The 57671-nt window shown below is 34.1% G+C and carries 65 protein-coding genes, 2 pseudogenes and 1 riboswitch (1 of these 68 running past the window's edge); of the genes and pseudogenes, 15 read left to right on the forward strand and 52 right to left on the reverse strand.

Annotation, left to right across the window (positions count from 1 at the left end; genetic code table 11):
- The 23 genes and pseudogenes from ACLBXA_RS26140 to ACLBXA_RS26250 all read right to left on the reverse strand — a co-directional run.
- Positions 1–930, reverse strand: a pseudogene (locus tag ACLBXA_RS26140) (hypothetical protein); the annotation flags it as partial.
- Positions 931–1667: 737 nt separating this feature from the next.
- Positions 1668–2615 (reverse strand): DNA-binding domain-containing protein, encoded by a 948-nt coding sequence (locus ACLBXA_RS26145; protein WP_000274691.1) that lies wholly within the window; start codon positions 2613–2615, stop codon positions 1668–1670.
- A gap of 737 nt (positions 2616–3352) precedes the next feature.
- Positions 3353–4261 (reverse strand): chemotaxis protein, encoded by a 909-nt coding sequence (locus ACLBXA_RS26150; protein WP_000075943.1) that lies wholly within the window; start codon positions 4259–4261, stop codon positions 3353–3355.
- 122 nt (positions 4262–4383) lie between these two features.
- Entirely contained in the window at positions 4384–4869 is a 486-nt protein-coding gene (locus ACLBXA_RS26155; protein WP_000068301.1) for a hypothetical protein, read from the reverse strand.
- Positions 4870–5179: 310 nt separating this feature from the next.
- Complete coding sequence (locus ACLBXA_RS26160; RefSeq protein ID WP_000198167.1) at positions 5180–5515, reverse strand: DUF3964 family protein; 336 nt, start codon at positions 5513–5515, stop codon at positions 5180–5182.
- A 49-nt stretch (positions 5516–5564) separates the two neighbouring features.
- On the reverse strand, positions 5565–6788 hold the full coding sequence (locus tag ACLBXA_RS26165; RefSeq protein ID WP_000588324.1) for a flagellar hook protein FlgE: 1224 nt from the start codon (positions 6786–6788) through the stop codon (positions 5565–5567).
- A 16-nt stretch (positions 6789–6804) separates the two neighbouring features.
- Positions 6805–7383 carry a flagellar hook assembly protein FlgD gene (locus ACLBXA_RS26170; RefSeq protein WP_001143485.1) on the reverse strand — a complete coding sequence of 193 codons (579 nt, stop codon included), beginning with the start codon at positions 7381–7383 and terminating at the stop codon, positions 6805–6807.
- 3 nt (positions 7384–7386) lie between these two features.
- Entirely contained in the window at positions 7387–8496 is a 1110-nt protein-coding gene (locus ACLBXA_RS26175) for a flagellar hook-length control protein FliK (RefSeq protein ID WP_000616444.1), read from the reverse strand.
- Positions 8497–8506: 10 nt separating this feature from the next.
- Positions 8507–8917 (reverse strand): hypothetical protein, encoded by a 411-nt coding sequence (locus ACLBXA_RS26180; protein ID WP_000360860.1) that lies wholly within the window; start codon positions 8915–8917, stop codon positions 8507–8509.
- Between the two features lie 117 nt (positions 8918–9034).
- The gene (locus ACLBXA_RS26185) at positions 9035–10339 is read right to left on the reverse strand and encodes a flagellar protein export ATPase FliI (protein WP_000088683.1); all 1305 of its coding nucleotides are present in this window, start codon (positions 10337–10339) and stop codon (positions 9035–9037) included.
- Positions 10336–11025 (reverse strand): FliH/SctL family protein, encoded by a 690-nt coding sequence (locus ACLBXA_RS26190; RefSeq protein WP_000051697.1) that lies wholly within the window; start codon positions 11023–11025, stop codon positions 10336–10338. The genes ACLBXA_RS26185 and ACLBXA_RS26190 overlap by 4 nt, the downstream gene beginning before the upstream one ends.
- The gene (gene fliG, locus ACLBXA_RS26195; RefSeq protein WP_000883363.1) at positions 11012–12016 is read right to left on the reverse strand and encodes a flagellar motor switch protein FliG; all 1005 of its coding nucleotides are present in this window, start codon (positions 12014–12016) and stop codon (positions 11012–11014) included. Before fliG ends, ACLBXA_RS26190 begins: the two co-directional genes overlap by 14 nt.
- Positions 12017–12029: 13 nt before the next feature.
- Complete coding sequence (locus ACLBXA_RS26200; protein ID WP_000413954.1) at positions 12030–13607, reverse strand: flagellar M-ring protein FliF C-terminal domain-containing protein; 1578 nt, start codon at positions 13605–13607, stop codon at positions 12030–12032.
- A 22-nt stretch (positions 13608–13629) separates the two neighbouring features.
- Positions 13630–13929: a flagellar hook-basal body complex protein FliE gene (gene fliE, locus ACLBXA_RS26205; RefSeq protein ID WP_000701672.1), complete on the reverse strand. Its 300-nt coding sequence runs from the start codon at positions 13927–13929 to the stop codon at positions 13630–13632.
- 16 nt (positions 13930–13945) lie between these two features.
- A complete protein-coding gene (gene flgC, locus ACLBXA_RS26210; RefSeq protein ID WP_000484680.1) occupies positions 13946–14359 on the reverse strand; it encodes a flagellar basal body rod protein FlgC in 414 nt (137 codons plus the stop codon).
- Positions 14360–14378: 19 nt separating this feature from the next.
- On the reverse strand, positions 14379–14786 hold the full coding sequence (gene flgB, locus ACLBXA_RS26215; RefSeq protein WP_001113106.1) for a flagellar basal body rod protein FlgB: 408 nt from the start codon (positions 14784–14786) through the stop codon (positions 14379–14381).
- A 365-nt stretch (positions 14787–15151) separates the two neighbouring features.
- Positions 15152–15424: a hypothetical protein gene (locus ACLBXA_RS26220; protein ID WP_001058079.1), complete on the reverse strand. Its 273-nt coding sequence runs from the start codon at positions 15422–15424 to the stop codon at positions 15152–15154.
- The gene (locus tag ACLBXA_RS26225; RefSeq protein WP_001149524.1) at positions 15414–15782 is read right to left on the reverse strand and encodes a flagellar export chaperone FliS; all 369 of its coding nucleotides are present in this window, start codon (positions 15780–15782) and stop codon (positions 15414–15416) included. Before ACLBXA_RS26225 ends, ACLBXA_RS26220 begins: the two co-directional genes overlap by 11 nt.
- Before the next feature lie 22 nt (positions 15783–15804).
- The gene (locus ACLBXA_RS26230) at positions 15805–17124 is read right to left on the reverse strand and encodes a flagellar hook-associated protein 2 (protein ID WP_447617590.1); all 1320 of its coding nucleotides are present in this window, start codon (positions 17122–17124) and stop codon (positions 15805–15807) included.
- A gap of 17 nt (positions 17125–17141) precedes the next feature.
- On the reverse strand, positions 17142–18005 hold the full coding sequence (locus ACLBXA_RS26235; protein WP_001266418.1) for a flagellar hook-associated protein 3: 864 nt from the start codon (positions 18003–18005) through the stop codon (positions 17142–17144).
- Positions 18006–18046: 41 nt separating this feature from the next.
- Complete coding sequence (gene flgK, locus ACLBXA_RS26240; protein WP_001239708.1) at positions 18047–19345, reverse strand: flagellar hook-associated protein FlgK; 1299 nt, start codon at positions 19343–19345, stop codon at positions 18047–18049.
- A gap of 17 nt (positions 19346–19362) precedes the next feature.
- Positions 19363–19815, reverse strand: coding sequence for a flagellar export chaperone FlgN (gene flgN, locus ACLBXA_RS26245; protein WP_000275875.1), 453 nt, complete (start codon positions 19813–19815; stop codon positions 19363–19365).
- Positions 19816–19830: 15 nt separating this feature from the next.
- Positions 19831–20295, reverse strand: a complete 465-nt coding sequence (locus ACLBXA_RS26250; RefSeq protein ID WP_000946323.1) for a YaaR family protein — start codon at positions 20293–20295, stop codon at positions 19831–19833.
- 143 nt (positions 20296–20438) lie between these two features.
- On the opposite strand from ACLBXA_RS26250, the gene ACLBXA_RS26255 reads away from it, so the two are divergent.
- Positions 20439–20936 (forward strand): flagellar motor switch protein FliG, encoded by a 498-nt coding sequence (locus ACLBXA_RS26255; RefSeq protein WP_001020110.1) that lies wholly within the window; start codon positions 20439–20441, stop codon positions 20934–20936.
- A gap of 39 nt (positions 20937–20975) precedes the next feature.
- The gene (locus ACLBXA_RS26260; RefSeq protein ID WP_141540655.1) at positions 20976–21758 is read left to right on the forward strand and encodes a CheR family methyltransferase; all 783 of its coding nucleotides are present in this window, start codon (positions 20976–20978) and stop codon (positions 21756–21758) included.
- A gap of 31 nt (positions 21759–21789) precedes the next feature.
- On the opposite strand, the gene ACLBXA_RS26265 is transcribed toward ACLBXA_RS26260, so the two are convergent.
- From ACLBXA_RS26265 to ACLBXA_RS26295, 7 genes are all read right to left on the reverse strand, one after another.
- Positions 21790–22506, reverse strand: a complete 717-nt coding sequence (locus ACLBXA_RS26265) for a hypothetical protein (RefSeq protein ID WP_000403948.1) — start codon at positions 22504–22506, stop codon at positions 21790–21792.
- A gap of 27 nt (positions 22507–22533) precedes the next feature.
- A complete protein-coding gene (locus tag ACLBXA_RS26270) occupies positions 22534–23940 on the reverse strand; it encodes a transglycosylase (RefSeq protein WP_098900514.1) in 1407 nt (468 codons plus the stop codon).
- A gap of 29 nt (positions 23941–23969) precedes the next feature.
- Positions 23970–25607, reverse strand: a complete 1638-nt coding sequence (locus ACLBXA_RS26275) for a flagellar motor switch protein (protein WP_001115006.1) — start codon at positions 25605–25607, stop codon at positions 23970–23972.
- 173 nt (positions 25608–25780) lie between these two features.
- Positions 25781–27784, reverse strand: coding sequence for a chemotaxis protein CheA (locus ACLBXA_RS26280; protein WP_001192626.1), 2004 nt, complete (start codon positions 27782–27784; stop codon positions 25781–25783).
- 129 nt (positions 27785–27913) lie between these two features.
- The gene (locus ACLBXA_RS26285) at positions 27914–28282 is read right to left on the reverse strand and encodes a response regulator (RefSeq protein WP_000940568.1); all 369 of its coding nucleotides are present in this window, start codon (positions 28280–28282) and stop codon (positions 27914–27916) included.
- A 150-nt stretch (positions 28283–28432) separates the two neighbouring features.
- The gene (locus ACLBXA_RS26290) at positions 28433–29110 is read right to left on the reverse strand and encodes an OmpA family protein (protein ID WP_000033627.1); all 678 of its coding nucleotides are present in this window, start codon (positions 29108–29110) and stop codon (positions 28433–28435) included.
- A 19-nt stretch (positions 29111–29129) separates the two neighbouring features.
- Entirely contained in the window at positions 29130–29963 is an 834-nt protein-coding gene (locus ACLBXA_RS26295) for a flagellar motor protein MotP (RefSeq protein WP_000504191.1), read from the reverse strand.
- A gap of 172 nt (positions 29964–30135) precedes the next feature.
- Here ACLBXA_RS26295 and ACLBXA_RS26300 point away from each other — a divergent pair, with 172 nt between their 5' ends.
- Positions 30136–30738 (forward strand): HD domain-containing protein, encoded by a 603-nt coding sequence (locus ACLBXA_RS26300; protein ID WP_447617591.1) that lies wholly within the window; start codon positions 30136–30138, stop codon positions 30736–30738.
- A 27-nt stretch (positions 30739–30765) separates the two neighbouring features.
- On the opposite strand, the gene hfq is transcribed toward ACLBXA_RS26300, so the two are convergent.
- Positions 30766–30954, reverse strand: coding sequence for an RNA chaperone Hfq (gene hfq, locus ACLBXA_RS26305; RefSeq protein WP_000400665.1), 189 nt, complete (start codon positions 30952–30954; stop codon positions 30766–30768).
- Positions 30955–31007: 53 nt separating this feature from the next.
- Positions 31008–31226 carry an aspartyl-phosphate phosphatase Spo0E family protein gene (locus ACLBXA_RS26310; protein WP_000291690.1) on the reverse strand — a complete coding sequence of 73 codons (219 nt, stop codon included), beginning with the start codon at positions 31224–31226 and terminating at the stop codon, positions 31008–31010.
- 233 nt (positions 31227–31459) lie between these two features.
- On the opposite strand from ACLBXA_RS26310, the gene ACLBXA_RS26315 reads away from it, so the two are divergent.
- The 3 genes and pseudogenes from ACLBXA_RS26315 (at position 31460) to ACLBXA_RS26325 (ending at position 33269) form a co-directional block, all read left to right on the forward strand.
- The gene (locus tag ACLBXA_RS26315) at positions 31460–31579 is read left to right on the forward strand and encodes a YjcZ family sporulation protein (RefSeq protein ID WP_000120179.1); all 120 of its coding nucleotides are present in this window, start codon (positions 31460–31462) and stop codon (positions 31577–31579) included.
- Between the two features lie 141 nt (positions 31580–31720).
- A pseudogene (locus ACLBXA_RS26320) lies at positions 31721–32347 on the forward strand (MFS transporter); the annotation flags it as partial.
- A 196-nt stretch (positions 32348–32543) separates the two neighbouring features.
- Positions 32544–33269: a sulfite exporter TauE/SafE family protein gene (locus tag ACLBXA_RS26325; RefSeq protein ID WP_000513086.1), complete on the forward strand. Its 726-nt coding sequence runs from the start codon at positions 32544–32546 to the stop codon at positions 33267–33269.
- Positions 33270–33315: 46 nt separating this feature from the next.
- Here the strand turns inward: ACLBXA_RS26325 and ACLBXA_RS26330 are convergent, their stop codons facing one another.
- The 4 genes from ACLBXA_RS26330 to ACLBXA_RS26345 form a co-directional block, all read right to left on the reverse strand.
- Positions 33316–33579: a hypothetical protein gene (locus ACLBXA_RS26330; protein ID WP_015945739.1), complete on the reverse strand. Its 264-nt coding sequence runs from the start codon at positions 33577–33579 to the stop codon at positions 33316–33318.
- A gap of 221 nt (positions 33580–33800) precedes the next feature.
- Entirely contained in the window at positions 33801–34535 is a 735-nt protein-coding gene (nfsA, locus tag ACLBXA_RS26335; RefSeq protein ID WP_001004528.1) for an oxygen-insensitive NADPH nitroreductase, read from the reverse strand.
- A 149-nt stretch (positions 34536–34684) separates the two neighbouring features.
- Positions 34685–35002: a DUF4870 domain-containing protein gene (locus ACLBXA_RS26340; RefSeq protein ID WP_000678054.1), complete on the reverse strand. Its 318-nt coding sequence runs from the start codon at positions 35000–35002 to the stop codon at positions 34685–34687.
- Between the two features lie 148 nt (positions 35003–35150).
- Positions 35151–35729 (reverse strand): YdcF family protein, encoded by a 579-nt coding sequence (locus ACLBXA_RS26345; RefSeq protein ID WP_001227671.1) that lies wholly within the window; start codon positions 35727–35729, stop codon positions 35151–35153.
- A 161-nt stretch (positions 35730–35890) separates the two neighbouring features.
- Between ACLBXA_RS26345 and ACLBXA_RS26350 the strand changes: the two genes are divergently transcribed.
- Positions 35891–36556: a DUF421 domain-containing protein gene (locus ACLBXA_RS26350; RefSeq protein ID WP_000923923.1), complete on the forward strand. Its 666-nt coding sequence runs from the start codon at positions 35891–35893 to the stop codon at positions 36554–36556.
- A 35-nt stretch (positions 36557–36591) separates the two neighbouring features.
- Here the strand turns inward: ACLBXA_RS26350 and ACLBXA_RS26355 are convergent, their stop codons facing one another.
- From ACLBXA_RS26355 to ACLBXA_RS26365, 3 genes are all read right to left on the reverse strand, one after another.
- Positions 36592–37947 carry an MATE family efflux transporter gene (locus ACLBXA_RS26355; RefSeq protein WP_000388401.1) on the reverse strand — a complete coding sequence of 452 codons (1356 nt, stop codon included), beginning with the start codon at positions 37945–37947 and terminating at the stop codon, positions 36592–36594.
- 141 nt (positions 37948–38088) lie between these two features.
- A complete protein-coding gene (locus tag ACLBXA_RS26360; protein WP_081143590.1) occupies positions 38089–38919 on the reverse strand; it encodes a MerR family transcriptional regulator in 831 nt (276 codons plus the stop codon).
- 94 nt (positions 38920–39013) lie between these two features.
- A complete protein-coding gene (locus ACLBXA_RS26365) occupies positions 39014–40687 on the reverse strand; it encodes a ribonuclease J (protein ID WP_447617592.1) in 1674 nt (557 codons plus the stop codon).
- Positions 40688–41018: 331 nt separating this feature from the next.
- Here ACLBXA_RS26365 and ACLBXA_RS26370 point away from each other — a divergent pair, with 331 nt between their 5' ends.
- The gene (locus ACLBXA_RS26370; RefSeq protein ID WP_000393875.1) at positions 41019–42182 is read left to right on the forward strand and encodes a cation:proton antiporter; all 1164 of its coding nucleotides are present in this window, start codon (positions 41019–41021) and stop codon (positions 42180–42182) included.
- Between the two features lie 66 nt (positions 42183–42248).
- Here the strand turns inward: ACLBXA_RS26370 and ACLBXA_RS26375 are convergent, their stop codons facing one another.
- From ACLBXA_RS26375 to ACLBXA_RS26410, 8 genes are all read right to left on the reverse strand, one after another.
- Positions 42249–42527, reverse strand: coding sequence for a DUF3986 family protein (locus ACLBXA_RS26375; RefSeq protein WP_000417071.1), 279 nt, complete (start codon positions 42525–42527; stop codon positions 42249–42251).
- A 64-nt stretch (positions 42528–42591) separates the two neighbouring features.
- Positions 42592–43941: an aminotransferase gene (locus tag ACLBXA_RS26380; RefSeq protein WP_447617593.1), complete on the reverse strand. Its 1350-nt coding sequence runs from the start codon at positions 43939–43941 to the stop codon at positions 42592–42594.
- 191 nt (positions 43942–44132) lie between these two features.
- Complete coding sequence (locus tag ACLBXA_RS26385) at positions 44133–45683, reverse strand: solute symporter family protein (protein ID WP_001098235.1); 1551 nt, start codon at positions 45681–45683, stop codon at positions 44133–44135.
- A gap of 2 nt (positions 45684–45685) precedes the next feature.
- Positions 45686–46027, reverse strand: coding sequence for a DUF485 domain-containing protein (locus tag ACLBXA_RS26390; protein ID WP_000817366.1), 342 nt, complete (start codon positions 46025–46027; stop codon positions 45686–45688).
- A gap of 223 nt (positions 46028–46250) precedes the next feature.
- On the reverse strand, positions 46251–46880 hold the full coding sequence (locus ACLBXA_RS26395; RefSeq protein WP_000755405.1) for a sterol desaturase family protein: 630 nt from the start codon (positions 46878–46880) through the stop codon (positions 46251–46253).
- Positions 46881–46958: 78 nt separating this feature from the next.
- Complete coding sequence (locus ACLBXA_RS26400; protein WP_000286367.1) at positions 46959–47252, reverse strand: hypothetical protein; 294 nt, start codon at positions 47250–47252, stop codon at positions 46959–46961.
- A 19-nt stretch (positions 47253–47271) separates the two neighbouring features.
- The gene (locus ACLBXA_RS26405) at positions 47272–48015 is read right to left on the reverse strand and encodes a LysE family transporter (RefSeq protein WP_001196842.1); all 744 of its coding nucleotides are present in this window, start codon (positions 48013–48015) and stop codon (positions 47272–47274) included.
- A gap of 14 nt (positions 48016–48029) precedes the next feature.
- A complete protein-coding gene (locus tag ACLBXA_RS26410) occupies positions 48030–48758 on the reverse strand; it encodes a YqcI/YcgG family protein (RefSeq protein WP_001082150.1) in 729 nt (242 codons plus the stop codon).
- Between the two features lie 262 nt (positions 48759–49020).
- Between ACLBXA_RS26410 and cspB the strand changes: the two genes are divergently transcribed.
- Both cspB and ACLBXA_RS26420 read left to right on the forward strand, forming a co-directional pair.
- Positions 49021–49218 (forward strand): cold shock-like protein CspB, encoded by a 198-nt coding sequence (gene cspB / locus ACLBXA_RS26415; RefSeq protein WP_001161731.1) that lies wholly within the window; start codon positions 49021–49023, stop codon positions 49216–49218.
- 119 nt (positions 49219–49337) lie between these two features.
- Positions 49338–49586, forward strand: a complete 249-nt coding sequence (locus ACLBXA_RS26420; protein WP_000534400.1) for a DUF2564 family protein — start codon at positions 49338–49340, stop codon at positions 49584–49586.
- 33 nt (positions 49587–49619) lie between these two features.
- Here the strand turns inward: ACLBXA_RS26420 and ACLBXA_RS26425 are convergent, their stop codons facing one another.
- The 3 genes from ACLBXA_RS26425 to ACLBXA_RS26435 all read right to left on the reverse strand — a co-directional run bounded on the left by ACLBXA_RS26425 (position 49620) and on the right by ACLBXA_RS26435 (position 51105).
- Positions 49620–49796, reverse strand: coding sequence for a zinc-finger domain-containing protein (locus tag ACLBXA_RS26425; RefSeq protein WP_000358801.1), 177 nt, complete (start codon positions 49794–49796; stop codon positions 49620–49622).
- Positions 49797–49808: 12 nt separating this feature from the next.
- Entirely contained in the window at positions 49809–50468 is a 660-nt protein-coding gene (locus ACLBXA_RS26430; RefSeq protein ID WP_044783880.1) for a ribonuclease H family protein, read from the reverse strand.
- A 151-nt stretch (positions 50469–50619) separates the two neighbouring features.
- Positions 50620–51105, reverse strand: coding sequence for a QueT transporter family protein (locus ACLBXA_RS26435; protein WP_001026475.1), 486 nt, complete (start codon positions 51103–51105; stop codon positions 50620–50622).
- A 6-nt stretch (positions 51106–51111) separates the two neighbouring features.
- Positions 51112–51156: riboswitch (PreQ1 riboswitch) on the reverse strand.
- 132 nt (positions 51157–51288) lie between these two features.
- On the opposite strand from ACLBXA_RS26435, the gene ACLBXA_RS26440 reads away from it, so the two are divergent.
- From ACLBXA_RS26440 to ACLBXA_RS26450, 3 genes are all read left to right on the forward strand, one after another.
- A complete protein-coding gene (locus ACLBXA_RS26440) occupies positions 51289–52161 on the forward strand; it encodes an aldose 1-epimerase family protein (protein WP_044783879.1) in 873 nt (290 codons plus the stop codon).
- 69 nt (positions 52162–52230) lie between these two features.
- On the forward strand, positions 52231–52617 hold the full coding sequence (locus ACLBXA_RS26445; protein WP_000573877.1) for a reverse transcriptase-like protein: 387 nt from the start codon (positions 52231–52233) through the stop codon (positions 52615–52617).
- Between the two features lie 13 nt (positions 52618–52630).
- Complete coding sequence (locus tag ACLBXA_RS26450; protein WP_000711161.1) at positions 52631–53536, forward strand: DMT family transporter; 906 nt, start codon at positions 52631–52633, stop codon at positions 53534–53536.
- Between the two features lie 2 nt (positions 53537–53538).
- Here ACLBXA_RS26450 and ACLBXA_RS26455 read toward each other — a convergent pair whose 3' ends face one another.
- Positions 53539–53799 carry a DUF6123 family protein gene (locus ACLBXA_RS26455; protein WP_001195212.1) on the reverse strand — a complete coding sequence of 87 codons (261 nt, stop codon included), beginning with the start codon at positions 53797–53799 and terminating at the stop codon, positions 53539–53541.
- Positions 53800–53981: 182 nt separating this feature from the next.
- Between ACLBXA_RS26455 and ACLBXA_RS26460 the strand changes: the two genes are divergently transcribed.
- A complete protein-coding gene (locus tag ACLBXA_RS26460; protein WP_000806312.1) occupies positions 53982–54542 on the forward strand; it encodes a cysteine hydrolase family protein in 561 nt (186 codons plus the stop codon).
- Between the two features lie 42 nt (positions 54543–54584).
- On the opposite strand, the gene ACLBXA_RS26465 is transcribed toward ACLBXA_RS26460, so the two are convergent.
- Positions 54585–55445 (reverse strand): GNAT family N-acetyltransferase, encoded by an 861-nt coding sequence (locus ACLBXA_RS26465; RefSeq protein WP_000571020.1) that lies wholly within the window; start codon positions 55443–55445, stop codon positions 54585–54587.
- 122 nt (positions 55446–55567) lie between these two features.
- Here ACLBXA_RS26465 and ACLBXA_RS26470 point away from each other — a divergent pair, with 122 nt between their 5' ends.
- Positions 55568–57671 carry the start of a DUF7507 domain-containing protein gene (locus ACLBXA_RS26470; protein ID WP_447617594.1) on the forward strand. It continues 12929 nt past the right edge of the window, so the window shows 2104 of its 15033 coding nt (coding positions 1–2104); it begins with the start codon at positions 55568–55570; its stop codon lies off the right edge, out of view.

The following is a 57671-nucleotide window of genomic DNA, read 5'->3' on the forward strand; positions in this document are numbered from 1 at the left end:
ACTTTGTACACTTACATATACTGTGCCACCTGTTACTTTTAAAAGGTCTTTCCCTAAAATTGTTGCTTCTGTTTTTCCTTCCGCTACTGCTTCTGAGGCCGCGATGGCTGCTCCACCTTTTGATGCTTCATATACACGGACAATGTCACCTTTTTTCAATTTTGACACTGTAATTGCATCTGCATTTCCAACTTTATTATTTGACACTGTGATTTTTTCTACTGCCGGTGCCACTGTTGTTGGCTCCGCTTCATACTTCACTGTGACTCTCTTACTCTCATCTTTATTCGGTTTCGTTACTGTTACGTATACGGTGCCACCTGTTGATACTAGTAAATCTTTTCCTGTGATTGTTGCTTCTTTTTTGCCCTCGGCCACAGCAGCTGAAGTTGCTTTCAAGTTTCCTCCTGTTGATGCATCATATATTTTTACAATATCTCCTGGAGCCAACTCACTCACTGTAATTGTATCCGCATCTCCAGCTTTATTGTTCGCTACTTTTACTGTATCCACCGCTGGTGCCACTGTTACTTCCGATTCATATTTCATCGCTGTACGTGTACTTTCTAATTCACTTTCACTTTGTACACTTACGTACACTGTGCCACCTGTTGCTTTTAGTAAATCTTTTTTTGTAATTGTAACTTCTACTTTACCTTCTGCTACTGCTTCTGATGTCGCAATCGCTTCTCCACCTTTAGATGCTTCGTACACTCTCACAATGTCGCCTTTTTTCAATTCTGACACTGTAATTGTGTCAGTTTCACCTTTTTTATTATTTATAATATTCGCCTTTTCTACCGAAAGTGCTGCTGTTTTTGCTGATGTAACCTCAGCTGCAACAGCAGTAATTGATGGATATGTAGCTGAGACTAGTAATGCTGAACTTACACAAACGCTTGCTAAAAACTTCGAATTTTTACTTTTCATTCTCATAATCCTCCCAAAGATTATTTTTCTATTATTTTATTCCTTATAATTTAATATCCCTATTAAAGGATATTTTTATATTAACAGATTATATTATCGTACTTTTTTTAAAAATATGCTAGTGAATTTTTTTAAAACTTGTTATATCTCTTAATATTACGTAATATAGAATGAGTGACATGAAATATTTAACGAAAGTAACACAATCTACTAATAAATATTGAAAATTAAATATCATTTGAATAGCTTCGACAGCAGAAATTTAAATAACCACCATGTAGACTTTTCAAATGTGACTTTCCAAATAAAAATGCGAATATGGTGCAAGAGATGAGCGATTTTTAAAAGCTTAAACTTTCAATTAAATTTGCACTAAATTATAATCTTTAAAACTATTTAAATAGCCTCATAAAAAAGAAAAAGCCGGATACACATAATCCTTCCTTTTCTTTAATCCTGTTAAACAGTTCCGATAATCGCTCTAGATTTGTAGACGTAGAAGAATCTTTATATGGATTGTTATGAATGATAACTTTAGGATACATGTTTTTTAGATTATGAAGAACATACTCTTTTCTTATTTCTTTATCGTTATTTAAAATTCAAATTATTAATTCGAGTTACACTAAACATATTTTTATAAAACACCTTTTCCTTTTACGGAACGATTCCACACAAAACAAAAGGGAAATACATATAAACTATGTATCTCCCTTTTGTTTTGTACCCAAATTTTATTACTGTGTTACCGTCATAACTTGTCCGCTACGGTCAACCATTATTTTCATTTTTCCGTCTTGTGCATTATATAGCCCTAGTTTATGTAATTCCATTTTACAATCTTGTACGAAAGTTGGTAATTTACGAATTTGATCAATATCAGAACTTGTAATGAAATGAATTAAAAGCTGCGTCATGCCTTTAATATCTTGCACAAGCTCTTCTTTTTCTCGTTTTAACCTTTCATTTTCTAGTTGTAACGACTGCAATTCACCTTCTAAGCTACGTGTATTCTTCGCCTCTCTAGAACGCCCTGCTGCCATGCTAGAAAGCTTATAAATACCTTCCATAAACTGATGTAGTTCGTCTTCTTTCCTTTCACTACATTGATTAATTGTTTCAAAGTTATCAACAATACCAGATATAACTGTTACAAGATTTTTTTCATCCTCTTTATGCTGGATTTCTTCTTTTAATTCGTACTCGTTTTCTTGTTTTCTTGCAACGATTGTCTCTTTTACTGGTATATATTTTCGCTTTCGTCCTGGTTTTTGTTTTTCAATATTTTCAAACGATATTTCACGTTTTTTTAATTTATAATACGTATTTTGCAATTGACTTTCTGTTTTTGGAAAAAGATTTAGTTCATTTTTACTTACGTATTTTGAAATATTTAAAATGTTTAAACCGTGACGTTGACAAAATTGATACACTTCATACAGTAGCTCTAGTTCAGACTTCAGCCATGTAATTGCTGATTTTTCATATGCTCGCATCCCGCCATTTTTTTCTATATCTATTTGAAATAATACCATTCTATTATATAAATCAACTAATTCTTCATACTTTACTTGGAATTCTTTTTCTATTTTTTTAAATTCCACCTCTAGTTGCATATCGTTCATTTTATTATTTGACATGTTTTGTAAAAGACCTAATACATTAATTGCTGTGTGGTGATACATAATCTGTGCCACTCCCCCTCATCCTTTCACAATTCTCATCTGACTCCCATGTCTTTTAAGAAAATAGCAATTTTTACATATCCATATTATAACAGTTCGAAATTATCTGTCAAATAATAAACATACAAAAATGTATAGAAAGTATAAAAATTTGGAAAATGTTTTTTATTAATATGTAAAATTGCATATTAATTACATTTAATTATATTATATGGTATTTTGAATGTTTTTTCACCGAAAAAATTTGCGTTACCACGAAATGTTACTAAAATAACCCTCGAAAATACGTTTGCTTATATTTTCAAATCAAAAATCTTCATTTGAAGATTTTTTCATACATACAGCGCCAAACATCTTAGAAACCTTTCATTTTTCTGCCAGGTTAGAGTATAGAATACCAAAAAGGAATTAGCCAATGCTACACATGGCTAATTCCTTCCCCTCTCTAACAGAATAGAGTTATAAATCTAGTCTTCAGATCCTCAATCAAAGTCTCACTTCTTCTTACCTAAACTTCATACCTCTGAACTCACATCGCATGAGACTCTATTAATCACTAAAAACTTACTTACATAAGTAGTTCCCCTATTCCTACTAAATAGAAAAATGTTATACGCCAGCTCTTCTACTTACCTATAACCACTCCATATCTCTGGTCTCAACATCGCATAGGGCTCTATTAAGCACTGACCGCTCAACACTTAGCTAGAGCTTCTATTCTGGCTAAATAGAAGCTTTTAAAGCACTAACTTATCAACTAAACCAATTAGCTCTTGAATATCTGGCTTACTTACTTGGGCATTTGCTCCTACAGCTTCACCTTTATGGAATAATTCATTTGTAATTAATGAAGAGAAAATAATGACTGGTAAACGATTCATTACTTCACTATCCTTAACCACTTTCGTTAAATGATGTCCATCCATTTTTGGCATTTCAATATCCGTAATTAGCAAGTGAATATGTTCAAACATTTTCTCGCCTTGCTCTTTCGCTAATTTTTCAATTTGCGCTAACGCTTCTGCACCATTGCTGAAGAAGTTCATTTTCGTATATCCAGCTGATGATAATGTTTCTTCTAATATTTGGCGTAGCATCGCTGAATCTTCTGCAATATAAATTACTTTTTCAGCTCGATCTGTTTTTTGTTCTAACCCTGCAATTGATTTATTGTCATAACCAGTGCCGCTAATTTCACATACAATTTTTTCATAATCTAATAGTAAAATGATTTTGCCATCTAGTTTTACAATACCAGATGTCGTTTCTTCTAGTCCCATAGATAATGAAGCTGGTTCATCAATTTGTTCCCACGAAATACGTTGAATACGATGCACTTCATCAACGCGGAAAATAACTTTCATTTGGTTTAATTCTGAGATGATAAATTTCGTTTGATCAAGTGGCTTTGTTGACTTTAAATTAAGAGCCATTGCCAAGTTAATAACAGGTAAAATTTCACCACGTACTTGAACAACACCTTCAACTGCATGATGAGATTCTGGCACAGTTGTAACAGGGAATGGATTAATGATTTCACGTACTTTCATAACATTAATACTAAATAGGTTTTCACCAACAGTATACGTAACAATCTCTAATTCATTTGTTCCGCTTTCTAATAAAATACTTTGTGCTTGTGACATAAAGGTGTCGCTCCCCTTCCATTAATTCCGTATATCTAATTATTAAGCTTTATAAAAGCGAAAAAGTCAACTACCTATATAAAAATATAGATAGTTGATCGATTCATTTTATTAAAAAACAATTAATCTTGTATAAACGAAGCAAGTGCTTCTAATAACACTTCTTGCGCTCCTACAATTTCTGTCGGCATTGCTTCCCATTTTTTCGAAAGCTCCGTCTCTACTCTTATTCTCAGCTCAGAATTCATTTCTGCTAGCACATATTCTTTCGTTGCTATATCAACATCAAGTAGCGCAAGTGCATATAATTCCGGGTCATTTATTTTTTCGAATAATCGTTTTAATACCACCGGTGCTATATGTTTTAATTTTTCAATATGAATCTCCTTATCAGAAAATAGTAACTCATATTGAATAAACGTAACATTTTCTTTAATCACTTTAAAATAACAATTATTTTTTTTATCATTCACAAAATAACCGTTTGGATCGGCAATAATACTCTCTACTTTACGGATTAAATCTGGCAAACTATTCGCCGCCATTACAGTCCGCTGCTCAACCTCACTCGGCGAAATGAATGTAACGCGATACTTATTTTGCGCCATCCTCCTCACCTCTCCTTTTATAAAAATCTATCGTCACATACTATCCAGAAGGCACACTGGCCTACTATGAAATGATTATCTCATCCCCATCCATCTCAGTATGCCTCCATAGCTCTATTCTTACAACTAGGAGCTCTTCTGGACCATAAATGTTTATCCACACTAAACTTTGCTTACCTCTTCTTATACTACTCTAGTAACTCTCCATACCTCTGTCCTTACACACCAGTCGAGGTCCTATTAGGCACTAACCGCTCCAAAACAACGCTGGGTCCTCTCGTCAACCCTAAAAAGAGCTTTTAAGATCTTTTTAAGAACTTTTCAATAACTCTATGTTATTAAACCAAAACGCTATCTGCTGATCCGTAATATTTGGCAACATAACAAAAAACTCACGACACTTCATCTCATCCTTAAACAGCTGATACTTCCAAACGCTATCGCTACCAACACTTATGAAATAAAACTCATGGATACGGCCAATGATTGCTTGTTTTTCGCCAAATGAATACGGAGGCACTTGCTTAATTTCAAATTGATCTGGTAAATATACATGCTCTTCTCGTTCTATTTTTAATACTTGCTCGGCAAGTTCACGTTTATTTTCGAAAAAAGGCAATTGTAAAATTCGCTCTTGTCTTGTCATACGAATAAAAAACCCTTTCTACTCCATTACATTTTTTCATTACGATATATTATCGAATTAAGTTTACAACTTCATTTAATACTTCATCTGAAACTTTAATTACTTTCGCATTTCCTTGGAATCCGCGTTGGTATAACATTAAGTCAACGAATTCTACAGATAAATCCACATTGGCACCTTCTTGTGCACCACCGCGTACTTTACCTGCACCATTTTGACCAGATGCACCAAGTGCTAAAATACCTGTTGTATTCGTCGCTGTATAGTTACCATTACCTGTTTTCATTAGTCCACCTTCGTTCGGGAACATCGCAACAGCTAATTGACCAGCTGATTTCATACTTCCATCAGAATATTTTACCATTACATATCCACCGTCAGCAATGAAGCAATCTTTAACCGTCGCTGCTGCTCTACCATCTACGTCTGTTACTGATAATGTTTTATCTGTTGGATGATTTGTTAAATGACTTAAGTCTAATTTTATAGAGCCTCCATCAAACGGAATATTGGCTCCTTGCTCTTTCGGATTTGGATTTCCAACAGCATCAAATGTCATATTACCACCTGCACCTTGAACATCTTTAAACTCTGTTTCTTTTTTCGAGTCATTGCGCATTTGTACTTTATATGTATAATTATGTTCACTCGTTTGTTTAAACTCTACACGCATTGTCCATGTATTCCCTGCATTATCATATACAGGTAAATCTTGTGTAATTTGTTTTTCACCAGTTGGAATATTCCCTTTAATTGTCCCTTTCGATGTTCGAATACCACCAATTGCTGTTCCCATTGGAATTTGCAACGGTCCTGGAATTCCAGATAAATCAACCTCACCAGTTGCCTCATTCGCAGGGTATGCAAACACGTATTGACCTTCAGTATTCGTAATATAGTAATCTGAAGATATCCCAAACGTACCTTTACGAGTAAATTCCATATTTCCGCCTTTTGAATCACCTACAACGAAGAAACCATTACCTTCCATTGCTGCTTGTGTTTTGCCACCTGTTAACGTAATTGTACCATCACTATAATCCGTAACCGTACCACTCATTTTTACACCGTTACCAATACTTTTCGGATTCGTTCCTGCATATTTACCGTCACCTTTTGCACCAATCGAATTGTTATATAGTAAATCATCAAACATTGCTTTTTGTTTTTTATAACCTACTGTTTGTGCATTGGCAATATTATTTGAAGTTACACTTAATGCATTTTGTGTTGCATTCATTCCTGTAATACTTGTATATAACGCTTTAATCATAACGTATGGACACTCCTTATGAATTTGTAGTTTTTACTTCTTCAGTTACTTTTTGATCGTCTTTCTTTGCGTCTTCTGGGTTCGTTTCCCCAATCGGTTTATCAGACACTCTCTCAACGAAACGAAGAGATACAACTTTATTATTAATAACGAGCTGTACGTCGTTATTTTCCGCAAGGCGAACCGTTTCTACTTGACCGGTTACTTTGTTTCCGTCGCCGTCAACACCTCTTACGTATTTACCTAAAAACTTCATTCCACCATCAAGTGCTGTTGAATACATCGTTGATTGCAGCTTATCTACTGCTTTCGTCATATTCTGTACTTGTTCCATAAGAGATAACTGTGCTGTCTGATTCATCATTTGATTCATATCCATCGCATTAAATGGATCTTGATGTTGAAAACTTGATAAAAACAATTTCAGGAAATCATCTTTCCCCATTACCCCAGGAGTCTTTTGCGCTCCTGCAGAAACTCCATTACTTTGTTGCACTGGCGATTGTACACCATTAACAGGTACATTACTTTTTTGCGCTCCTGTTTGTAACGGAATATGATTTGTACTCGTTGTATTTAATCCAACTGTTGGCACGCTTTATTCCTCCAATAATCCCGCAAATTCTGTTGATTGTTGTTTTTCATGATTTGTATTTGCTAATTTCTGTTTTTGCCTTTGCTCTTGTTCTCGCTGTTCTTTACGATTTTCATCTTTATCTGAATAGCTAATTTGAATGTTTATTTCTTTTTCTTTTAACTTTAATTTCAATTCATCAAAAATGATTTCAACACGTTTTTTCGCATCGTGTTTTTCCATTTCTACGTGAACGTCAATTTGATCTCCGTGTTTTTTCATAAATACTGTTAATGTACCAAGTTTTTCTGGATTTAACTGAAATAAAACACGTTCTTGTTTCACTACAAATTTTTGCAGCGCTTCTACTTGCGCTTCCATTTTCTTTCCTAAGTCAGGTAATGAAACTTTCTCAGCACCACTATTTGATTTCCCTATGTGTTCGGTACTCGTCGTTTTATTTAATAACTCTGCACCTGTAGAGCTCGAATCATTTAATGCATCAACCTCTGGCAACTCTACCTTTGCATCATCGCTCTCACCTTTCGGAAGATCTACGTCTTTAAACTCTTCTTGTTTCTTTGCGATATTACAAGTTTCTGTTTCTACAACCTTCAATGCTTGCATCGTTTGCTCCGGCATCTTCATTTTGTCTAATACCATTTGCATTGTATCTTCTAAACATATAGCATTTTTGATATTCATATTTGAAAGAAGTTCTTGTAATTGTTGTAATTCAGCTGCAGGTAATTCATTAAGTTTAATATTGCCATATTCTTGATATAGCTCTTGTATTTTTTGTATGTATTGATATAACAATTCCGGCTGCACATGTAATTGCTCAATTGCAACCATTTGCTCAGATACAGCTAATAACAACTGTTCTGTCTCTTTTTTTTCTTCTTTCTTTACAATAGGCTCTTCTTTCGTTACCGATTTTTTAGAAAGAATATAATCTTTTTTCTCTTCTGTTGGTGCTTCTTCTCGTTTCGTTTTCTCCGTTTTCGGCTGTTTTTTATTTTCCATTCTCATCGTACGATCGAATGAAGAATCTTCATTTTTTGATTGTATTTCTAGCCCTTTGTCTTTTTGCGGAGGTAAACTTTGTTGCACCGGTAATACAGACTGTATCACTACATTCACCTCATCCATTCATACACATTTTCAAATCCAGAAGCATTTTTTCTTCCAGCTTTTCTTGTGCTTTCGCAAGCTTTTTGCAATTTTCTTGATACATCTCATCAATGACACGTTCTTTTTCTTTTACTTGCTCTAAAAGGCTTTCATTTTTTTGAATAAAACCTTCCGTTTTTTTAATTTTTCGATTCCATTCTTCTATTCTTTCAGGTGAAAACGTATGTGAAGAAAGCATGCCAGCCATAATACGTTGCCCAGTTTGTACGACTTTACTACGCGATTTCACAACATATAAATCATATTCTTTTTTTTGTTCTATTTTTCTTTTTTCAGCTGTTAATTCATACACTTCTTTTAAAATATGTTCTTTTTCTTGATTTATTTGCAATTTTATTGTGTCGTACTGCTGTTTATCCACCTGTTTTCATAGCCCCTTCCTATTATAACGTTCTCTTTTTCTATTATATAGTTTTTTTCCAAAAAAATCTGTGAAATATTAAAAAACAAAAAAAATAAGACCTCTTGGGCAGAGGCCTTATACTATATGGTGTATCGCTTCAACGATATCATCAAATTGGAAACTATCCGATCGACCTTGCTTTAAAAACGTATTTATACCTTCTACTTTATTTTTACATTCAAAAATATAAGCATTTTCTTCATTTTCTTGAATCGTTCCTAACTTAAAATACAATTCATTTTCTTTATAAATTGATAAAATTTTTCTCATTTCATTTGCAAGTTGCCAATGATGTGGCGAAACAATTTCTTCCATAATCCTACTTACTGAATCTAATACTGAAATTGCAGGATAATGACTAAGCGTTGCAAGCTCACGCTTTAATACAATATGTCCATCTAAAATACCACGTGCTAAATCTGGTACAGGACCATTTAAATCGTCCCCATCAACAAGCACCGTATAAATACCTGTTATAGATCCCTTTTGTGTTTTCCCGGACCGCTCTAACAGCTTCTTCATATAACTTTCCATTAGCAGTGTTTTACCACCAATCGGTAACTCTTTAACAGCAATATCAACACTTCTTCGTGCATCGGCAAAACGAGTAACAGAGTCCATCATAAGTAATACGTTATTGCCTTGATCACGGAAGTATTCAGCAATAGACGTTGCGAGTTTCGCTGCACGAAGTTGCATAAGATGACTTTCATCTGACGTCGCTACAACAACGACGCTTTTTCTCATACCTTCGTCGCCTAATTCTTTTCGAATAAAGTCTTTTACTTCCCGGCCACGTTCTCCTACTAAACTAATAACGTTTATATCAGCTTTTGCGTTTTTTGCTATCATTCCAAGTAAAGTAGATTTACCAACACCTGATCCAGCAAAAATACCAATCTTTTGACCGATACCAATTGTTAGCATAGAATCAATTGATTTTATTCCTGTTTCAAATACATCAGTAATCTCTTCACGTTCAAATGCATGTATAGGCGGTGCATCTAGTTTTATTTTCTGTAATGGAATGTTTTCAGCGTCCTCATTTAATACTTCACCATTTGCACTTAACACTTTTCCGAGTAAGTGATTACCACGTGGTACAACAACATCTTCTGAAATTAAAATCACTGAATCTCCATAACATACTTTTTCTGTCTGTTCAAATGGAAGTAGCATATTATTTTCTTTTTCAATAGCAATCACTTCACATAAGACCTTATGTTCTCCAACGAAGCAAACATCTCCAATCTTCGCTTTCGGCCCTTTTGCTACGAAAAACTGTTCTTGTACACTATGAACTTTGCCTACTTTCGTATACAGTGGTGTTTCAATGAACTTATTCCATTTTTCGTTCTCATTCATTAACAGACGGCTCATACATTTTGCTCCTCAAATAGCTTCTCTTCTTCCCATTTCTGACGAAGTTTCGCAAATATAGGTGCAAATTTAAATTCAAAGAACTCTTTCTCTTCTTCCAGAACAAATTCACCAAACTGCAGGGAGAAATCATATTTCCATTCTACTAATTGTAGCAACCAATATTCTTTCGTATTTTCCTTCTCTTCTTGAATACGTTCAAACGTTTCTGGATGTACTGTAATGATTAATTTTTCAAACGAAGTTGGCAATGTTTGCACGATGCCAGTTAAAATAGGTAACACATCAAGCAATCGTGAATCTACCGCTTGATTCACGATTTTTTCTGCTAGATGAAAAGATTGATCCCATAATAACTCTGTCCATTCGTATGCTGTTTCTTGTTGTTCTTTTTGAAACTGCACACGCGCTGCTTCCATCTGTTCCATTTGTTCATGAATATGCATTTGAAATTGTTCTTTATCTTGTAATAACTGCTGCCGCTCTCTTTCTAGCATTTGCTGCTCTTGCCTTAGCTGATTCATTTCCATATGTAATGATTCTTGCTGGGCGCGAAGTTCTGCATGATCAGCTTGTAATTCTTCCTCTTCTATTTGGACTGAAGCTGGTTTTGGAAATTGTAATTCATACGTTTCTTCAGAAAAAGAAACAGAATTCTTCGGAATTCTGTTTTTAAATAAGGACATCCTCTTCACCTCTTTGAACGATAATTCTTCCTTCTTTCTCTAGCTTTTTCACTGTACCAGTGATCGTTTGCTGCGCTTTTTCAGCATCCGTCATCTTAAGCGGTCCTAAGCCATCTAATTCTTCTAGAATCATCTCTTTACGGTTTGAAGACATACATGTAAATAGTTTCTCTTTAATTTCTTCTTTTGCAATTTTAAGTGCTTTCGCAAGAACACCGTTATCTGTAATTTCTTCTAATACACGGCGAAGCGCAAGAGCTTCAAGACCAAGTAAGTCTTCAAAGACAAACATATTTTCTTTAATTTTCTCAGATAACTCATAATCGACTTCATCCAGCTTTTGAAAGACTGTTTTTTCAACACCTCGTGAAACGTTATTTAAAATGTTTACGATCGTTTTCAAGCCATCAGTTTTATTAATTGCACTGAATGCCATATTATTTAATTTCGATTTTAACAACTCACCAATTTGATTAATTAATTCACCATCAACTTGTTCTAACTTCGCAATACCCATTACCGTCTCTACTCGTTTATGATCTGGCAATCTCTCAATTAATTGAGACGCAAGCTGCGGTTTAATATAAGAAGCGATAATTGCAATTGTTTGTGGTGATTCATCATTAAGCACTGTAAGAAGTGGCTCTAAATCTGTAAGTGAATTTAAGAATTCAAATGGATTATCTTTGTTATACCAAAGGTCTTCCAATAATTTTTCCAGTTCGTCTTCTGGCATGTTTTTAAATATGCGACGAATGTATTCTTTATCTGGAGTGACTAAGTTCAATTCTTTTACATTTAGTTCATATAAGAACTCTCCTAGTACATTTTCTAACGTTTCTGGTTTATATACACGAAACTTCGCGATTTCACGAAGTAATACTTCTTTTTCCTCAGCTGTCATATATTCAATGACTTTTGCTGCCACCCCTTCTTCTAATGTACGAATAAGGATGGCAGCTTTTTCTTTGGAGGAGATTTCATCTAACATCGTTGTTCCTCCCTTACTGTCCGTTTAGCCATTTTTTAATTACTTTTGCAGTACCTTCTACATGTTCTTTCGTAGCATCCTGCACTTGTTCATCTAACGTTGGTTCTTTCGGTTCTTCTGGTTCAGGTTTTGGCTCTGGCACTATTTTTTCTTCAGGAATTTCCAAGATACTTTCATTACTTGCAGCAATTTCATCTTCTGCTAAGTATTCTTCATATTCCTCTTCTTCTTCTTTCTTTCTCTTACGTCTTGCTAATAAGAACCATACTAGACCACCGATCGCTAATAAGCCAGCTGTAATTCCACCGAATAACCACCAGTTCATGCCACTTTTTTCTGGCTCTTTCTCTTTTTCGACTTTCGGCTGATCGAACTGAACAGTTACAACGTTAACTTGACCATTTATAAAGTTACCGTTCGGATCAGCTTGAAGTCCTGCCGCTGTTCCGATTGCTTCTTTAAAAGTTGTCATATCCATTCTACGTTTTACTAGCGTATCATTATCTACCCATACAACAACATTTGTTTTCGTTAATTCTGGGTGTTTCTTAATTGTTTCAACTGTTTTATCTATTTCATAGTTTTCTATTTTATTACCATTTTTATTATTATAAACAACTTTACCATTTTGATTATTGTTCGTACCGTAGTTCGGCACTTCACCGTTTGCTGTAATACCAGCACTTTGCTTCGTATCTGTCCCTTCTTGCGCAGTAGAGCTTTCCTCTTGCTCTTGTTTACTACGAAGTACACCTTTATCACCATACTTTTCTGACTGACGTGTAACTTCATCGTAGTTTACAGATACTTTCGTATTCACTTTATATTCATTCGGTTTAAACATCGTCATTAATGTTGCATCAATATCTTGCTTTAATTTACCTTCAAGTTGATGCTGCATCTCTACTTCTTTCTCATAAGAAGAGGAACTACTAGAATGCGCTTCATCTGCTCCTTTTGAGATAACACCTTTTTTACTATCAATAACACTTACTTCTTCTGCCTTCACACCAGGAACTGCTGCACTTATCATTTGCTGTATACCTGCAACTTGATCAGCTGTTAACAATTGGCCACGCTTCACTCCAACCGTAATCGCCGCTGTTCCTTTTGCTTTTTCTTCATCAAAAATCGTCTCTTTTTCAGGCAATGTAATTTGAACATTTGCCGTTTCAACTGTCGCAAAGTTTCTTACAATATCTTGCTCCAATTGCTTCTTCGTACCGACAATTTGCTTCATTTTTTTATCTTGCTCACTTGAACCGAGCGAGCTTTCTAATAAAATTTCCTCACCGCTTTTAGAATTAAACGGTAAGCCCATCCCATTCATTTCTTTTCGAACCCATGGAGCATCATTCTTTTGCACACGAATCGAACCATCGGCCGCTAATTGATAATCGACACCTAACTTCGATAATTCTGCTGTAATCTCTTGTTTATCTGTATCATTTAAATTTTGATATACAACAACATATTTATCTGGCAAGGTGAAGTATAAAAGTGCTCCTGTTACAATCGCTAAAAGCGCAGCACCAATTACTAACTTATGCCACGTTTTTAACGATTGGATAACATTTTTCATCTTTTCCATTTAAACACACCCGTCCACTTTCCTAAATTTGCATATTAATTAGTGACTTATAATTTTCAATAAGATTATCACGTACGAGAGCAGCTGTTTTCATTTGAGACTCAGCTTTCTTTTGCTGAATTAAAACGTCATGTGTTTCTCCTACCCCTTTAGTTAGTAAATCATATACTGCTGTTTGTGCATTGTTTTGCGTTTGATTCATATCTTCCAATAAATCAATAAACTTTTTCCCCTCAACTACAGATGTTTGAGAAGTTTTCGGTGCACCAATTGACTGAATTGCTCCAAATGGTTGTGTATGTAACATTGGTTGGATTTTCATATTACTATCTTCCCCCTTATCCTCGGCCGATTTCTAAATCTTTATCAAGCATTTTTTTATTTGCATTTAATACACTCGTATTCGCTTCATACATTTTTTGAGCAACCATTACATTCGTCATTTCAGCAGTTACATCAATATTTGGATAACGTACATATCCTTCTTCATTTGCGTGCGGATGCGTCGGATCATACACTAAATTTTCCGTTTTGTCTGCTTCAATACTTTTTATTTTTACTCCATTAGTAGGAGCACCATCTAACATACTTGCAAAACTATTGTTTGATTCTAGCACCACACTACGACGCTCATATAAATCTGCCCCCGGAGCCGCCGTCGTATTCGCATTTACAATATTGTTAGAAGTAACTTCCATCCACTTTCTCGCTGTCGTTAGCCCTGAGCCACTTGCATTAATTGCCTGAAACATCCGTTGTCTCTCCTTCTACTTAACGTCCGCGTGCCGCTTGGTTAATTGCATATTGTGTATTAATCGCGTTAATTGAAATACCGTATAACTGATTTGCTTTCATTAAATCTAGCATTTCTGTCGTTACATCCACACTATTTCCGTCTTTATTCGTTTGCATTGATTTTGTTTGAATCTTTGCATATGTATTTTTCATATTTACTGTCGGCAAGTGCATTTCATTCGTTTGATATAAATCTGGATTGCTCTTTAAATCAGCCGCATTGTTTTTATATAATGCACTACTTTTATTCATCTGCTCAGCAAATGTTACATCTTGTGCTTTATAGCCAGGTGTATTCGCATTTGCAATATTACTAGAAACCGTATTTCGTTTCGTTACTAAATAATTCATATAATGGCTTACATCACTCACTAAATCTGGCATATTCCACACCCTTCCTTTTCTAACTTAATGATCCACTGATGGAAGTTTCACTTCATTATTTATTTTCTTATATGTATTTATTAAAATATTAACTATTATGTACCCTTACATATTTTATTCCATTTTTCCATTGTTGTCTTTAGAAAAATATAAAAATATAAAAAAGAATACGAAAAAACTGTATACACGCAGTAATTCATGAAACATTTCAACATATGAACTACAAACTAAGTTCATTTTTATATTATTTAGATTACTACTTTTTTATTACAGTCATAAAGTGAAACCTCAATCAGCGGAATTCTTTATTTAAACAAAGGAATGGATCCCCTTTTAAAAGGGGAATCCGTTTCCAAACTCTATCATTAATATTTACCGTAAAATGAATTAGCTTTCATCCGCCCATCATTTTCCATTATCATTTCTTCCAAAATCTTTTGCTTATCTCGAATATGCTGAGCTGCCTTAATAATGAATGGGCTTACTTCTGCTGCAACTTGTGCACGTGTTTCTTCATCCAATGTCATCATCCAGCGATTTAACATTTCACTCTTCTCAGCAAACTCTCCATCTGACACTTGCAATTCACCGATTTCATTAAAACAGCCGACAAACGTCCGATAAATATCATTGTTCATTTTCAAGTGCTCCGCGGTAACCATCTATTAAATCTTGTAATACTTTCACAATTGCATCCATGTCTTTTGCCTCACGAGTCACTTTCATCGTTTGAATTTGAATGCTAATCCAATCGTATAAGCCATATAAACTATCATATAAATCTTTTGTAATTTCAGGGTTTAATTGAAGTTTTAATTCTTCAAAAATACGTTCTAACTTTTCAAGAAGCGCATCTCCTTCTTGTAAGTTAAAAGTATGTAAAAGTTCTTCTAAATTACGAAACTCTACAATACATCTTTCATAAATAAAAATTGTATTTTTAATCGGATTACTCGTCATAATATCATTTTGCATATAACGTTGCCATGCTTGCATACGATCACTTCCTTAGATTTCATTAATCATCACTTTTTTGTTTTGTCATTGCTTTAATTGTTTTTAGCTGACTATCAAGCGCCGCTAATGTACTTTCTAATTTTTGATATTTCTTTACAATATCATCTTGTTTTTGCTTATTTTGAATGTCAATATCATTGATTTTACGATCTAGTTTCCCCACACGGTCATCTATAATTTTTATTCTTTCTCCTATGATTCCCACGTCACCGAATATCTTATTAAATTGTGTATCTATTTGTTTTCCAAGACCATCTGCACTAAAAAAGAATTGTTTTGCCGCATCCGGGTTTTCTTTCAAAGCGTTTGTTAATTTTGCTTCATCAACTTGTAATGTACCCTCTTTTGTCACCTGAATACCATACGAAAACAAATAATTTCCATCTTGTGAGTATGTTACAATATTATTCATAATCCTTCTAATATCACCCATAATATTTTGGCCTTGAAGCGCTCCATTTTTCCCACCAAATAATTCTACTGTAGATACCGCTTGATTATAATTGCTTACCATTTTTTTTATAAGTTCATTCGCTTCTTTTACATTTGAATCTTCTACTGTAAATTTAACGCTCTTTCCTACCTCAGATTTATCTAGTTGAATTTTAACACCTGGAAGAGTTTCTATTGTATTTGACTCTCCATGCTCTTCAACCCCATTAATTACATATGTTGAATTTTTAGCCTTTTCTATTTCATTAAGTGTACCATCTGTTTTTACAAATCCCATCTTTTCTAAAAATTGACCGCTATCTTCTAACTTAATAGCTCCCTTTTCGCCCATTTTTGAAGAAGAAAAGAATATCTTATTTCCAAGAGAATATGCCGAAACTCCATAATTTCCACTATTAATTTTATTTATTAATTGACGGTATGTAGTATCCTTTGTAATTAGAATATCCTGATTGTTAATCTTTATTGTTTCTTCCATATCAATTTTAGCATCTAAATCCGCTATCTTTTCACTTGAAATTTGATGGCGTTGAGCCAATTCTTTGACTTCAATATTAAAGGTTCCTGCAATTGCTGAAGCATCTGCTGTCACACTAATATATCCTTCTTGAGAGAGGGTTACTTTTTTTTCATTCCCTTTAAAACTAGATAAATCTTTCATTGTTTGTGTTAGAGAACTAAATTCCTTTTTCAAACTTGCATATAATAATTTTTCTTGTGTAAGTTGTTCCTTTTCATTATTATAAGGAGTTTTCTTCATATCCAACGCTTGTAATTCTAATTCTACTAGCTTTGAAGTATCTATTATATTATTGCCTAGATTCCAAATTTGTTGTCTATTACCAATACCTGTTGATGTAACTGCCATTAACTACCACTCCTTTTTTACATATAATCTAAAATACTCGTTTTACTCATCGTACTAACAGCTTTTAACGTCGCTTCATATGTTGCATTAATATATGCTAAGTCGGAAATTGCTACCGCTAAGTCGACATCTTCAATTTCTTTACGGTTTTCTTGAAGCGCTAAATTTTGTTCGCTTAAAATTGTTTTAAACGTCTCCATTGTGTTCATTGTTGAACCAACTTCAGTTGTACGGTTAATGATGCCATCTAAGTTTTTCTTGTTTTCTCCTAATAACGGTTGTAACGCTTTTTGATCACCTTTTTGCATCGCTTCACTCATCTGTTTTAACGTCTTTATAACCGGAGATAATAATGCCTCTCCGTTTCGAAATGCTTTTATTTCATAACCGTCATTTAGTTGCCAGTTCACATCATTTTGTCCACCTTGATACGTACCATCTTCTGTAAATGGCAGTTTTTCTGCACTATCACCACCGAAAATATAACGACCTTGCTCTTTCGTATTCGCTAAATATACAACTTGTTTTAAAATTTGATCAATCTCTGCACCAATGGCCTTCAATTCTTTTTCACCATTTTGCTCACTTAATGCCTGCACCATTAATTGATCTGTCCTCGTTAGAGATTTCAAAACACCTTGTAAAGTATTTTCAGTTTGTGTTAATACATTTTTCGAATCCGCTATATCTTTTTGCATTTGCTCCATATTCGCCAATGAATGTTGAATCGCAAATGACTTACTTGCCGCAAGTGGGTCTTCACTCATAAGAAGATTTTTCTTCCCTGAAGTTACTTGATTTCGATGATATTGCTGTTGCACGTTCAAATCCATTAACTGATTCTTTGCCCAGTTTGCATTTTGAAATGTAGATACTCTCATTTCTATCTCCTCCTTATATATTTTCAATCAATTACTATCACCTATCGAATAATCGAAAATAGACTATCAAACACTTCATTCATCGTAGTAATAGCTTTAGAGTTCGCCACGAAATATTTTTGGAAGGCCATTAAATTTACCATTTCCTCTTCCATATTTACCCCTTCAACGCTCATCTTTTCTTGCTGAATGCCTTCTAATAAGTCCCCATGAATTTTTTGATAAGCATTCACTGCACTTTTATCAGAAGCTACACGAACTATGAATTGGTCTAATGCTGCTTTATAAGAAAGACCTTCTTTATAGTCTCCATCTGTAATTGCTGCTAGTTTATTTGCTGTTTCAGCAGATATTTTCATTTTCGAAATATCTTTTTGAAATTCTGGATTTAACTTCATATCTTTCGCATGATCTCCAACGAAGAAATCTTTTCCCATCACTGTATTCACTTGATTTTTCACTGAACTCATTAAGTCTTCAAGATTTTTTTTATAATCAACAATCTTCGCTTTCGTGTCAATCGCTGATTTTATCGCTCCGCTAGTTACATTGATTTCTGAACCGTAAATCTCAACTGACATTGGGTCTTTTTCTTTATTTAATTGAAGTGGATATGTATCTTGTCCATTTACTGTTAAAATACCATTCATTCTAACACTCGCAATATTAGGATTCATAGATTCATAAGATACTTCGATGTTTGCATACTTAGACATCTCTGTAACGATGCGATCTCGTTCGTCTAAAAGTTGATTCGGCACTTGTGTACCTGCTTGTCCAATTTTATGATTCGCTTCTGCTAAACTAGCAGCAAGACGATTAAATTCATTAACATGCGCTTCAATATCTTCTGCCGTCTGCGCTTCCACTGTATCTAAGTTTTTCGCAAGACGATTTACTTGACTTGTGAACTTCCCAGTTTCAGAAATTAATGTATCGTAGTAGTTTGGTTGTTCTGGATTTTTTGCCACTTCACGAAAGGCATTAAAGAAACCGTCCATTAAACTAGATAATGAATTCTTTCCTGTCGTTCCAACCATAGACTCTACACGTGATAAAGTCGAATTCATATAGTTATAGTAAGAGAGCTGAGATAATTGATCATTAAACTGCTTCGTCTTTACCTCATCAGTAATACGGTCAACACCTAGCGTTTGTACACCGTAACCAATTCTCTGTTCTGGCGTATGACCATTACTTGCTCCAACAGATCCGTAATTCACCATTTGACGCACATAACCCGGTGTATGAATGTTAGATAAGTTTTGTTTCGTTGTTTGTAATCCCATTTGAGCCGCTAGCATCCCTGATAGCGGTGTATTATAATCAGATAATCTCATAAAGCTTCACTTCTCCTTTACAATAGTTCATTCATAAAGATTTGCGAATTATTGTTTCGCTCTAAATTATATTCAGAAACAGAATCCACAATACTTTCTGTAGTTTTTAATAGTACGTTTAAGTAATATTGATTTTTCAAAAGAATCATTTTTACATTCTCTTCTAATTCAGTTACGTTTTTTTGTAATTCTTCCATTTTTTCAATTTCTTCTTGAGAAAAATACGAAAATAATGCACTTACACGAGATGCTTCAACATCCTTTTCTTTACAAAACTGAACAACCATTTCTTCGAATGAGCTAGATAGTCCTTTTAAACCATCAATGTACTGCAATTGTTCTACTTGTAACTTTTGAACTGCATTTATATCTTTATTTTTTAAATTCTCATATATTTGCTCTCCAAGCGCTTGAATATTTTCATACGCCTTTTGTATAATAACGAGCTTTTCATATAATTGTATGTACATATAGCTTCCTTCCTTTTACAAGACTAAATTCACAATTAAACCATGGATTTCTCCAATTTGATTTAACATTTCTAAATGTCCTGTTTTCGTATTAATTAAATTCATAACATCTTCTAATTCATTCAATCCCATTTCTGCCTGTTTCACAATCGTCATTTTCTGTGAATATCCATAACGTGGGTGACGAGACATGACATCTTTATACTGCAATACATTATCAACGTAAAAATTCAAAAATGATTTTACTGTATTTTTGTATTCCATTACATTATCAAGCGTTAATTCCATTTCAATTTTTTCTTTAATTTCTCCAATATTATCGACAAACGCTTCCATTTGTTCTAGTAATTTATCTTTTTTCGGATCTGCATGCAAATTATCCGAAAATGCAAGTCCTGTCCTGACATTTGCTTCTTTCGGCATTTGAGTAGCAGGCGGTATATGCGATAAAATTGGATTATGCGAGATAGAACGTAGCATATATATCACCTATTTATTTTTTTATTTCTTCCTAAACTTAATCGTAAAATCCAGTTATTTATAATTATACTCTGAACAGTAATATTTTGCAGTTATTTTTTATAAAAGATATGTTACAATTTAGCATGAGGTGGCACAATTCTATGAATATTTTCCTTTGTGGTTCAAATCAATTAACAGCATTAGATCAAGAAGAAATTAAAAAATTTTTAACTGACTATGCTCACAAACATAAAATTTACATATTATGTTATAAATCTATTGAAAATGAGGTTCTTCGTTTTTTCGTTGAGAATGAAAGACTCGCTCAAAATTTATGCCTTTACACGCTGCAACCATTGCAAGCAATAACAGATGAATTTCAAGAAGTCGTTGATTACTTAAAAAAACACGGAGCCGAATATGTTGCTTTCGATCATCCTTCTGACTCCATTTACCGATCAGATTATATGTTTTTTGTTAAACAAATTATTGAAGACACTGATTTAGTTCTCTGTTTTTATAATGGGGACAAACATACATCTGTCATCCCTGTCGATGTTGCAAAAGAAGCAGGTATTGATGCTGTCATTTATGATTTACCAGGATTACATGAAAAGCAAATGAAAAAAAGCTTTGAACAAAAAATTCGTATGATGTAAAGGGGGCGGCACAATATCATTATTGTGCCCATTGTAAATATGATAATTGAACAAGATTATGATCATTTTATCACGAGTTTTAAACAACAATTCAATATGGATATCGCTTCGTATAAGCAAGATAGAATGCGCCGTAGAATCGATGCTTTCATTTCGAGAAAAGGCTTTGAAAACTACACTAATTTTTTAAACAAATTACGTGCTGATCAAAATTTATTTTTAAATTTTATTGACTATATTACAATTAACGTTTCAGAGTTTTTTAGAAATAAAGAACGATGGCAAACTTTAGAGTCGAAAGCACTACCTAAATTACTCGAACAAAATAGCGGAAAATTAAAGGTATGGAGTGCCGCTTGCGCTGCTGGTGAAGAACCGTATACACTTTCTTTAATTTTATCAAAGCATCTAGCTCCATTTCGTTTTGAAATTCAAGCAACAGATCTTGATTTTCATATTTTAGAAACTGCAAAACGCGGTCAATATACAGAACGTTCGTTAAAGGAATTACCTAATGATTTGAAAGAACGTCATTTCACAAAAGAGAATGATCTATATTCATTGCATCAAAACATTAAACAAAACGTCTCGTTTAAACAACATGACCTTTTAATGCAGTCATTCGATACAAATTATGATTTGATTATTTGTCGCAACGTAATGATTTATTTTACCGAAGAAGCAAGAGTAAAACTTTATGAAAAATTTAGTCGTTCTTTACGAAAAGGCGGCGTACTATTTGTTGGTAGTACGGAACAAATTTTAACACCCGAGCGTTACAATCTTCAGCGATTTGATACATTCTTCTACGAAAAAATATAAAAAAGGTCGTCACAATGGAGTGACGACCTTTTTACATAACTCGAATTAAAATAATACCGACAATCCATATGAAGAGAAAAAGAAACGTCATAGACCATTTATGTTCTTGCATCGTTTGTTTCAATGCCTGTGATAATTGTGTCATGTTAATTTCCGCAAGCGCTCTCCATACACTTACATCCCGATCTTTAGCAATGCGGTCTGTAACACTAATTAAAATTGTTTCGTTAGACAATTTCGTTATATAAGCAGTAATAACCGTTACCATCAAATTTATATTTCCTTCTGAAGAATCACTTTCCACTCTAGAAATAAGTGCGCTCACATCTAGTAACGGAATATGTACTTTTCTACCAAATGATAGTTGTACTTCAGCGAAATCATATGTTCCATCTAACAAAGGAAGGTCTTTTATATGCGCCTGCTTAACAAGCCCTTGTAGGCTTCTAATTACTTGTTCAAATATTTTTTCTGTTTGCTTACCTTCTCCAGATAACGTATGTAGCTTTTTAAAAAGTTGTAACACTGTATCCATCTCTTTAGAAAGCATTTCCTTCATAATCTTTCCATCACTTAAACTTGCAAGTAAAATACCTATTTCATTATTTTTCGAAATAATTTTAGACTGTCCAGTAAACACTAAATTGCTACGCTTTCGTTCTTTCTGGATTTCATGCTCCGAAATAGCTGCAGGCTGTTTTAATGGTTGTAACGCCTTATCTTCAATTGTCGTACGTTTAATCTCCATTTAAGCGCCTCCACTACTATGAAATAATTAGCCCCATTCTTTATTACTCTTTAAAACTAAAAACAGTACGAATAAACCTGACATGATAGTAAACACATCCGAAGCTTGTACTCCCTGTTCACCTTTTTCTTCTTTCTTGTCTTTTGATTCTTCTTTTTGTTCTTTCTTTTTAGAGGCAACTTGTTTGTTATTTTTCTCTTTTTGGTCCTTCGCCTTATGTACTTCCTTGTTGTCTTCGAACGGCTCTTTTATGACGTAAGTAAATTCCTCTTTCTCTTTCAACGGTTCTTTTATAAACTTATTTACTTCCTCATCTTGCTTCGGAATTTGAACAACTGGTAATTTTTCTTCTGGAAGCGGGTTTTTGACTTTCAAATCCTCTTGCTTCTCATTTTCTTTCTTATCTTCTAATTCATTTTCTAGTTTATTATCTAATTTATCTTCTTTCTCTTTCTCTTCTATCTTTTTGTCATCTTCGTTTTTTGGCGCCAAAATAGAAATGGTATATTCACTTTCCTCAACAAGTTTATTACCTGCTGCATCTATTATCTCTACATGTAATTCGTATGGCCCAGCTGGCAATTCTTCTGTTATTTCAAATATTTTTTGCCAATCCATATCATACTTGTTGTAGTCTAATAAAAACGAAAGCTCTTTATTTTCTTTCCCTTTTAATGTAACGCGCACTTCTTTTACAGCCGATTCTATATCTGACGCTTTTACTCGTATATGTATAGAATCTCCCTGTTTTCGTTCAACTAAGTTCTCTTTTACTTCATCAATTGTAACTTTCTGTAACTTTGGCAATTCTTTATCTATAGTTGGCGTTTCATTTTTAATACGAATGAGCGGGACTTTCACTTCATTTTTTACGATTTCTTCTTTCTCATTCTCTTTGTAACTTTGAACGAGCTGGAGATTCCAATCACCTTGCAAATCAAAATCCTCTGCTTTATAGTTAGCAACCCAGCTCTTCGTTTCTTCATCATACTCAAAAGATAGTATTCTTTCTTGCGCATATTGCTCGCCATTTTTTTGTAACTGCAATATACCTTTCATGCTTTGAATGTTTTTCCCATTTGGTTCTACAGCAATTCGCACTTCTTCGCCAACTTTAAGCTCCGGCTTATCTACTGTAACAATTCCTTGTTCCGTTTCTATCTTTCTTTCACCCAATTGTTTATTTACTACTTCTTGTTGTTCTACTTCTTGTTGTTTTACTTCTTTTTGTTCTACTTCTTTTTGTTTCTCTTCATCTTGCTTCGTTTCCACTTGCTCTGACGATTCTTGAGATTCCTTATTTTCTTCTTGTACATTCACTTCATTTATTTTTTGATCTGACTCAATTTGTTCCTCAGCCTGACTTTGCAAGGGGAAGAACAAGCATACATGTATGCATAGCCAACTCATTAGAAAAAACTTTACGTTTTTCATCTACTAGTTCAAACTCCTATTTCAATGCCTTATAGTGATTTCGTCACTTTTACTCCGAAAAATCCATCTACATTTACAAGTTCACCATACGCCACTAATACATCATTTACATAAATACGAATCGGTTCATCAATATCCTCATCTAGTACAACTGCTTCATTTTCTTGTAAACTTAATATATCTTGAATTGTTTTCACTGTACTTCCAAATACAAATTTCACGTTCATTTCTACATTTTGTAGAATGGACGTGTCCATATATACTGGCTCCATTTGTTTTACTTCTTTAAATTCAATAGGTTGCACAACTGGTTCTACAATTTTTTCTTCTTCAATTTCTTCTGTTGCAATCTCTTCTTCTTCCACCATTGGATACAGAAGTCGCCTTACCATTTCTTTCGCTTCAGAAATCGGCAAAATTTGATACATTTTCGATTGAAGCAGATCGCCAATTTCAAGATTGAACGTAATTTGAACGAGTTCGTCCACTTCCATTGACTCTCCCAAATACTCCATTTCTTCTTTTAACGTTACAAATTTAACATTTGGCGGCGTCATGTCCATTTTTTCTTGGAACATTTCTGACATCGCCGTAGCAGCGTGCCCCATCATTTGGTTCATAATTTCTTTAATACCGCTCAGTTCTAATTCAGTAAGCTCTTTTTCCGGATCAACTTCCCCTGTTCCCATCATCATTAAATCTACCATTGTTAAGGCGACATCTTTCGTAAATACGAATACATTCTCATTCTTTAGCCCTTCAACAAAGTCAACATTTAAAATAACAAATGGCACTGGTACTCCATCATAATGACGAACATTGATTGCTTCCACATTTGGTGTACTAATTGTAACTGGCTGATTTAAAAGCGTTGACAATACTGTTGAAGCGGAACCAATTGAAATATTTGCAATTTCACCAAGCACATCTTTCTCTTCTTGTGTTAAATGCTCTTTTTCAACTTCTTCTACAATCTCAGTTTCCACTACTTCTGCTGTCTCGTCTTTTTCTTCTACTCCACCAGATAATTGCATTAATTTATTTACCATTTGTTTCGCATGCTCAACAGAAACAATTTGTACAAGTTTAGAGTTTACAAGATTATCTATCTTTAAATCAAACGACACTTTAACAATCGTATGATTTCCATCGATTTCAGAGATTTTCTCCATTTCTTCTGATAACTTTACAACTTTAATCGTCGGCGGAGACATATCTACTGTATCTTGGAAGAATTCCGACATAGATGTAGCTGCGAATCCCATCATTTGATTCATCGCTTCTTGTACAGCACTTAGCTCTAATTCACCAAGTTCTTTTCCGTCCTCCACCTCGCCTGTTCCCATCATCATTAAATCAGCAATAGACAATGCAACATCTTGCTTAAGGACAAGAAGGTTTTCCATATCTAATCCTTTTGTAAAGTGAATGTTTAATACAACATGTGGAACTTCGACATCTCTTGAATCATATAAATCTACCAACTCTATGCGAGGAGCAGTAATGCTTACTTGCCTATTTAAAATTGTTGATAATACAGTCGAAGCTGAACCAAATGATATATTTGCAATTTCGCCAAGAATATCGCATTCTTGAGGCGTTAAATGCTCATTTTCTTTTTCTAGCACAATCGTGCTCGTATCCCCTTTTGTGTGTTGCTCAGGCATTTTCCCTGCCTCCTCATTTCTGTTTTTCTATCAAATGATATAAACTCTCATTTGATTTTAGCAAACTTATTATATAAAACGTTAATATGTATTTATTGCCATTATTAGAGTAGTAACGATTAGTCAAAAAGCTCCCCAATTGTATACAAGTGGGGAGCTTTCCTTCATTCCTATTATAAACCTTCTGGGTTTAAAATGAGGACCACTCGTCCATCACCGAGAATCGTCGCACCAGAGAAATAATTAGAACTCTCTGCAAAGAAGTCACCTAATGACTTTAAGACTATTTCTCTTTGACCGATAATTGTGTTTACAATAAGTCCATAGCTGCGATGTGTATTACGAACAATTAACACAGGAACCATTTGACCATCATATGACGCAAACGCCTCATCTACTGTTTTTTCACCAAATACAGTACTTAAATGTTTCACTTCAATAATTTGATTACGATAATTTAACACATCTTTTCCTTGTAAGGATTGGATGTCTTCTTTCTTAATTCGAATTGCTTCAACTATATTTCCAAGAGGTAAAGCATAACGCTTATCATTCGTTTGAATAAGCATAGATTGAATAATAGACAACGTTAACGGAAGTTCAATTCTAAATGTACTTCCCTTGCCTTCCTCAGAATCAATGATTAAATGTCCACCTAAACTATGAATCGTATGTTTTACAACATCTAATCCGACACCGCGTCCAGAAAGATCTGATACAACTTCAGCTGTACTAAATCCTGGTTGGAAAATAAGATCAAACACTTCACGATCTGTTAATCTATTCGCATCTGCTTCAGTTACAACGCCATTTTTAATCGCTTTTTCTAATACTTTCCCTTTATTAATACCGTTTCCATCATCCGTAATTTGAATAACGACATGATTTCCACTATGAAAAGCTTCTAATTTAATAGTACCTGTCTCATTTTTACCTGCATCACGTCGTTTTTCAACAGTTTCAACACCGTGATCGATTGCATTTCGAATTAAATGAACGAGCGGATCACCGATTTCATCAATAACAATTTTATCTACTTCAGTATCTTCACCTGTAATTTGTAAATCGATTTTTTTCCCTAAATCTTTCGCTAACATACGTACCATACGCGGGAAACGATTGAACACAGTTTCAATTGGCACCATACGCATATTTAATAGTACATTTTGAATATCTTTTGAAATATCGCCTAATCGATTTAAATGTTCAATTAGTTCCTTGTTTTGAATCGTTTGAGCCAATTCATCAATGCGCCCACGTTCAATTACACTTTCTTCAAACATATTCATTAATCTTTCAATTTTCTCTAATTGAACACGAATTGAACGATTCTCCACTTTAGCATTTTTCGTTTTTGTAGTACTTTTAGCTGGCTGATTCGTTGCCACTATCGGTGATTCTACCTGCGTAGCCACAGCTGGTTGTAGCGTTTCTTCTACTTGCACAACTTCTTGTGTAACGACTTTTTTAGAAGCTACTTCCCTCGATATAGGTTCTCCTTGCTTTACTTCCACTTTCTCAATTTCAGAAACATGAAGTACTACTTGTTTCAATTCTTCTATACTACAATCCGTATCCATAAATACTGTAAATTCAAATCCGAAAGCATCTGCTTCAATTTCTTCAATACTCGGAGCTGTTTTTTGTATATTCCCCACATTTTGTAATGCTTCAATACACATAATGGCACGTACTGCTTTTAAAATTGCTTGCTGTTCAACTGTTATATGCACTGCATGCGAAACTGCATCATCGTTGTCTATATGATTTTGCTCTATATGTTCCGTAGTAGTTTCTACATTACCGTTCAATAATGCTTCTAATTTCTGTTTAGTTGAGACTACATCAATATTGCCCATTCCACCTTGTTGCACATCTGCAACCATCTTCTCCAAATTATCAATGCACTCAAAAATCACATCAATAATATCCGCATTTACAACTATATTCCCATGACGAATTTCATCTAACACATTTTCCATCTTATGTGTTAAATCAGCCATCTCCGTAAATTCCATACTCGCAGACATACCTTTGAATGTATGAGCGGAGCGGAATATTTCTCCTACAACATCCATATCAGCAGGATTTTGCTCTAACACTAGCACATTTTCATTTAGCGACTGTAAATGTTCTTCTGACTCTTCAAAAAATATATTTAATAGATCTGTTTGCATTTTTATCCCCTACCTGTCTAACAAACATTTCATTTATGTATAACAATTTAGTGTTTTATAATGAGAAAAAAGGGGGCCACACGTCGATCCGCTATCACTGTTTTGATTCCTTGTGGCACCCCTTCTATATTAACTATTTGCTACTTTTGTTAAAGCTTCAATTACACGATCCGCTTGGAATGGCTTTACAATAAAGTCTTTTGCCCCGCCCTTAATTGCATCTAATACCATACCTTGTTGTCCCATTGCAGAACAAATAACAACCTTTGCACTTGAATCAATTTTAATAATTTCTTTTAATGCTTCAAGCCCATCCATTTCTGGCATAGTAATATCTAATGTTACAATATCAGGTTGAAGTTCTTTATACTTTTGAATTGCTTCTACCCCATTCTCTGCTTCGCCAATAACTTCAAATTCAGCATTACTTTTTAATAAGTTTTTAATCATCGTTCGCATAAACATCGCATCGTCTACTACTAAAATTTTATGTGCCATTCTTTTTAATTCTCTCCTTCTATGTATAAATATATCTTAATATTTCACCTTATCATTCTCACTCATTATACAAAATAAAATGATAAAATTTAATATTTTTTTAAAAGAATTTTCGTATTTTTATTATTTTATTATTAAAATAATAATATACTACTCTTTTATATAAATAACAACGCGACGGTTTTTTTCCCAGTTTTGCGGTGAATCATTTGGTACAATTGGCTTTGTGTCTGCATATCCTACCGCAGCTAGCCTTTTATCATCCACATTATACACTTCAATTAAATGGTGAATCATATTTGCCGCTCGTGCTGAAGATAACTCCCAATTTGAAGGGAATTTCTCGTTATGAATAGGTCTACTATCTGTATGTCCCTCTACAACAATTGGGTTAGGTACGGATTGAAAAAATCCAACTAATTGACTTATTATCCCTTTCGCTTCGGGCTTAACGTTTGCATCGCCTGTATCAAATATTAAATTATCTACTATAACGACGCTTACCCCTGTATCCTCTCGATATACATTCACTTGACTAATACCGTTATTATCTACATACGCTTTTAACTTCTTATATAATTCATCCATTCTCTTTTTTGAGATCATCTTTTCATCATTTTTTTCATGTGAAATATCCGGTATTGTATTTTCCATTACTTTTGCATCTACTTGCCCCGTATCACTAAACTTTTCAAGCATCTTTGACAATTTTACTGCATCTTGCTTTGATGTAGCAACTAGTAATACAAAGAAAGTTAATAATAACATTGTTAAATCTGTAAAAGTCGTCATCCAACGAGGCGATCCCTTTTGCGGTCCTTTACTCATCATACCACTCCTTGAAATATTAGGCTGCTCCTTTTACCTTTTTTACCTTTGTTTCGTATACGTATGTATCCAGTTTCAACTTTAATTTAGAAGGGATTTGTCCACGATACAATTCTGAAATTGCTTCTATTACAAACTTCTTCTCTGTATATAAATCTTCAATACCACGATATACTTTTTCCGCAAGAGGGATTGCAATCATATTCGCAAGTACGGACCCATATAATGTCGTTAACATCGCAACTGCCATCCCTGTACCAATTTGCGATGTATCTTGTAAGTTTTGGAGCATAATGATAAGACCGATTAACGTACCAATCATTCCCCAAGCTGGAGCAAAATCACCAATTTTATCTAATAATGCTGCTCCTTTTCTTAACTCATACACTTCCGTTTCAATATCTTTCAGTAACACTTCTTTTAATTCATCTTCATCGTAACCGCTTAACATTAATCGAATTCCTTTTTGAATAAAAGGATTGTCTACTTGCTCTCCATCAACCTCTAAAGAAAGCAAGCCATGCTTTTTAGACTTTTTCGAAAAATCGACAAACAAATCCGTTAACTGTTCTAAATCTTCTTCTCTTCTATGTAAAACAGTAAAAATGCTTTTCGTATATTTTTTTATTTCTCCAAATCGATATGCCACAACAATTGTCGCTGTTGTTCCCCCTATGACAATTAAAATAGATGAAACATCTAAAAAGTTTTTAAAAGCTTTTATTCCACCGCCGCCAAGCATAATTGCTGCTATCACTATAATGAACCCTACTATAATGCCCACTGGGCTAGAAATATCAAACTTCCTTTTTCTTCTTTGTGGTCTAGCTAATACTTGATTTTTCTCTCCCATATTTCTGCCCTTTCCTTTCCATTTTTATATAACATTTTTTTATTTTAATAATACGTTTTCACATATAACATGTATTATACGCTTATCATCTGTTTATCGCAATATACTCATGAAATTGACACATTTCATTTCTATATTAGAATTATAGTATGGATAAATGAGGAGGATCACGATGGAACACAACATTTTACAAGTCATTGCATTAGCAGAAAAACTAAAATATGAAATGCGACATAGCTGGCTTTCTAACGGACGTCAAGAAAGTGTTGCCGAACATACATGGCGTATGTCTCTAATGGCTATTTTAGTTGAACCTTATTTGGATCAAAAAGTACATATTGAGAAATTACTTAAGATGGTTATTATTCACGACCTAGTCGAAGCCGAAGCTGGTGATATCCCTGCTTTTGATACGATGAATAGTCACGAATTACAACTACAAAAACAAAAAAATGAACTAGAAGCTATTTTAAATATTAAACAAACATTAACAAGTTCTCTCGGTGAGGAATTATATGACTTATGGATGGAGTTTGAAGCGAAAGAAACGTACGAAGCAAAAGTTGCTAATGCACTCGATAAACTTGAGGTGAAAATCCAACATAACGAAGCTGATATTGATACGTGGTTACCAATTGAACATAAAATGACATTCCAAGTAGCAAAGCATACAAACTTTGATTCTTTCCTATCTAAATTACAAAAAATTATTGAACAAGATGGAGAAAAGAAGTTAATTGCTGCCGGTATTGATGTTGAGGCATGCAAGCAATAATGAAATAAGACACTCAACAAGAGTGTCTTATTTCATTATTGTTGATATAGCCTGCTTATAAATAAGCTGTTGTTTTCCATCCACTAATATTAAAACTGTAAATTTATCTACTCCAACAACTTCTCCTACTATTCTAACGCCACTCTTTAAGAAAATTGTAACTGTACCTTTTTCTTCTTTTATTTGTTTATACAATTCTTCCTGTAAATGTTCCAATTACTGTCCTCTCCTTCTCGTGAAACATCTTAATATAAAAAACTATAAATTTTTTATTTATGCACTTTGTCTTTTCCATTCATAAACTTATTAATTAGTATATCTAAATCTCGGCTAAATAACAAAACTTTATCATGATCCAATCCGTGTCTCGCAACAAGTTGAATTAACTCTTTCTTTTTGTTTTCTATTTTATTTTGTAATTGTCCCATCTCCATCTCTATACTAAAACTCCCTTTTCCCATAATATTACTTGTAAAATTATAGTACATATTCTCTCATAAAAAAATAAAAAAATGGTTTTTTTTACAATTTTTTATTTTTTTATGCCTAAATTACGAATCACGTAAAGGTTCATTTACAAATCACTAACATACAATCCTAATGAATCTACAGGCATTTGTCTAATTATAAATGAGACTGGCTCGTTTTCTATACAAAAAACATACTGTATATAGTAGTCCATGAACCATATAGATTAACTTACTAAAAAGGAGGAAAACATATGAGTTATGGTGGAAGTTGCGCTGGTTTCGGCGGTGGATTTGCTTTGCTTATCGTACTATTCATCCTTCTAATCATCATCGGATGTAGCTGTTGGGGTGGCGGCGGATACGGATATTAATATATCCTATCCTTGACAAATGAACTAAAAACTATAGAAAAACAGCTCATATTTGAGCTGTTTTTTTTCATACTTTCGTATGAATTTATATCCCTCTTATTTGCGATTTCAACTAACAAAATATCGTTTAATATGGAATAAGAAACATTTTTCACTGATATAAAAGATCGTTATAAATACATATTACAAACAAAAATTATTTTAACATTAATTCTTGTCGGCATTTCATGGGGCATTATTGGAGGCGCTTATCAGCTACTCCTAACGATCTATACCGAGAGAATTTTCCACACTAACATTGGAATTTTATATACAGTTCAAGGCATTGGGCTTATGATTGGAAGCCTTCTCGTTAATCTTTATATGTCTCATAATAAAGAAAAAATGAAAAAAGTATTCGGTTGAGCCTAATTATTACAAGGAATTTTCTTTCTCGGATTCATTCTATCCGATCAACTTATTATCGGTATCGTTACTTTATTCTGTATGCGCATAGCAGGAGGAATCCTCGTTCCACTTGATACGACATTACTTCAAACTTACACACACGAAAATATGATGGGTAAAGTTTTTTCATTCCATTATTCCGTTTACGGATCTCTTATTCAGTTATCTATGTTTTTTACAGGAGGGCTGTTAGAAATTCTTTCTCCTCAAATAATTGGCAGTTTATTAGCTACATGCTGTATTTTTGTAAATTTTATATGGCTTTTCTTGTTTATCGCGGGGATCTCAGTGAATAATCTAATGATAATCAATAGATTTTAATCCCATTCATTATTTGTTTCCCAATAATAAAATTGCTTAAAAATGTCAGTCTAATTTTTTAGTTAATGATCCTTATATGGCAACACTATTTGAGAAAAAACTAGATATTTATGTTAAAATATAAATAAGTTTGTGAAAGTTTGCACTTAAATAAGAGACTTCAACTAGTTAAACTTGATTAAAGAGGAGGGCTGTTTTGGGTATCACATTCATTTTCATATGTATTATATTAGTGGCTTCTATTCTGCAAGCAAGTACAGGTTTTGGCTTTTCCATAATGGCAACCCCTTTCTTACTTATGTTATTTTTACCACAAGAAGCTATACAAATAAACATTATTTTATCTTTAATTATCTCCATTTCACTCATTTGGAAAATAAGAATGGACGTTGATTTTGTTCTACTGAAAAGGTTTATTTTAGGAAGTATAGTTGGTGTACCTTTTGGTATTTTAATCTTCATTTCCGTTAACATAAACACTTTTAAATTAGCAGTTAGCATCCTACTCTTACTATTAACATTGTTGCTAATATGCAAAATTAAGGTTAGATCAACACAATCTAGAGATTTCATAGTTGGTGGATTATCTGGTCTTTTAACGACAAGTATCGGTATGCCAGGTCCTCCCCTGTTACTTTATTTTACAGGAACTGATACTGAAAAAGAGAAGTTAAGAGCAACTACATTAGCTTTTTATCTGTTTATATATTTCATTAGTCTAGTAACTCAAATACTCTTTACTGGCACAAACAAAACCATTTGGGAATCAAGTTTTTATGCCATCCCAATTTTATTTTTAGGTTTGTTTATAGGTCAAATTATTTTCAAATGGCTTAATCAACGGATTTTTAAAATATTTACGTATATCCTTTTAAGTTGTACGGGTATGTATCTTCTTATTGAAAGTTTGCATTTATTATAGAAGTTGCTTTAGGTTATGCATTAAGAATTAGGTTTCGAATGAAATATCATGATATATTTTTAAACGTGATAATGTAAAAAGCGGCTATTATGCCGCTTTTTACATTATCAAATTGGTCGATATTAAACCAAATGACAGTAAATACATCGTTATAACAATCATCCACATATTGTTTTTCAATAGGGGTACTTAATGATTTATGAATAATGTACAAAATTAATTTTCCATATTGATCAATCACTTCTTTCAAAGCATCTTGATCATGTTTTTTCATAGCTATAATTAAATCCTCTTCAGAATTGAAAATCATAAGCATCTTCCTTCCTCAGTTCCCCTTTAGCAGCTGCTTTTACTTACTATTGGCATTTCATTCTCTTTTTCTATCACTTTTATAAAAAATTATTAATTTTTATTTCTATGTATATGATAACAAACAAAATACCTAAGTTCAGAAAGAATAAAGAACTTTCTGGCCTTAGGTATTTCTCCTTCCAAAAAAGGCAAACCCACATCACAGGTTTGCCTCTTTACTCACTTCTTATTTAAACCTTTTTCACTTAAAAACTCTTTCATATGCATTCTTTTTTCTTTGGACATAAATGAACTCATTGATTCCGTCCACGTTACGTTTTTTTGATTTGATGATCTTTCTTTGTAATACGCGCTCATCGTTTCATCATATTCATTTAGTAATTCATCATATTTCTGTTCATTATATCCATTTTCATGAAGAACTGCTGCTACTGGTAAACGTGGTTTAACTCCATGTTCTTCATCTGGTACACCGACTGTCATTCCGAATACAGGATATACTTTATCCGGTAAATGAAGCAATTCGCTCACTTCTCTCGGATTATTACGAATACCACCAATATAACAAATACCGTAGCCTAATGACTCTGCCGCTAGTGCTAAGTTTTGCGCAAAAAGTGATGCATCTACCGTCGCAACGATAAAGTCTTCTACTCCCTCATGCTTTATCTCTGTACCATGTTTTTCACATGCAATTTCAAGTCGTTTTAAATCTGCACAACAAATAAAAAATGCTGCACAGTCTTTCACATGGCGATTTCCGGATAGCTCTGCTAGTTTAGCTTTTAATTCCTGATCTGTTACATATATAACAGAATACGCCTGTACAAAATGTGATGAAGCTGCATGTTGTGCAGCGTGCACCATCTTTTCTACTACATCTTTCGGAATTGATTCTTCTTTATATTTACGAACTGAAACATGTTGCTCCATCTTATGTATCATCTCATTCATGAAAATCACTCCTTTTTTCTCTTCATAATGAAAAATTAACATACATTTTTCATTATTCACAACTTATAAGCACAAAAAGAGCAATTCTTTTTGAATTGCTCTTTTTTAAAACGTTTATCAATACGGTAAATGAAATTATACTTATCTTATTACGCCGTTTTCAAAACTTTAATACCTCTGACGATATTCCAAATAAAGTAATAAATTCCTACAAGAATGAACACTGCATATGTGATAATCATTCCAATTCCAGCACCGTCAGATTGATCGAAACCTAAACCGTACATTCCTGATACTGCTAGTCCTCCAAATAAGATTGCGTATGGGAAAACATGTGACCAAAATGCTTTTTTCGCATGATACTTCACTTCATCTTCTGCAACAAAGTACACGATAATTGGTAGTAAAAATGGTGCAAAAAATATACTAAAGTAACATAACGAAGATAAAATATTATTTCCTTTCATCCGATTCACCTCTAAATAGTTTTTGTTACCTTCATTATGTCAGGAAACCATTCTAGAAACTATCGCTTTACCTTTCACGAACGTGACATATTTGTAAGATTTCCCTCTAAAATAATCCCGCCTGAAATTTCAGGCAGGATTATTTTCTCTATATTCGATTCATAAACCAATATTGTGTAATTGCTAAATATTCACGTACATTCGATGGAATGATGATTGGTTTCGGTGTTTTTGCCGGAAGACCTTCTAATTGTAAACCTTGTTTGGCCGCTATTTTTTTCGCTCTAAACATATGAAAATCGTTTGTTACGATCATACCTTTTTTCATATCGGCTGGTATTAACGGTTTTGAGAATGTAATGTTCTCATCTGTGCTCGTAGATTTGTCCTCCATTATAATACGGTCTTCTGCGATGTTTTGTTTTATTAATCCTTGTTTCATTGCTAATGCTTCTGAAATGTCTTCACCTTTTCCTTGTCCGCCAGATACAATAGCAATTGTTTTCTCATGTGATTTTAAATATTCAGCTGCTTTATCAATACGATATTGCAATGAATAAGATGGTTTCGTCCCATTTACTTTCGATCCTAGTACAATTATGTAGTCAGCATCGTAGGTTGCATTCATATGCCCATGCTTATAAATGTGATATTGTAAAAAACCCATATACACGGCGCAAATCATTATGACAACTAAAATGCACTTCATTATTTTCTTCTTTCTCATATTCATATACTCCTATTTTCTTTTACTTCCTTCATGATAATATCCATTTATTTGTTTGTATACAGACAGATTTCAATAAACCCTAATTTATCCTCTAAAAGGTAATATTTATATTACTTTCGGGAATAGTAAGTACAACTTTACACGAAGGAGTGTCTCTATTGCTTCTCTTTTTATGTAACGTGTCGTTCTTTTTTATCTTATTTTTACTATCGCTTAAGTTACTCGGTAAATCCGCGTTAGCACAACTAACTCCTCATGATTTTGGGGCTATAATTTTTTTATCTTATTTAGCTTTCCAGGCCATACCCGTCTCTGGTGCTTTACAAGCATTTCTCGGTATGGTTGTTATCACATGTTTACATTTACTCCTTACAAAATTAAGCCTATTTAACAAACTAAATCGCTTTATTCTCGGACACCCTATCATTTTAATTAAACATGGTGATATTATTTTTGAGAACTTACAAAAAAGTAGATACCCCATTGCAGAACTCCTTTCTAATCTTCGCGTTGCAGGTTATCCAAGTGTTCATGAAATTGAATACGCTATTTTAGAAGCAAACGGCGCTATTAGTATTTTACCAAAAAGAGAACTTGTACCATTAACTCCAAAAGATTTAAACATAGATGTTAAGTATGCTGGGTTACCAATTGCCCTTATCGTCGATTCACAAATTCAATATGATAACTTAAAGTTAATACATAAAAATGAAAAATGGTTATATAAAGAATTAAAAGAAAAAGGAATTACAAATATTAAAAACGTTGCCTTTGCTTCTGTTCAAGAAACGGATGGATCTTTTGCGATTAGTTTAAAGGAATAAAAAATCCCCTTAATTGCTTAAGGGGATTTTCTTCATCATATCGCTTCTTTCTCTCCTGCCATATTTAATGGAACAGGATGTTTTATACGATTCATCGTAAATACGATAATCGCTGTCATTACTTCCGCAACTGGCATAACGAGCCAAATTCCGTTTATCCCAAATAATTTTGGCATAATCCATAACAATGGAAGAATAAATAGTAATCCTCGGCTCATTATAATAAGTACTGATTTCTTCGTTTGTCGCACTGATTGGAAGTACTCTCCATACACAATGTTATAACCTAAAAATACGTATTGGATAAAGAATAAACTAATACCTGTTAAGGTTAACTCCAATAATTCTGGAGATTGAACATCAAATAAACCAATGATATATTTCCCGAAGAATAATCCGACAATTATCGCAACGCCTCCGAGGACAACTGCAATTTTCACAGCAAACTTCAATCCTTCACGCAATCTTTCTGATAAGTTTGCACCATAATGGAAACTAGCAATTGGTTGCAATGCAGCACCTACACCGAAGAATAGTAGTAATGTCATTGCATGAATACTATTCACCATCGCATAGGAAGCTACTCCTACTTCTCCTGCATATTGGACGAATGCGATATTAAAACCAATCGTTACGATTGCAACCGTACTTTCTGCTGTAAAACTTGGGAAACCAATCACCATAATTTGTTTGACAGTATCCCATTCAAAATGGAATTTCGTCCACTTTAAGATACTACTTTTTCTAAAGAAATGAGTTAATAATACAAGGAAACCAATCGCTGCCGAAAGAATAGTCGCTGAAGCAGCACCTGTTACGCCCCATCCAAAAATAAAAATAAAGATGTAGTCAAACACGATATTTAATACAGCCGTTACAACAAGACCTGCCATCGCTAAATTAGGATTTCCATCATTTCGAATAAATGTACTTAAAATATTTTCTAAAACGTATATCATTCCAAATGTTAATAATACGTGTAAATAGTCTAATGCATACGGTAAAATCACTTCATTTGCACCAAATAAGTATGCTAAATCTTCTATTCTCCATAAGCAAATAGCTGCTAAAACACCTACGATAACAACTGCTACCGTCATTGATTGAGTAAAAATAGACCTTGCTCTCTCTCGTTTATTTTCACCTAATGCAATGGAATATAACGTTGCCCCGCCCATTCCAATCCATAATGAAATAGAGAAGAAAATCGAAAAGGCTGGAATAGCCACGTTCACTCCTGCTAAACCGTTCGCCCCAACTCCTCTACTAATCATAACCGCATCAATTACAATATTCACTGACATTAATACCATTCCGAGGACGGCTGGTATTAAATATGAAATAAATAAGCTTTTTATCGGTTTTTCTCTTAACTTTTCTGTTGCTTCCATACTCTAATATGCTCCTTTTTTTCAACCCTCTTTTCTTAGTTTAAACCTTCAAGTAACTTGAAGGTCAATAGAGAATTAAAAAATAGGTAACTGACTTATATGAATGAATGTAAATTTGTAATCAATTCAAAGGTTTTCATCTTATTTTTTTACTACAGGAATTTGAATTTCTGTTACTTGCTCCTCAGGATCTTCTGTTACAGACCAATCAATCAATCCAATCTCAATCGAATCTCCATGTACTTCGTAACCTTCTTTATCAATGTATGTAAGTAACTCCTTGTACGTTGCATCTGTTTCTTCATATGGTCCATGATGATAAGAACAAGCATATAAACCTTCTTTAATTTCATCTGAAGTATGCACTTCATACGGCATATAATCCAAAAGAATAAATACACTGCTATATGCTTGAAACTCATTTTGCATTAATCCTTTTTTCGCAACAGTTACACCAATATCTCCAGAAAATAAACTATCATCCATTTGCCTCATATTTTTTTGCAACGAATGGATGTAGTACTCAAACATATCATCCGTCGTATTCGGGGCAACCGCAATTGCTGTAATTTTCCGCTGCGGGATCTCTTTAATTACCATTTGTTCAGCTTTTGCTTTTGTTGCTTCCTTAATTAAATGAATTCTATGCTCCATTTTCGCCAAAGCATACTCAATTTCTCTTTGTTTTTTCAACATCATTTCTTGTTGTTTTTCCAGTAAATTGAGTGCGTATGCTGGATTTCTTTCATCAATATATTTTTTAATTTCCTTTAATGGAATGTTTAATTGGCGTAAAAACTTAATCGTATCTAATAGTGAAAATTGATCGATTGTATAATAACGATAATTCGTTTGAGGATCAACAATGGACGGATGAAAAATTCCTTTTTCATCATAATACCTTAATGTAGATTCTGCGATATTATGCATTTTTGCCATTTCTCCAATTGTAAAACGTTTATTTAATAACATCTTTTATTTCCTTCCATTTCTATTTATTTCATTATATGTTCATTTTGTCTTCAAAACAAAAAAGAATTCCCATACGAGAATTCTTTTTTTACTATTAAACCTCTATTATTATAGGAAGAATCATCGGCTTTCGTTTTGTATTTGTATATATATACCTCCCTAACGCTTCTCTTACCTCCCTTTTCAAAATACCCCAGCTATTCACATTCTCTTTCTTTAAATTATTAATTGTAATAACAGCTAATTTATTTAATTCTCTTAAAAATTCTTCTGAATCACGAACATAGACAAATCCACGAGAAATAATATCAGGACCTAAAATTATTTCTCCATCCACTTTATTAAAAGTAATAACTATAACGAGCATTCCATCTTCTGAAAGTTGTTTACGATCACGTAATAATGCATTTCCAACATCTCCAATTCCTAATCCATCTACATATATATTTCCTGCCTGTATTCTTCTAGATTGAATTGCCACTTCATTACTTATATCTACAACATCTCCATTACGTACGATAAAGATATTTTCCTTTTCAATACCAATTGATTCTGCTAACAAACTATGGTGATGTAGCATTCTAAACTCTCCATGAATTGGAATAAAATATTTTGGCTTCATTAATGTAAGCATTAACTTCAACTCTTCTTGATATGCATGACCGGATACATGCACTCCAGTAGAACTACCTGATCCGTAAATCACCTTTGCTCCTAATGAAAATAAATTATCGATAATTCGAGAAACGTTACGTTCATTTCCTGGGATAGGGGTCGCGGCTATAATAACCGTATCTTCTGGTAAAATATCCACTTGTCTATAGTTTCCACTAGCTAAACGCGCTAAAGCTGCCATTGGTTCTCCTTGACTTCCTGTACAAAGTAATGCAACCTGCTTTGGATCTAAACGATTTACCTCATTTGCTTCAATTAACATACCTTCTGGAATATGTAAATAACCTTTCTCTAGAGCAACCTCTACTACATTTACCATACTTCTCCCTAGCAAAGCTAGTTTTCGATTTGTTTTTATACATGCTTCAACTATTTGCTGAACACGATTCACATTAGAAGCAAACGTAGAAATAATTACTTTTCTATTTGCTTTCATAAATATTTCCTCTATCCGTTCTCCTACTGACCTTTCTGATGGAGTAAAACCTGGGCGTTCTGCATTTGTGCTTTCAGATAATAAAGCTAGTACACCTTCAATTCCTATTTTAGCCATTTTATGAATATCAGGATGTTGATTGTTTACTGGTGTTAAATCAAATTTAAAATCACCTGTATGTACTACAGTACCTTCTGGTGTATGAAAAACAATACCGAGACAATCCGGAATACTGTGGTTCGTTTTAAAAAAGGTTGCCTTAATAGAACCACAATCAACTTCTGATTCTGAATGAATAACGATTAATTCCGTATCATTTTGAAGATTGTGTTCCTTTAATTTAATTTCAATTAAACCTAACGTTAACTTTGTTGCATAGATTGGTACATTTAGTTGTTTTAAAAAATATGGTATTCCGCCAATATGGTCCTCATGCCCGTGCGTTACTACTAAACCGCGAATTTTTTCTTTATTTTCTTGCAAATATGTGACGTCTGGAATTATTAAATCAATCCCTAATAAACTTTCATCTGGAAATTTAGACCCACAATCAATGACGACAATATCATTTTCATATTGGATAGCATACATATTTTTTCCTATTTCATTTACTCCACCTAAAGCAACAATAGACAAGTTATTTTTTAATGAATTCAAATGATAAAACCTCCTTTTCACATTTATAATTCGTGAAATAGCATTTAGGCTTTATTATTTGTAATGAAAAAGGACTTCATACTATTTTATACATATAAAATTCACACGCTACTCTTACACCTATATCTCAATAAGACAGCTTCTTCCTCAAAAAGCTCCCATTTTTTCATTGATTTTTTATAAAATCTATTATATATTAATTACAGGTTCAAATTACGAGTTCAAAAGAACTTGTAATCAGACCCTTTTGTTTAATGGGTTTTACATATTTTCATTAGGCAAATTCCGAGAAATCGTATGATAAAACTAAAAATGATGAGGAGAGGATCAGATGGAATTCGAATTTTTCTTTCAAATTGCACTTATTTTATTAAGTACAAAGCTTGCTGGTGATCTTAGTGTTAGATTAGGTCAACCTTCTGTGCTAGGTAAATTAATTGTCGGTATCGTTATCGGCCCAGCTATATTAGGTTGGATTGAAAATTCAGAGCTTCTAACACAATTAAGTAATGTCGGTGTTATTCTTTTAATGTTTATGGCAGGACTTGAAACAGACTTAGATGAATTAAACGCAAATCGCAATTCTTCTTTAGCAGTTGCACTCGGAGGTATCATTCTTCCATTCGTAGGTGGTTACGTTTCCGGTCTTGTTATGGGAATGGAACAAGGAAACGCTGTATTCTTAGGGTTACTTCTATGTGCGACAAGTGTTAGTATTTCCGTTCAAACACTTCGTGATTTAGGTAAAATGAAAACACGTGAGAGTACGACGATGCTTGGAGCCGCTGTATTTGATGATATTCTTGTTGTTATTTTATTAGCATTCGCAATGAGCTTCTTAGGCACTGATGATGTTAACTTAACAATGATTATCTTGAAGAAAGTAGTATTCTTCGCTTCTATTATTTTAATTGGATGGAAAGGTGTACCAGTGATTATGCGTTGGTTATCACCATTGCGCGTATCTGAGTCTATCGTGAGCGCAGCTCTTATCATCTGTTTCTCATTCGCATATTTCGGCGAATTATTAGGAATTGCTGGTATTATTGGTGCTTTCGCTGCTGGTATTGCAATTTCTCAAACAAACTACAAACATGAAGTAGAAAAGAAAGTAGAACCAATTGCTTACGCTATGTTCGTTCCAGTATTCTTCGTTAGTATCGGTATGAATATTACATTTGACGGTATTGGCAATCAAATTTGGTTCATCCTAGCATTAACAGTAATCGCTGTATTAACAAAACTAATTGGTTGTGGTGTTGGTGCACGCATGACTGGATTTGATGCAAAGTCTTCTGCAATTATCGGTTCTGGTATGGTTTCTCGTGGTGAAGTTGCACTTATCATCGCAGGAACAGGACTCTCTTCAGGTCTATTAGCACAAGATTACTTTACAGCAATCGTTATTGTCGTTATTTTAACTACAATGATTACACCACCAATGTTAAAATATACTTTTGGTGCTAAAGATAAAGCAATGAATGAAAGCAAGTAAATAAGTTTACTATAATAAAAGGAGATTGCTATCTTATAAAATAGCAATCTCCTTTTTGTTTTACCCTTAAACAATCTCGTTCTTTTTTAACCATTTTTCAAAAATAATTCGTGCTTCTTCATCATCGATATCATTACTAAATGAATACACCTTAATGCCATAATCATCTATATATTCGCCTAGTTTCATTTCCTCCACTTTCTTATAAAAACCGTCTACCTCATAGTGCGGAAGATAAGCATCCCAAACTGGTTCATTTATTCTTTTGTACGCCGTCACTTCTAAATCATATCCATCTTCATAATATCCGATGTGATAATGTTTGTTCGGATCATATTTCTCCATTAAAAGTCCCCTCCTACTAAACAAAAGCGAGCCTTATATTACAGCTCGCTCCTCTCTCTATTTATTAAATACGTTCCATCGCCGTCTTCAACGTTCCAACAACAAAGGCAATTTCTTCACTTGAAATAATAAGCGGCGGTGCTAATGTTAAGACGTTATTATATCCTGCTGTTGTCATACCGTTGCGTCCTATAATTAAGCCCTTTTCTTTACAAGCATTTACGACACTTGCAATTTTTTCGTTATCAATTGGCTCTTTCGTCTCTTTATCATTTACTAGTTCGATTCCAACTAATAGACCTTTTCCTCTAATATTCCCAACAAGCGGATGTTCTCCAATTTCATCTTTTAGTTGCTCTAATAAAAGGGAGCCCATTTGTGCAGATCGCTCGATCAAATTTTCATTTTCCATAATCTCTAAATTTTTAAGTGCTAATGCACAAGCTGCTGGATTTCCACCAAATGTATTAATATGGCGGAAAAATTCATATTCTCCCTTCCCTTTAAATGCTTCATATATTTCTTTTTTCACAGCTGTTGCAGATAATGGTAAATATGCGCTCGTAATGCCTTTTGCCATCGTAATAATATCTGGCTTCACATCATAATTCATAAATCCAAATGCTTTTCCTGTACGACCGAAGCCGCAAATCACTTCATCACTAATAAGCAAGGCACCGTGTTTTTGACACGTCTCATGAACAGCTTTCATATAGTCTTGTGGTGGCATTAAAATGCCCCCACCTGTAATAATTGGTTCCATAATAAAAGCGGCAATTGTTTCACTTAATTCCCACGTCATAACACGATCGACTTCTTTCACACATTCTACATCATAAATATGCTGCCCTTCAATCTCAGGCATACGGTAACAATCCGGTGGTGTTACATGTAAAAATCCTGAAGCAAACGGCTCATATTGATATCTACGCTGCGCTTGTCCCGTTGCTGCCATTGTCGCCAGTGTATTCCCATGATACCCGCGATAACGTGACATAAATTTATAACGATGTGGTTCACCTTTTTGAGCATAGTATTGCCTCACTATTTTAAAAGCTGTTTCGTTCGCTTCTGAACCACTATTTGAGAAAAAAATAACATACTCTCCCCCAAGCCACTCATTTAACTTTTCAGCAAGCTTTATAGCTGGTTCATGAGATTGTGACATCGGAAAGTATGATAATGTTTGTAATTGCTTATAAGCCGCTTCTGCGAGCTCCTTTCTTCCATATCCACTATTCACACACCAAAGACCACTCATACCATCTAAATATCTTTTTCCTTGTATATCTTCAACCCAGCACCCTTCAGCTTTTGCCCCTACCATTGTACTATTTGGACTAAAGGGACGCATTCCGTGCCAAACATATTGCTCATCTTTTGCTAATAATTCATCAGTTTGCTTCGTTTTCATCATTACTTCCACCTTCCATAACAACTTATTTTTCAAAAAAGCTGCGCTGGTGCCATGATGACTTAAATTTCTCCCTGCTATTTTCATTCCACAAAATTAAGACAAATCCTACTTACAAATCAGTAATATTTACAAGAAAATGACAAAAGAAAAAAGAGCTTTTCTTATCTATCGAAAAGCTCCTCTTTTATTTAATGTGAAGACGCATCACTAATACCGTGACCAGTATTAGATTTCACAAGAATTTCATCAAATTTCGCTGCATCTTCTTTCTTACTAGATAAAACAGTTCCTAAATATGCTGCAAGAAATCCGAGCGGAATTGAAATAATTCCTGGTGTCGTATATGGGAATATCGCTTCCCCAACAAAAATAGCTTTTCCAGCTACAGGGTTCCAAACATTCGGACTCAACGCTACGAGAACAATTGCTGATACGAGCCCTACAATCATACCGGAAATAGCACCCGTTGTATTAAAACGCTTCCAATATATTGTAAATAAAATCACTGGTAGATTTGCACTCGCTGCAACTGCAAATGCTAATGATACTAAAAATGCTACGTTTAATGTTTGGGCAAATAATGCAAGTATGATAGATAGTATCGCTACTCCAATAGATGCATACCGAGCCATAGATACTTGCTCTTTTTCTGTTGATTTCCCTTTGCGAATGATCTCATTATAAAAATCATGAGCGAATGCTGATGCTGCCGTTAATACGAGACCTGCCACTACAGCCAAAATTGTTGCAAAAGCAATTGCTGATACGAAAGCAAATAAGAAATCTCCACCTAACGCTTTTGCTAATAAAGGTGCCGCCATATTACCAGCTGGGTTCGCTTTAATAATCGCTTCATTTCCTACAAAAGCCGCCGCACCAAATCCTAAGAAAATCGTCATAATATAAAATGCACCAATTAACCACGTCGCATATACGACAGATTGACGTGCAGTTTTTGCATCACGTACTGTAAAAAAGCGGACAAGTATATGTGGTAATCCAGCTGTACCAAGTACTAGTCCTAAATTTAAAGAAAGTGTATCAAGACCATCCTTATACTTTACACCTGGATTTAAAAATGAATCTTTTAATGGTGTAGCTGTTTTCATTTGAGCGAACATTTCAGTCACGCTGAAGTTGAATTTTGCGAAAACGATAACAGAAATAATAAACGTACCAGCCATAAGTAATACAGCCTTTACAATTTGTACCCAGCTCGTTGCTGTCATACCACCAAAAATAACATACACCGTCATAAGTGTTCCAACGATTAATACAGATGTCGTATATTCAATTCCTAATAATAATTTAATAAGTGCACCCGCGCCAACTAATTGTGCAATCATATAAAAGATAGAAATCGTCATCGTATTAAGAGCTGCGACTCCGCGAACTTTTTTCGCATCAAAGCGTGCTGCAATCATATCCGCCAAAGTGTACTTTCCTAAATTTCTAAGCGGTTCTGCAACAAGATATAGTACAACTAAATAAGCAACTAAAAAACCGATACTATAAAAGAATCCATCAAACCCAGTTAATGCGATTGCTCCGGCTATACCAAGAAATGAAGCAGCAGACATATAATCTCCAGCAATGGCCAGACCATTTTGCCAACCAGTTAATCCCCCTCCAGCCGTATAAAATTCACTCGCATTTTTCGTTTTTTTCGATGCAAAATAGGTTATGACAAGCGTACCAAGAACAATAATTAAAAATAGTGCAAACGCAGTAGTATTCAAGTTCAGCCCCTCCCTTTTTGCATATCTTGCAGAATTTTTCGGGAGATTTCATCAAATGATTCTGCTTTTTTGCTATAAATCATACATAGTGCCCATGTCATGATAAATTGGGAAAAAGCAAATACCCACGCCCATGTAACGTCACCAAATGCAGGTGTATTGAGCACCTTTGAATACGATGTTAAAATAGGTAATGCGATAAAAAAACTAAAAAAGAAAATACTCATTGGAATGATAAACTTCTTTTTCGTATTTAATAACAATTGAAATTCTTCCGACTGAACGACCTCTGTATAATTCACCTCATTTTGCAACTTACGTGCTGACGTATCATCTCGTTTCATTAACCGATCCCCTCTCTTACTTGAAATGCACTTCCCCCTTGCATACCTAAAGACTAAATTTTATAAATATTCAGAAACTTATACTTATTGTAGACAATCCGTGCATTCATGCAAAGATTTTTTGATAGACATTTTTCGGCAATTTCCCCTAAATTTTTAATATACTTTTTCAACATAAAGTGACACCTTACTTATTTTTTCCTCATTAAGACAAAAGCAGTGCTTAACGCACTACTTTTGTCTTTTTTTCCTTTTCTAAATTACGAGCTGTTTCGCTTAACTCAACCTCTTTTCCGTCTTTAAGTGTTCCAAATATAAAATCGAATACTGGATTTGAAACACCGAACCAAAACTTTTCGTTTTTATAATGGTGTAATATATGTTGTTTTTTTAGCCATCTTCCAAACTTAGTGACGGGACGAATCGGTCTATGGGCAATATAATGTTTCCATTCGTAAACGAGCAGCATAATAATCATTCCGATTCCAAATGAAAGTGTAATAGTAAGACTTTTTGTAATACCATATGCTATAAGTAAATATATAGTAAAACTAGGTATACTAAACCATACAGGTAAAAACAAAAGTTTTAAATCATCTGGATATACGTGGTGATCATAATGTAATCTTCTTAACATTTTTAATAGAAATGTGTTTTTAGGTGGCTTTATATGGAATAAAAAACGATGTGTCATATATTCATTCAGTGTATAGAAAACAATTCCAAACATACATGCTAACATGCCAAACCACGTTAAAAATTGCATTTTTAAAATAATAATGAAAATAAATAGAATGCTATACATAATGACGATATCATATTGTAAAAAGAACTCTTTCCCCACTTTCTTCATCTTGTTTCCCCCTTTTCCAAAAAAACAGCCGCAACATATCGTTACGACTATTTCTTTTCTATTCTTATTCTATTCACTTTACAAATTTGCCTGCTGTTCTATTGTCGAGAAAAAATTGTTTGGTCCAAATATATTTTGCTTTGGAATAATATGTTCCACTGCAAACACTGTTACTTCTCCTCTTTGCACTTCTCCAATAATGAGACCAAATATTTGATGATTTACTGCAAACGTCGGTTGCTTTGTTTGTAGCAATCTTGCAGCATTATGAAATACTGCTTCATATAGTGGATTTCTATCAGTAATTTCTTTTCGGATTTTTGGCGCTAACGTAATTATAATTTCTTTTCCGTCAATAGTGGTTCGATACATAAAAATCTCCCCTTCAATCTTATGTGAACAACTGTAAAGCTTTGTATGCAAAATGTATAGAGTAACCTACTAAAATAATACCTGCTCCGGCTGTTATGTAGCCAAGCGCTTTTGGTTTTAATAAAGTTCTTCCAAAATGTACAGAAAAAGCAATATTTAAATTCCATAAAATAATACCTGCAATAATGCAAAGACTGTACAAAAAAGCTTCTTGTTTCGTTACCTTCGTAAGTAATGAGCTAAGTGTACTTCCGTATATACCAAACCAAAAAACAAGATTTAATGGATTGGATATCGCAATTAAAAACCCTGCCATAAACGATTGCTTAAGACCACCTACCTCTTCTTTTTTATATTCCATGTTTGAGTGGGAAATTCCTTGTTTTACACTTTGAAATCCTAAATAAAATAACAAGAAAAAACCCGTGCAATACATGAAGGCTTGTACATATGTATACATAAACACAGAAGATAAACCGAAATAAATGAGAAGCATAAATAAAACATCTGCAGTCATTCCACCAATTCCAACAACCCAAGCATGCCAAAACCCACGTTCAATTCCTCGTTTTAACATTTCAATATTAATCGGCCCTACTGGCGCAGCTAATGAAATACCTAATACGATTTGCTGAATAATTGCTCCAATCATCGCTCTATCCTTTCTACTCTCTTTACTACTAGTTAATGATGTAATTTGAAAAAATAGACTAGCTTTCATAATAAAATACCCTTTTTTATCCAAAATATACAAAAGAGCCATCTAGGTGATGGCTCTTACTTTTCTATCCTATGAAGAAAAGGACATTTCCCTTTTATTGGTTCTACATCGTCTCCTATAAAATATTGTTTCCATTCACGATGCTCTGGGTCACCATAATGACTAATGTTAGGATGTTTCGGCAATTGATCCCACTTTTCAACTCGCTCACGGACCATTTGTCTTGAATATGCTCCTTTAGGACGATCCCCCTCTAATCCATCAAAAATAGTGCGTGGCTGAAACCCAATAACGAGAGAATTCCCTAAATGTCTAGTTTTTCGCTGTTTATAAGCTGGCGCGTTTCCAAATGCGAATATTGGCTCACCACAAAATGAAAATTCCCATAAATAATGGTCTGGATCTTCAGGAATTTGCTTTGGCCATGCTTGATTATCGTTTTCATGTAAATACTGTAACACTTTCCAAAAGGAATCACGGTAATATTCGAGCGATCGTTCTTCACATTCCGGTTCTACAAAAAGGAAAAAGCCCCTTCTTACAATCGGCCTCTCTTTCATTAACTCTAAAAAAGATAACATTGTATGCGGCAAATGACTCCAATCATTATGAGAAAGAAATGAATAACGAAGTTCATTCTTTTTCAAAGCTGTTAAACCGAAATAACATGGAAAAGTTGGTTCTAACACGACACTTGAAAAAATCTCAAATTCTTTTGCAACCCAATCCGGTATGTCGGTTCTCGTTCTCATTCCTTCATTATCTAATAAGTACGACCTATTCATTCTTTCACCTCGTTATGTATAGCATTCAATTAAGAATATTACATACTCGGCCTGTCCTATACCTATTTAAAAATTTGATTGGAAAATTATTTAAAAATATAAAAAATAAAACCGCTTACTTGACTAAATTCTCCCAATTCGTGTATATTTAAATTAATCATTTAGCAGAATATTCAAGAATATAGCATTTTTAGTTTATATTATTTCTTCAAATGAATTTCACTAAATGAAAATAGTAAACGCTTTTAGGAGGAATTGTAACATGCAAGGAAAAGTAAAATGGTTTAACAACGAAAAAGGTTTTGGATTTATCGAAATGGAAGGCGCTGACGATGTATTCGTACATTTCTCTGCTATTCAAGGAGACGGCTACAAAGCTTTAGAAGAAGGTCAAGAAGTATCTTTCGACATTACTGAAGGTAACCGTGGACCTCAAGCTGCTAACGTAGTAAAACTTTAATCCAACATATAACAGGAGGTTACCTTACTTGGTAACCTTCTTTGTTATTCCTTTGTATATTTCCGTTTTACAGAGCAAAAACTATGTAAAATGCGCACTATACAAAGGAGGAATTATTAATGGGATCAGAAGTAAATGATTTTGAAGAAGTAAAATTCCGTGTAGAAACAGCACAAAAGATGGTAGGTTCTGCAACAATTTCAATGGATCCAGACACATTAGAGCATGCCACTACTGCAGTAGAAGCAGCTCGCTCACAGCTTGAAATTATGAAATCTGTTGCAGTAGATTTAGATGAACCATTTTTAATGAACGAGGAAAAGAAACTAAGCAAATGCGAGCAGCAATTAAACGAAGCAAAGCACTAAAAAACATCCAGAGAATTTTCTCTGGATGTTTTTTTATGACAACTGTTCTCCATACTTTTTCAATGTTTCTCCAACTGTACATTGTCTTATACAAAATGAATGTGCATAATATTTACTATTTGTCTTTCGATTATGTTCTCGCAAGAAACATCCTTCACAATATGTTTCTAATAAGTCATTTACCTCTGTAATGAGTTGCTTTTTATCCACCTTTGCACCTCTCTATTCGGTTATTTCTTTATGACTATCAATGACTGTCCCTTCTAATGCTTGCGTTGCTAATTGATGTGCTTCTTTATTTTGTTTTCTAGATATCGGATCACATACAAGTTTTAATTTCATTTGCTTCGCCTTTTGTTCAATTTGATCTAAATAATGGTTTAAATGCTCATCATAACAAGGCCATTCTCCCGCCAATTGCTGCAATACAACTTGAGAATCTCCGCGAAGTGTAACTGCTTCATATTTAATCCCTAATTCCTCGAGTATATTCATACCGTATAATAGTGATGCATATTCCGCTTCATTATTATCATCTATACCTTCTATATATGCATTGCGGCGAATGCGGTAGTTTGTATTTCCTTTTTTATAGTACACACATATACCAACGCCAGCTTCTTTCGTTTGCACATCATACCCCCCATCAAAATAAATGAGTATTTCTTGGGGCTCTTCCTCTACTTGTTTACTCAGTTTTTTCATTTCCTTTAATGACCATTCTGCATCCATTTCATCGTAAAATAAAAGTTCCTTAGCTCTTCCTGTTTTCTCAAAATCCTCTGCAAATTGAAGTATTTCTTCTATGTTCATATAATCTGTTGTTAATTCCGTCTGCAATCCTCGCTTCGTTTTATACAACCAATGAATTTTATATTTCATACTAGATTCCCCTTATATAAGACTTCTTATATGTAGCCAGCTAATGAAAGCCTCACTTTATTTTATTATATTTTATCTAGAGTCACAGCATTATATTCAATATGATTACATACAAAAAGAGCTATCCCTATAGGAATAGCTCTTTCATCTATTACATAAATCTTTCAAATTGTACTCGCTTATTAATCCAGTACATTACAGGCATACCAATGGCCATTACAACAAATTCACCGACTGCACATGTTAACCAAGACAACATAAATGGTAAACCCAATGCAAGATGAAGTTCAATTGCAATCATAAACATTGTAATCGTAAAGATAACCGTATTAAAAATCATACGAGCCCAAACACCTTTAATAAATCGCATAGAAATAATCGTTGCAACTAATGCAAGAATAGATTGCCCTACTCCAAATACTAAATCATAAGCGATCATAGGTGAGAAAAAGAGATTCGTTAAAAATACACCTAATACAATTCCGTAAATTGCTTTCTTGTTAAATACAACGAGATGATTAAACATCTCTGAAATACGAAATTGTACATTCGTAAAGCCAAATGGCTGAATAAGCATAGAAACAGCAATATATAATGCCGCTAAAATACCATTGCCGACTAAAGTTCTAATATTCATGACAAAATCTCCTTAGTTTTTTTACGTGGGATGGTTTCGAACCACGTTATTCTTTTTTTTAGCAACAAGATTACATTTTACGTGGTAGCCCCTCTTTCGTCAATAGATTCCTATCATGAACTACCTTTTTTCTTTTAGACAACGTATAATGAAACATATGAAAGATTTAGGAGGTTTCACTTCATGATAGCAACAATCCAAAATGAAAAAGTGATCGTTTCCATTTCTGACAAAGGTGCAGAATTACAAAGCGTTCGCTTAAAAGAAGACAACACAGAATATTTATGGCAAGGTGATTCTACATATTGGGGACGTCGCGCACCAATTTTGTTCCCAATTGTCGGCCGATTAGTAGATAATACATACTACGTAGACGGTAAACCATATTCATTAACACAACACGGTTTCGCTCGTGATCTTACTTTCTCTGTGAAAGAACAAAGTGAAACAAAGATCACTTATATCGTTACTAATAATGAAGAAACGTTAAAAAAATACCCATACGAATTCGAATTACTCGTTTCTTATGAGCTAGAAGGACAAGGCGTTCATGTAACATATGAAGTAAACAATCCTACTTCTAAAGAGATGTTCTTCTCAATTGGGGCACATCCTGGATTCAACTTCCCTTTATTGGATGGTGAATCATTTACAGATTATCACTTATCGTTTAATGGTTCGGAACGCTTAGAAACAAGCGTATTAGAAGGACCTTACCTTTCAAACAAAAAGCAATTAATCGCTGAAAATACAACTGAATTGCCACTTACATATGATTTATTCAAAAATGATGCGCTTATTTTTGAAAATATGAATACGAATGAAATTTCGATTCGTTCTCATAAACATAATAAATTTGTAAAAGTAGAATTTGATGGCTTCCCATTTGTCGGCGTATGGACACCAGGGGATAACGCACCTTTCTTATGTATTGAACCTTGGTATGGAATCGCTGATGAAGTAAATCCAGCAAAAGATTTCAAGGACAAAAAGGGAATTCAATCTTTACAAGCGAATGAAACATTTACATGTCGTTACAGCATCACAATCGGATAACTACTCTATCCCCTACTTCAAAAAAATATTTAAGTAGGGGATAACCTTATAATTTGGAGGTTTCTCATTTTGATTGAAGTATATATTGATGGTGCATCAAAAGGAAATCCTGGTCCTTCTGGTGCAGGAGTGTTTATTAAAGGCGTTCAACCACCTGTACAATTATCATTACCACTTGGAACAATGTCCAATCATGAAGCAGAATACCGCGCTTTACTTCTAGCATTAAAATATTGCATCGAGCATAATTATAGCACTGTCTCTTTTCGTACAGATTCCCAGCTTGTCGAACGGGCTGTTGAAAAGGAATACGCAAAAAATAAAATATTTGCACCTCTTTTAGATGAAGCACTACAGTACATAAAAAACTTCGATCTCTTTTTTATTAAGTGGATTCCAAGTAGTCAAAATAAAGTAGCTGATGAATTAGCTAGAAAAGCTATATTACAAAATTAACGGGGGTATGAGTGTGAAAAAAGATTGGATTGCTCCTCTTGCTTTATTATTTGTCTCTTTTATTTGGGGAGCTACGTTTGTTGTCGTTCAAAATGCTATGTCTTTCGTTGGTCCATTTACCTTTAATGGTATTCGCTTTTTATTCGCTGGAATTATTTTATTATTCGTTCAAATGATTTTCTCAAAAAACACTTCAAAACAAGATATAAAACAGAGTAGCCTCGCTGGATTAATCGTTGGGTTCTTTTTATGTGTTGGCTATGTATTACAAACATTTGGCTTACTTTATACAACTTCTTCAAAAGCAGGTTTCTTAACAGGGCTTAGTATCGTTATGGTACCAATTTTGTCTTTTATCTTTTTAAAACAAAAAGCTACCATTTTTATCGTACTTGGTATTGCTGTAGCAACAGCAGGTTTATACTTATTAACAGCTGCTGATTCTTTCCAATTAAATATAGGAGATATACTTGTTCTCGGTTGTGCAATCGCTTTCGCTGCCCATATTCTTATTAACGGCTTCTTTTCTAAGAAAATATCACCTTTATTATTAAGCACATCTCAAGTATTAGCTGTTGGTATATTTTCTTCTATTTGCGCTTTTTTGTTTGAAGATTGGGAAAAATTATTTTCAGTATCACTATGGACGAATCAATCTTTTTTATTCGCACTCTTTCTAACTGCCCTGTTTGCAACATCTATTGCTTTTTTCATTCAAACATCGGCCCAAAAGCACACTTCTCCAACGAGAGTAGCAATTATTTTCGCAATGGAACCCGTTTTTGCTGCATTAACAGGCGTTCTCGTTGCAAATGAACAACTTTCTATTTCTGCTATTATCGGATGTCTATGTATTTTCCTGGGCATGATTTTTGTTGAATGGCCTTCCAAAACAAAAAAAGAAGCGCAGGCTGCGTGAAGTTATGCTTGTAACTTCCGCATAAAAGCCTTAGCGCTTTTTTTATCTGTAATTTCTTCCTCTTTCAATCGTTCTAATAACGCAACGAAATAACTACCATCAAACTGCAATTGATGTTTAATTGTCGCTTCTATTGCTGCGTTCACAATCCCATCAGACGCACCAGTATATCCTTGTCCGAACATAATAAACCCTTGTGCTTCCTCTGATAATTTAAATCCTTTCGTATGTAAGAATGAAAGATAATCTTCTACTGTTTGCATGTTATTCCCACCTACTCAAAAATTCTCCATCTCCTATCATACATGTTTTTACACGCTATGAGAATGAAATTTCTTTGACAACTTTGTAAATCGCTCTTCTAATTCGCTTGCAATGGAGGATTTCCTAACAATCTGAAGGAATATGTACAGTGGAACTTATTTCATATTAAAGGGGAGACACGATGAAACAAGCACTATTAATTATCGACGCTCAACAAGAATTAATTGATGGAAATGAGCAAGAAAATGAAGTTTTTCGTAAAATCGAGCTATTATCTACACTAAATACAGCCATGCAGAAAGCAATAGATTCCAATGCTCTTATTGTTTTCGTAAGAGATATCGATGTTGCTTCTGGCAGCGGAGAAGGATTTGAAGTACATAATCAAATTCAAGTACCTCAGTCTGCAATCTTTATTAATAAAGCAGCAACCAATTCATTCTACGGCACTTCTTTACTTGAACTTTTAAAAGAAGAGAAAATTGGCCATATCGTTATCGGTGGATGTAAAACAGAGCATTGTATCGACACCGCAGTTAGAACTGCGACTGTACAAGGATTTGATGTTACATTAATTAAAAACGGTCATTCCACAACTGATTCTAACGTATTATCTGCAGAGCAAATTATTGCTCATCACAATAAAACTTTACACGGTCATTATAACGTTGATCATTTTTCTATGGTGAGAGATATCGAGGAAGACCTCTTTCAGCCAACTCATGACCAATATCGTGATTAAATTAGCTCAAAAAAGAATCCTTCATTTAAAAGGATTCTTTCTTTATCCAAAAATTTGTGCTGCAATACTATATAGTTCACTATTTCTTTTTATTAACCGATTACTATTTTTCATCATAATTGGTGGTGTATTCACCTTTTTAAAACCAGCAATCTCTAATTCTTTCATGAAATCGTTCTTTCCTTCTGGTACATCCATTCTTAATTTTCCATTATGCCCTCTTGCTAAATCATGTACCATTCTCATCGCCATCGCATTATTTTTAGCAACGACTGGTCCTATTATTTTATTTTCTGGCGTTTGTATACTTATACCGTATCCTACTACATTTTCTTTCGTATCCTTTACAACGACACACTGCTCACTTTGCATAATTCTTTGTTTTAAAAACTCGTTTCGGCTTGTCCCAAATGCGCCTTTATCTATTTTTATTATTCCTTCTAAATCACTCTCTTTATAAACCATCATATATTCTTCATTTTCTGCACATTTATGATTCGCATTGTACGAGTTACAAATATATTTAGAAACATAGCTTACTACCCTAAATCCTAATGTTTCATATAAGGGCTTCCCTTCATCCGTAGCAATAAGCATACATGGAGTTTGAGCTGATACGCTATTCATACATGAATTCGTTATCATCTTTCCAATCCCTCTCCCCTTATAATCTGGATGTACAATTACCATTCCAATAGATGCCAACGCCTCCCCGTATAATATAATTGCTGCGCTAGCAATAAGTTCCTTTCTCTCATTCCAGACGCCGTATACAATACCTGAGTTAAAAACTGCTTCAATTTCTTCTCTGTTATAATCCCAGCCAATATAAGAAGATAACGCTACAATATCGCCTATTTGTTCTTTCCTAAGACGCTCCACCCTAATTTCCAATTCAATCATACTCCATCCCCTTATCTAGACATTTAAATCATTATTACTAAATCAACTTGTACATGTTTCCCTTTATTTGTCACACACATATGTTATTTTGACCAAGACTATATTGTAAATGAGGTGACAACATGCCCATTACGAATCGATTTTCTACCACCACTAACGGCGCACTCGCTATTACAGGTAATACTTTAGGCTTAAGTAAAATTAGTAATCAAAACCGTGCTGGTACAATCGGGGCCATTGGTGCGTTCGTAACTACGAATACAGCTTTACAAGTTCCTACTTTTCCTGCTGGTACAACATTAAACTATACACAAAATAGTTCTACCGCTATTTTAAATATTCCTGCTGGCAGTACTATTCTTTACGCAGAACTCATATGGGGAGGAAATTATTTAACTCGCGATCAAAATATTACAAGTGTTCTAGGAAATCCCGTTTCATTTACGACACCCGTTTCAACATACTCAATTACTCCTTCAGCTGTTACAGCTTCAAATCAAACATTCGTTTCAAACTCTATTACATTTGGCTTTTATACTCGTTCAGCAGACGTAACAACTCTTATTCAAGCGGGAGGTTCTGGTTCCTATACTACAGGAGCTGTCCCTGGACTTGTTGATCCTTTAGATGCTTCAAATGGATCTATTAACTCGGCTGGATGGACACTCATTGTCGCTTATCAAAACGGAACATTGCCTGCAAGAAACTTAACCATTTACGTAGCTGGTAACCGTGTTTCTGCTGATACTGGTAGTGCAGATGTAGCTGTTTCAGGATTTTTAACACCCGCAGGAGGACCTGTAAGCGGGAGATTATTCTTAAGCTCCACTGAAGGAGATGCAGATTTAACCGGGGATCAAGCATTATTTGGACCAAATTTCAGTTCATTAAATGCTTTATCTGGGCCAAATAATGCTGTAAATAACTTCTTCGGTTCTCAAATTAATAATGCTGCTGGAAACTTAGATACAACTGGGACATTTGGAACGCGAAATCAAAGTGCTTCTACAGGCACAAACATCTCCGCTGGGAGACAGGGCTGGGATATTACTTCTATTGATATTTCTCCTTATTTAACAAACTCACAAGTGTCCGCCGCAATCCGTTTAACAACTAACGGAGATGCGTATATGTTAAATACAGTCGGTTTACAAATCAACATAAATTCACCTACTATACAAGCAACGAAAAGCGTGAATAAAAGTGTTGCTGCAATTGGAGATATTCTCACTTATACAGTTACGATCCCTAACACCGGACTTCTTCCGGCGAATAATGTTACCTTTACAGACATTCTCCCTAACGGGACTTCCTTTATACCTGGCACTGTAACAGTAGATAATGTCCCGCAAACAAACGCAAATCCCGCCGCTGGTATATCTCTTGGAACAATCAATAATGGTGCTTCTCGTACAGTAACTTTCCAAGCTACTGTCGTTTCTCTCCCAAGTCAAAACCCTATCTCTAATACCGCTAATATTACATTTCAATATACACCTATCGCCGGAGGAACAACCTTTAACGGTCTTGCAACAAGCAATTCTGCTGGGACACAAATTAACCTGGCAGATATTAATGGAACAAAATCAGTCAACAAAATTTTTACCGATATTGGTGAAACATTAACTTACAGTATTGCCTTAGCTAATATAGGAAATATCGCTGCAACGAACGTTATATATACGGATCCAATTCCTAGCGGAACTACTTTCATTCCAGGAAGTGTAACTGTTAACGGAGTTACTCAAGCTGGAGCAAATCCCGCTAATGGTATATCAATTGGTTCGATTGCCGCAAATTCCACTACTACTATTTCATTCCAAGTGCTCGTTCCTTCTATCCCTCAAACAAATCCAATATTAAATAGTGGAACAACAACATATCAATATATTCCTATACCAAATCAACCTGCAGTAAGTGGGACTGATACGACAAATATCGTATCTACTCAAGTGAATAACGCTACTGTAACAATGGTAAAAGCAGTAGATAAAAATTTTGCAGATATTGGTGATACACTAACGTACACCGTTTCTTTTACAGGTACAGGTAATACAAATGCGAACAATATTATTTTTACAGATGTCATTCCTACTGGAACAACTTTTGTTTTAAACAGTTTAACAATAGATGGCACTACACAAGTGGGCGCAAATCCCGCTAACGGCGTGAACATTGGATCCATCCCAAGCGGCACAACAAAAAATGTTACATTTCAAGTAGTAA

The organism is Bacillus sp. D48C (assembly GCF_053345735.1).

Bases quoted from the DNA above. Each gene is read 5' to 3' on its own strand.
- ACLBXA_RS26275 (WP_001115006.1), bottom strand. From the start codon at position 25,607: ATGCCTGAGCAACACACAAAAGGGGATACGAGCACGATTGTGCTAGAA.
- ACLBXA_RS26460 (WP_000806312.1), top strand. From the start codon at position 53,982: ATGAAACAAGCACTATTAATTATCGACGCTCAACAAGAATTAATTGAT.
- flgB (WP_001113106.1), bottom strand. From the start codon at position 14,786: ATGCCAGATTTAGTGAGTGATGTAAGCCATTATATGAATTATTTAGTA.
- ACLBXA_RS26390 (WP_000817366.1), bottom strand. From the start codon at position 46,027: ATGAAACGAGATGATACGTCAGCACGTAAGTTGCAAAATGAGGTGAAT.
- ACLBXA_RS26155 (WP_000068301.1), bottom strand. From the start codon at position 4,869: ATGGCGCAAAATAAGTATCGCGTTACATTCATTTCGCCGAGTGAGGTT.
- ACLBXA_RS26255 (WP_001020110.1), top strand. From the start codon at position 20,439: ATGAATATTTTCCTTTGTGGTTCAAATCAATTAACAGCATTAGATCAA.
- ACLBXA_RS26410 (WP_001082150.1), bottom strand. From the start codon at position 48,758: ATGAATAGGTCGTACTTATTAGATAATGAAGGAATGAGAACGAGAACC.
- ACLBXA_RS26295 (WP_000504191.1), bottom strand. From the start codon at position 29,963: ATGGGAGAGAAAAATCAAGTATTAGCTAGACCACAAAGAAGAAAAAGG.
- ACLBXA_RS26315 (WP_000120179.1), top strand. From the start codon at position 31,460: ATGAGTTATGGTGGAAGTTGCGCTGGTTTCGGCGGTGGATTTGCTTTG.
- nfsA (WP_001004528.1), bottom strand. From the start codon at position 34,535: ATGAATGAGATGATACATAAGATGGAGCAACATGTTTCAGTTCGTAAA.
- ACLBXA_RS26465 (WP_000571020.1), bottom strand. From the start codon at position 55,445: ATGATTGAATTGGAAATTAGGGTGGAGCGTCTTAGGAAAGAACAAATA.
- ACLBXA_RS26190 (WP_000051697.1), bottom strand. From the start codon at position 11,025: ATGTCCTTATTTAAAAACAGAATTCCGAAGAATTCTGTTTCTTTTTCT.
- ACLBXA_RS26165 (WP_000588324.1), bottom strand. From the start codon at position 6,788: ATGATTAAAGCGTTATATACAAGTATTACAGGAATGAATGCAACACAA.
- ACLBXA_RS26375 (WP_000417071.1), bottom strand. From the start codon at position 42,527: ATGGAGAAATATGATCCGAACAAACATTATCACATCGGATATTATGAA.
- ACLBXA_RS26310 (WP_000291690.1), bottom strand. From the start codon at position 31,226: ATGTACTATAATTTTACAAGTAATATTATGGGAAAAGGGAGTTTTAGT.
- ACLBXA_RS26355 (WP_000388401.1), bottom strand. From the start codon at position 37,947: ATGGAAGCAACAGAAAAGTTAAGAGAAAAACCGATAAAAAGCTTATTT.
- ACLBXA_RS26370 (WP_000393875.1), top strand. From the start codon at position 41,019: ATGGAATTCGAATTTTTCTTTCAAATTGCACTTATTTTATTAAGTACA.
- ACLBXA_RS26160 (WP_000198167.1), bottom strand. From the start codon at position 5,515: ATGACAAGACAAGAGCGAATTTTACAATTGCCTTTTTTCGAAAATAAA.
- ACLBXA_RS26400 (WP_000286367.1), bottom strand. From the start codon at position 47,252: ATGTATCGAACCACTATTGACGGAAAAGAAATTATAATTACGTTAGCG.
- flgC (WP_000484680.1), bottom strand. From the start codon at position 14,359: ATGTTTCAGGCAATTAATGCAAGTGGCTCAGGGCTAACGACAGCGAGA.
- ACLBXA_RS26395 (WP_000755405.1), bottom strand. From the start codon at position 46,880: ATGAAGAAAGTGGGGAAAGAGTTCTTTTTACAATATGATATCGTCATT.
- ACLBXA_RS26405 (WP_001196842.1), bottom strand. From the start codon at position 48,015: ATGGCTCTTTTGTATATTTTGGATAAAAAAGGGTATTTTATTATGAAA.
- ACLBXA_RS26235 (WP_001266418.1), bottom strand. From the start codon at position 18,005: ATGAGAGTATCTACATTTCAAAATGCAAACTGGGCAAAGAATCAGTTA.
- ACLBXA_RS26260 (WP_141540655.1), top strand. From the start codon at position 20,976: ATGATAATTGAACAAGATTATGATCATTTTATCACGAGTTTTAAACAA.
- ACLBXA_RS26340 (WP_000678054.1), bottom strand. From the start codon at position 35,002: ATGAAAGGAAATAATATTTTATCTTCGTTATGTTACTTTAGTATATTT.
- ACLBXA_RS26145 (WP_000274691.1), bottom strand. From the start codon at position 2,615: ATGTATCACCACACAGCAATTAATGTATTAGGTCTTTTACAAAACATG.
- flgN (WP_000275875.1), bottom strand. From the start codon at position 19,815: ATGTACATACAATTATATGAAAAGCTCGTTATTATACAAAAGGCGTAT.
- ACLBXA_RS26200 (WP_000413954.1), bottom strand. From the start codon at position 13,607: ATGGAAAAGATGAAAAATGTTATCCAATCGTTAAAAACGTGGCATAAG.
- ACLBXA_RS26380 (WP_447617593.1), bottom strand. From the start codon at position 43,941: ATGAAAACGAAGCAAACTGATGAATTATTAGCAAAAGATGAGCAATAT.
- ACLBXA_RS26270 (WP_098900514.1), bottom strand. From the start codon at position 23,940: ATGAAAAACGTAAAGTTTTTTCTAATGAGTTGGCTATGCATACATGTA.
- ACLBXA_RS26220 (WP_001058079.1), bottom strand. From the start codon at position 15,424: ATGAACAATGATATTTATCGGACGTTTGTCGGCTGTTTTAATGAAATC.
- ACLBXA_RS26265 (WP_000403948.1), bottom strand. From the start codon at position 22,506: ATGGAGATTAAACGTACGACAATTGAAGATAAGGCGTTACAACCATTA.
- ACLBXA_RS26225 (WP_001149524.1), bottom strand. From the start codon at position 15,782: ATGCAAGCATGGCAACGTTATATGCAAAATGATATTATGACGAGTAAT.
- ACLBXA_RS26455 (WP_001195212.1), bottom strand. From the start codon at position 53,799: ATGCAAACAGTAGAAGATTATCTTTCATTCTTACATACGAAAGGATTT.
- flgK (WP_001239708.1), bottom strand. From the start codon at position 19,345: ATGAGATTATCTGATTATAATACACCGCTATCAGGGATGCTAGCGGCT.
- ACLBXA_RS26300 (WP_447617591.1), top strand. From the start codon at position 30,136: ATGGAACACAACATTTTACAAGTCATTGCATTAGCAGAAAAACTAAAA.
- ACLBXA_RS26290 (WP_000033627.1), bottom strand. From the start codon at position 29,110: ATGAGTAAAGGACCGCAAAAGGGATCGCCTCGTTGGATGACGACTTTT.
- ACLBXA_RS26330 (WP_015945739.1), bottom strand. From the start codon at position 33,579: ATGATTTTCAATTCTGAAGAGGATTTAATTATAGCTATGAAAAAACAT.
- ACLBXA_RS26345 (WP_001227671.1), bottom strand. From the start codon at position 35,729: ATGAGAAAGAAGAAAATAATGAAGTGCATTTTAGTTGTCATAATGATT.
- ACLBXA_RS26430 (WP_044783880.1), bottom strand. From the start codon at position 50,468: ATGAAATATAAAATTCATTGGTTGTATAAAACGAAGCGAGGATTGCAG.
- ACLBXA_RS26420 (WP_000534400.1), top strand. From the start codon at position 49,338: ATGGGATCAGAAGTAAATGATTTTGAAGAAGTAAAATTCCGTGTAGAA.
- ACLBXA_RS26360 (WP_081143590.1), bottom strand. From the start codon at position 38,919: ATGTTATTAAATAAACGTTTTACAATTGGAGAAATGGCAAAAATGCAT.
- fliE (WP_000701672.1), bottom strand. From the start codon at position 13,929: ATGAAAATCCAACCAATGTTACATACACAACCATTTGGAGCAATTCAG.
- ACLBXA_RS26435 (WP_001026475.1), bottom strand. From the start codon at position 51,105: ATGAATATTAGAACTTTAGTCGGCAATGGTATTTTAGCGGCATTATAT.
- ACLBXA_RS26150 (WP_000075943.1), bottom strand. From the start codon at position 4,261: ATGTCACAAGCACAAAGTATTTTATTAGAAAGCGGAACAAATGAATTA.
- ACLBXA_RS26230 (WP_447617590.1), bottom strand. From the start codon at position 17,124: ATGGCAGTTACATCAACAGGTATTGGTAATAGACAACAAATTTGGAAT.
- ACLBXA_RS26280 (WP_001192626.1), bottom strand. From the start codon at position 27,784: ATGCAAACAGATCTATTAAATATATTTTTTGAAGAGTCAGAAGAACAT.
- ACLBXA_RS26285 (WP_000940568.1), bottom strand. From the start codon at position 28,282: ATGGCACATAAAATTTTAGTAGTAGACGATGCGATGTTTATGCGAACG.
- ACLBXA_RS26250 (WP_000946323.1), bottom strand. From the start codon at position 20,295: ATGCTACGTTCTATCTCGCATAATCCAATTTTATCGCATATACCGCCT.
- ACLBXA_RS26440 (WP_044783879.1), top strand. From the start codon at position 51,289: ATGATAGCAACAATCCAAAATGAAAAAGTGATCGTTTCCATTTCTGAC.
- cspB (WP_001161731.1), top strand. From the start codon at position 49,021: ATGCAAGGAAAAGTAAAATGGTTTAACAACGAAAAAGGTTTTGGATTT.
- fliG (WP_000883363.1), bottom strand. From the start codon at position 12,016: ATGTTAGATGAAATCTCCTCCAAAGAAAAAGCTGCCATCCTTATTCGT.
- ACLBXA_RS26185 (WP_000088683.1), bottom strand. From the start codon at position 10,339: ATGAGCCGTCTGTTAATGAATGAGAACGAAAAATGGAATAAGTTCATT.